Origin of the sequence: Psychrobacter sp. AOP7-B1-24 (assembly GCF_052376215.1) — a bacterium.
Lineage (GTDB): Bacteria > Pseudomonadota > Gammaproteobacteria > Pseudomonadales > Moraxellaceae > Psychrobacter.
Map to the genome: position 1 here is coordinate 57672 of NZ_JBQSVL010000001.1, position 57671 is coordinate 115342.

Annotated in this window: 47 protein-coding genes, 1 pseudogene and 1 riboswitch (2 of these 49 cut by a window edge); of the genes and pseudogenes, 10 read left to right on the plus strand and 38 right to left on the minus strand. The window is 41.7% G+C overall.

Annotation, left to right across the window (positions count from 1 at the left end; all coding sequences use genetic code 11):
• Nucleotides 1–396: the 3' end of a capsular polysaccharide export protein, LipB/KpsS family gene (locus ACT3QP_RS00245; protein WP_442440043.1), read on the plus strand. The gene continues 585 nt to the left of window position 1, outside the view; 396 of the gene's 981 nt are visible here — the last part of the coding sequence; its start codon lies beyond the left edge, outside the window; the stop codon is at nt 394–396.
• On the opposite strand, the gene kdsB is transcribed toward ACT3QP_RS00245, so the two are convergent.
• The 17 genes from kdsB to sdhC all read right to left on the minus strand — a co-directional run bounded on the left by kdsB (nt 375) and on the right by sdhC (nt 22586).
• Nucleotides 375–1652 (minus strand): 3-deoxy-manno-octulosonate cytidylyltransferase, encoded by a 1278-nt coding sequence (gene kdsB / locus ACT3QP_RS00250; protein ID WP_444524022.1) that lies wholly within the window; start codon nt 1650–1652, stop codon nt 375–377. The two genes, ACT3QP_RS00245 and kdsB, sit on opposite strands and share 22 nt — an antisense overlap.
• A gap of 22 nt (nt 1653–1674) precedes the next feature.
• Nucleotides 1675–2514: a 3-deoxy-8-phosphooctulonate synthase gene (kdsA, locus tag ACT3QP_RS00255; protein WP_444524023.1), complete on the minus strand. Its 840-nt coding sequence runs from the start codon at nt 2512–2514 to the stop codon at nt 1675–1677.
• A 35-nt stretch (nt 2515–2549) separates the two neighbouring features.
• Nucleotides 2550–3509, minus strand: coding sequence for a KpsF/GutQ family sugar-phosphate isomerase (locus ACT3QP_RS00260; protein WP_444524024.1), 960 nt, complete (start codon nt 3507–3509; stop codon nt 2550–2552).
• A 60-nt stretch (nt 3510–3569) separates the two neighbouring features.
• Nucleotides 3570–4322, minus strand: coding sequence for an IS5 family transposase (locus ACT3QP_RS00265; protein WP_444524025.1), 753 nt, complete (start codon nt 4320–4322; stop codon nt 3570–3572).
• 230 nt (nt 4323–4552) lie between these two features.
• Complete coding sequence (locus ACT3QP_RS00270) at nt 4553–7885, minus strand: hypothetical protein (protein ID WP_444524026.1); 3333 nt, start codon at nt 7883–7885, stop codon at nt 4553–4555.
• Between the two features lie 272 nt (nt 7886–8157).
• The gene (locus ACT3QP_RS00275; RefSeq protein WP_444524051.1) at nt 8158–8682 is read right to left on the minus strand and encodes an IS630 family transposase; all 525 of its coding nucleotides are present in this window, start codon (nt 8680–8682) and stop codon (nt 8158–8160) included.
• A complete protein-coding gene (locus ACT3QP_RS00280; RefSeq protein WP_444524027.1) occupies nt 8651–9007 on the minus strand; it encodes an IS630 transposase-related protein in 357 nt (118 codons plus the stop codon). Before ACT3QP_RS00280 ends, ACT3QP_RS00275 begins: the two co-directional genes overlap by 32 nt.
• A gap of 108 nt (nt 9008–9115) precedes the next feature.
• Nucleotides 9116–9424, minus strand: a complete 309-nt coding sequence (locus tag ACT3QP_RS00285) for an IS630 transposase-related protein (RefSeq protein ID WP_444524028.1) — start codon at nt 9422–9424, stop codon at nt 9116–9118.
• A gap of 139 nt (nt 9425–9563) precedes the next feature.
• Nucleotides 9564–10439, minus strand: coding sequence for a succinate--CoA ligase subunit alpha (gene sucD, locus ACT3QP_RS00290; RefSeq protein ID WP_075101409.1), 876 nt, complete (start codon nt 10437–10439; stop codon nt 9564–9566).
• Nucleotides 10440–10626: 187 nt separating this feature from the next.
• On the minus strand, nt 10627–11793 hold the full coding sequence (gene sucC, locus ACT3QP_RS00295; RefSeq protein WP_444524029.1) for an ADP-forming succinate--CoA ligase subunit beta: 1167 nt from the start codon (nt 11791–11793) through the stop codon (nt 10627–10629).
• 156 nt (nt 11794–11949) lie between these two features.
• Nucleotides 11950–13404, minus strand: coding sequence for a dihydrolipoyl dehydrogenase (gene lpdA, locus ACT3QP_RS00300; protein WP_192991733.1), 1455 nt, complete (start codon nt 13402–13404; stop codon nt 11950–11952).
• A 209-nt stretch (nt 13405–13613) separates the two neighbouring features.
• Nucleotides 13614–14843, minus strand: coding sequence for a 2-oxoglutarate dehydrogenase complex dihydrolipoyllysine-residue succinyltransferase (odhB, locus tag ACT3QP_RS00305; protein ID WP_442440035.1), 1230 nt, complete (start codon nt 14841–14843; stop codon nt 13614–13616).
• A 153-nt stretch (nt 14844–14996) separates the two neighbouring features.
• Complete coding sequence (locus tag ACT3QP_RS00310; protein ID WP_444524030.1) at nt 14997–17873, minus strand: 2-oxoglutarate dehydrogenase E1 component; 2877 nt, start codon at nt 17871–17873, stop codon at nt 14997–14999.
• Between the two features lie 794 nt (nt 17874–18667).
• Nucleotides 18668–19378, minus strand: coding sequence for a succinate dehydrogenase iron-sulfur subunit (locus ACT3QP_RS00315; protein ID WP_192991730.1), 711 nt, complete (start codon nt 19376–19378; stop codon nt 18668–18670).
• A gap of 212 nt (nt 19379–19590) precedes the next feature.
• On the minus strand, nt 19591–21441 hold the full coding sequence (gene sdhA, locus ACT3QP_RS00320; RefSeq protein WP_192518378.1) for a succinate dehydrogenase flavoprotein subunit: 1851 nt from the start codon (nt 21439–21441) through the stop codon (nt 19591–19593).
• A gap of 351 nt (nt 21442–21792) precedes the next feature.
• Entirely contained in the window at nt 21793–22197 is a 405-nt protein-coding gene (gene sdhD / locus ACT3QP_RS00325; protein ID WP_318779507.1) for a succinate dehydrogenase, hydrophobic membrane anchor protein, read from the minus strand.
• A 2-nt stretch (nt 22198–22199) separates the two neighbouring features.
• A complete protein-coding gene (gene sdhC, locus ACT3QP_RS00330; protein WP_075101402.1) occupies nt 22200–22586 on the minus strand; it encodes a succinate dehydrogenase, cytochrome b556 subunit in 387 nt (128 codons plus the stop codon).
• A 1051-nt stretch (nt 22587–23637) separates the two neighbouring features.
• Here sdhC and gltA point away from each other — a divergent pair.
• Complete coding sequence (gltA, locus tag ACT3QP_RS00335) at nt 23638–24918, plus strand: citrate synthase (protein WP_192518376.1); 1281 nt, start codon at nt 23638–23640, stop codon at nt 24916–24918.
• Between the two features lie 85 nt (nt 24919–25003).
• On the opposite strand, the gene ACT3QP_RS00340 is transcribed toward gltA, so the two are convergent.
• Nucleotides 25004–25918, minus strand: a complete 915-nt coding sequence (locus ACT3QP_RS00340; RefSeq protein ID WP_192518375.1) for a hypothetical protein — start codon at nt 25916–25918, stop codon at nt 25004–25006.
• Between the two features lie 37 nt (nt 25919–25955).
• A complete protein-coding gene (locus ACT3QP_RS00345; RefSeq protein ID WP_444518441.1) occupies nt 25956–26486 on the minus strand; it encodes a type IV secretion protein Rhs in 531 nt (176 codons plus the stop codon).
• Between the two features lie 290 nt (nt 26487–26776).
• On the opposite strand from ACT3QP_RS00345, the gene ACT3QP_RS00350 reads away from it, so the two are divergent.
• Both ACT3QP_RS00350 and ribBA read left to right on the plus strand, forming a co-directional pair.
• Nucleotides 26777–28066 (plus strand): replication-associated recombination protein A, encoded by a 1290-nt coding sequence (locus ACT3QP_RS00350; RefSeq protein WP_192518374.1) that lies wholly within the window; start codon nt 26777–26779, stop codon nt 28064–28066.
• Nucleotides 28067–28415: 349 nt separating this feature from the next.
• Complete coding sequence (gene ribBA / locus ACT3QP_RS00355; RefSeq protein WP_192518373.1) at nt 28416–29528, plus strand: bifunctional 3,4-dihydroxy-2-butanone-4-phosphate synthase/GTP cyclohydrolase II; 1113 nt, start codon at nt 28416–28418, stop codon at nt 29526–29528.
• Between the two features lie 142 nt (nt 29529–29670).
• Here the strand turns inward: ribBA and ACT3QP_RS00360 are convergent, their stop codons facing one another.
• The 6 genes from ACT3QP_RS00360 to ACT3QP_RS00385 all read right to left on the minus strand — a co-directional run bounded on the left by ACT3QP_RS00360 (nt 29671) and on the right by ACT3QP_RS00385 (nt 35672).
• Nucleotides 29671–30162, minus strand: coding sequence for an acyl-CoA thioesterase (locus tag ACT3QP_RS00360; RefSeq protein ID WP_442440032.1), 492 nt, complete (start codon nt 30160–30162; stop codon nt 29671–29673).
• 68 nt (nt 30163–30230) lie between these two features.
• On the minus strand, nt 30231–31166 hold the full coding sequence (locus ACT3QP_RS00365) for a hypothetical protein (protein ID WP_192518371.1): 936 nt from the start codon (nt 31164–31166) through the stop codon (nt 30231–30233).
• A gap of 180 nt (nt 31167–31346) precedes the next feature.
• Nucleotides 31347–32300 carry a uroporphyrinogen-III synthase gene (locus tag ACT3QP_RS00370; protein ID WP_225739069.1) on the minus strand — a complete coding sequence of 318 codons (954 nt, stop codon included), beginning with the start codon at nt 32298–32300 and terminating at the stop codon, nt 31347–31349.
• Between the two features lie 96 nt (nt 32301–32396).
• Nucleotides 32397–33431, minus strand: a complete 1035-nt coding sequence (gene hemC / locus ACT3QP_RS00375; protein WP_192518370.1) for a hydroxymethylbilane synthase — start codon at nt 33429–33431, stop codon at nt 32397–32399.
• 324 nt (nt 33432–33755) lie between these two features.
• A complete protein-coding gene (locus tag ACT3QP_RS00380; protein WP_444524031.1) occupies nt 33756–34493 on the minus strand; it encodes a LytR/AlgR family response regulator transcription factor in 738 nt (245 codons plus the stop codon).
• 339 nt (nt 34494–34832) lie between these two features.
• The gene (locus ACT3QP_RS00385; RefSeq protein WP_225739066.1) at nt 34833–35672 is read right to left on the minus strand and encodes a histidine kinase; all 840 of its coding nucleotides are present in this window, start codon (nt 35670–35672) and stop codon (nt 34833–34835) included.
• Between the two features lie 413 nt (nt 35673–36085).
• Between ACT3QP_RS00385 and argH the strand changes: the two genes are divergently transcribed.
• A complete protein-coding gene (gene argH / locus ACT3QP_RS00390) occupies nt 36086–37459 on the plus strand; it encodes an argininosuccinate lyase (RefSeq protein WP_192518366.1) in 1374 nt (457 codons plus the stop codon).
• Nucleotides 37460–37642: 183 nt separating this feature from the next.
• Nucleotides 37643–37933 carry an oxidative damage protection protein gene (locus ACT3QP_RS00395; protein ID WP_192518319.1) on the plus strand — a complete coding sequence of 97 codons (291 nt, stop codon included), beginning with the start codon at nt 37643–37645 and terminating at the stop codon, nt 37931–37933.
• A gap of 105 nt (nt 37934–38038) precedes the next feature.
• On the opposite strand, the gene phoU is transcribed toward ACT3QP_RS00395, so the two are convergent.
• The 5 genes from phoU to pstS form a co-directional block, all read right to left on the minus strand.
• Nucleotides 38039–38833, minus strand: coding sequence for a phosphate signaling complex protein PhoU (gene phoU, locus ACT3QP_RS00400; protein ID WP_192518320.1), 795 nt, complete (start codon nt 38831–38833; stop codon nt 38039–38041).
• A gap of 58 nt (nt 38834–38891) precedes the next feature.
• Nucleotides 38892–39812, minus strand: a complete 921-nt coding sequence (pstB, locus tag ACT3QP_RS00405; protein WP_444518929.1) for a phosphate ABC transporter ATP-binding protein PstB — start codon at nt 39810–39812, stop codon at nt 38892–38894.
• Between the two features lie 83 nt (nt 39813–39895).
• Complete coding sequence (gene pstA, locus ACT3QP_RS00410) at nt 39896–40816, minus strand: phosphate ABC transporter permease PstA (protein ID WP_192518322.1); 921 nt, start codon at nt 40814–40816, stop codon at nt 39896–39898.
• 80 nt (nt 40817–40896) lie between these two features.
• Nucleotides 40897–41850 (minus strand): phosphate ABC transporter permease subunit PstC, encoded by a 954-nt coding sequence (gene pstC / locus ACT3QP_RS00415; RefSeq protein ID WP_192518323.1) that lies wholly within the window; start codon nt 41848–41850, stop codon nt 40897–40899.
• Between the two features lie 174 nt (nt 41851–42024).
• A complete protein-coding gene (gene pstS / locus ACT3QP_RS00420; protein ID WP_442062309.1) occupies nt 42025–43185 on the minus strand; it encodes a phosphate ABC transporter substrate-binding protein PstS in 1161 nt (386 codons plus the stop codon).
• Nucleotides 43186–43486: 301 nt separating this feature from the next.
• Nucleotides 43487–43631: riboswitch (TPP riboswitch) on the plus strand.
• Between the two features lie 247 nt (nt 43632–43878).
• Here pstS and thiC point away from each other — a divergent pair.
• Nucleotides 43879–45990, plus strand: coding sequence for a phosphomethylpyrimidine synthase ThiC (thiC, locus tag ACT3QP_RS00425; protein ID WP_444524032.1), 2112 nt, complete (start codon nt 43879–43881; stop codon nt 45988–45990).
• 42 nt (nt 45991–46032) lie between these two features.
• Here thiC and ACT3QP_RS00430 read toward each other — a convergent pair whose 3' ends face one another.
• The 4 genes and pseudogenes from ACT3QP_RS00430 to ACT3QP_RS00445 form a co-directional block, all read right to left on the minus strand.
• On the minus strand, nt 46033–47136 hold the full coding sequence (locus tag ACT3QP_RS00430; RefSeq protein ID WP_444524033.1) for a hypothetical protein: 1104 nt from the start codon (nt 47134–47136) through the stop codon (nt 46033–46035).
• 123 nt (nt 47137–47259) lie between these two features.
• The gene (locus ACT3QP_RS00435; RefSeq protein WP_444524034.1) at nt 47260–48150 is read right to left on the minus strand and encodes a fructose bisphosphate aldolase; all 891 of its coding nucleotides are present in this window, start codon (nt 48148–48150) and stop codon (nt 47260–47262) included.
• 170 nt (nt 48151–48320) lie between these two features.
• Nucleotides 48321–49169 (minus strand): EamA/RhaT family transporter, encoded by an 849-nt coding sequence (locus tag ACT3QP_RS00440; protein WP_444524035.1) that lies wholly within the window; start codon nt 49167–49169, stop codon nt 48321–48323.
• Between the two features lie 55 nt (nt 49170–49224).
• Nucleotides 49225–49961 (minus strand): annotated as a pseudogene (locus ACT3QP_RS00445) (IS5 family transposase).
• Nucleotides 49962–50335: 374 nt separating this feature from the next.
• On the opposite strand from ACT3QP_RS00445, the gene ACT3QP_RS00450 reads away from it, so the two are divergent.
• Genes ACT3QP_RS00450 through ACT3QP_RS00460 form a run of 3 tightly spaced genes read left to right on the plus strand, consistent with a single transcriptional unit; the run spans nt 50336 to nt 53812 of the window.
• Complete coding sequence (locus tag ACT3QP_RS00450) at nt 50336–52243, plus strand: ABC transporter ATP-binding protein (protein ID WP_444524036.1); 1908 nt, start codon at nt 50336–50338, stop codon at nt 52241–52243.
• A 52-nt stretch (nt 52244–52295) separates the two neighbouring features.
• Nucleotides 52296–53186, plus strand: a complete 891-nt coding sequence (locus ACT3QP_RS00455; RefSeq protein WP_444524037.1) for an alpha/beta fold hydrolase — start codon at nt 52296–52298, stop codon at nt 53184–53186.
• Nucleotides 53187–53194: 8 nt separating this feature from the next.
• Nucleotides 53195–53812 carry an alpha-ketoglutarate-dependent dioxygenase AlkB family protein gene (locus ACT3QP_RS00460; RefSeq protein ID WP_444524038.1) on the plus strand — a complete coding sequence of 206 codons (618 nt, stop codon included), beginning with the start codon at nt 53195–53197 and terminating at the stop codon, nt 53810–53812.
• A gap of 40 nt (nt 53813–53852) precedes the next feature.
• On the opposite strand, the gene ACT3QP_RS00465 is transcribed toward ACT3QP_RS00460, so the two are convergent.
• The 4 genes from ACT3QP_RS00465 to ACT3QP_RS00480 form a co-directional block, all read right to left on the minus strand.
• Entirely contained in the window at nt 53853–54848 is a 996-nt protein-coding gene (locus ACT3QP_RS00465) for an NADP-dependent oxidoreductase (RefSeq protein ID WP_444524039.1), read from the minus strand.
• A 95-nt stretch (nt 54849–54943) separates the two neighbouring features.
• Entirely contained in the window at nt 54944–55702 is a 759-nt protein-coding gene (locus ACT3QP_RS00470; RefSeq protein WP_444524040.1) for an endonuclease/exonuclease/phosphatase family protein, read from the minus strand.
• 4 nt (nt 55703–55706) lie between these two features.
• Nucleotides 55707–56447 (minus strand): M949_RS01915 family surface polysaccharide biosynthesis protein, encoded by a 741-nt coding sequence (locus ACT3QP_RS00475; protein WP_444524041.1) that lies wholly within the window; start codon nt 56445–56447, stop codon nt 55707–55709.
• Between the two features lie 320 nt (nt 56448–56767).
• Nucleotides 56768–57671, minus strand: the 3' portion of a protein-coding gene (locus ACT3QP_RS00480; protein ID WP_444524042.1) for an AOC03_06830 family ribosome hibernation factor. 209 nt of this gene lie beyond the right edge of the window; 904 of the gene's 1113 nt are visible here — the last part of the coding sequence; its start codon lies off the right edge, out of view; it ends in the stop codon at nt 56768–56770.

Genomic DNA, 57671 nt, shown 5'->3' on the forward strand with positions numbered 1-57671 from the left:
GTGCCACATGATGACTCATTAAAATACGGTGGCGGTGAGGGTATCACCTTACTCGATGTGGTTAATCAGGCAATCGAAGAAAATCCTGATGCACAAATCATTGTCAAACCGCATCCAATGACACTCGATGATTCCTCCATCATCAGCACACTCACTGAGCTAGACTGCCTTATATTGACCCAGTCTATTCATTTGGTTGATGCTTTAGAGACGATAGATCATGTCTATACGATTACGTCATTAGGTGGGTTTGAAGCATTATTAAGAGGAAAAAAGGTCACCGTATTAGGGCGACCTTTTTATCAAGACATCTGTCAAATAAAAAATACCAAACATAAATACTTTTTATTATGCCACCTATATAGTCAACAAAATCATTGGGTTACATTGGCATGAATTTTTAAAAATGTAGCAGGGTCTTCTATCAAGTTAGACTTACCTTGCTCAATCAAAATCTTATCAGCCAATTCACGTAAAGCACCAAAGCCACCCTTGGCATCTGTCACTAAATCACAATTAACCTTGACATAGTCCGGCGCATCAGCAACAGCCACTGCTACACCACAACTGATGAAAGCTGGTAAATCAATGGTATCGTCTCCGATATATACCGTATTGGCTTTGATAGTATTTGCACGCTGAATAATTTCTTGACAAGCCGCTTCTTTATTTTTGATACCTAACATAAAAATATCAATGCCCAAGTCAGAAATCCGCTTCCTCAAAGGCTTAGAGTCTTTACCCGATAATACCGCTACTTGAATACCTGCCTGTTGCAACAGCTTGATACCTAAACCATCCCGCACATGGAAACGTTTCATACATTCACCATGTTCATCATAGTAAATACCGCCATCTGTTAATACGCCATCAATATCAGTAATAACAAGTTCGATATTAGAGAGTAAAGGCTTTTCACTCTCTGGTTGCTTACCTTGAAGAATAGCGATAACTTTTTGAAGGTCTTCAGGGGTATCTACACCAGGCCCTGTTTTCATTACTTCAAAAGCAAAAATATCTATATCACTATCTAACAGCCTTAATTGCTCTAACTGCTCTGCTGATTCGATATTGGATTCGGGCAATTGCGTATATCGCTCTAGCACAGACTTACGATAAGCATATACCCCGACGTGTTGTTTATAGCTCGCTTGCCTATCTTTATCTCTAATAAAAGGAATGGGAGAACGGCTAAAATAACAAGCTCGACCACTATGAGACGTCACCACTTTTACTGTATTAGGGTCTTTGGCTTGATGCGCACTGATAGCATGGTACAGCGTCCCCACTTCAATGGATCTGTCTGCGGTCATAGCTTTAATAAGCAGCTCAAGATCCTCTACACGAACCAAAGGTTCATCACCTTGTAAGTTGATATATAAATCAGCATCTATCTCCTTCATGACTTCTACCAGCCTGTCAGTACCTGAAGCATGATCTGGTCTGGTCATCAGACCTTTACCACCGAAACTATGCACTACCGACAAAATCCTGTCGTCATCAGTGGCTACAACGACGGTGGCGTTTTTTATAGATGCCGCTTTTTCATACACGTGCTGAATCATGGGTTTACCCAAAATATCTGCAAGCGGCTTACCAGGAAAGCGTGAAGACGAATAGCGTGCAGGGATAATAATTGCAACAGAGTCCATCTAATACACCTTTAAGTATGTTTTACTGAATATCAATGCTTGGTAGTGTTTTAATCAAGTCATCTACCTGCTTCATCTGTTGCAAGAATGGCTCTAACTTATCTAGTGGCAATGCGCTTGGGCCGTCACATTTAGCTTCACTAGGATTGGGGTGCGCTTCTAAAAACAGCCCTGCAAGACCAGCGGCCATCCCTGAGCGAGCCAACTCAATAATTTGATCTCGGCGACCGCCTGATGCGTCGCTGCCTGCACTCCTAGTCTGCAAGGAATGCGTCACATCAAAGATAATAGGCAAGTCATTACTGATACGCTTCATCACTCCCAGACCTAGCATATCGACCACCAGGTTATCATAACCAAAGCAGCTGCCACGCTCACATAGCATAAGCTTATCATTACCCATTTCATTGAACTTATTAATGATATTTTTCATCTGCTCTGGGCTGAGAAACTGCGGCTTTTTGATATTAATTGGTCGCCCAGTCTCTGCTAACGCTTTTACCAAATCTGTCTGACGTGCCAAAAAGGCAGGCAGTTGCAAAATATCAATCACTTCGGCTGCTGGCTGGCACTGATAAACCTCATGCACATCAGATATTACTTGCACATTAAAAGTGTCTTTAACTTCTTGTAAGATCTTTAGACCTTCATCCATACCTGGACCACGAAACGAATGAATAGACGATCTATTAGCTTTATCAAAACTGGCTTTAAATACATAGGGTATACCAAGTTTTTGCGTAATCTCTACATAAGCCTCACATGCTGTCAAAGCCAAGTCTCGTGACTCTATGACGTTGATACCGCCAAATAATACAAAAGGCTTATCATTGCCAACTGTTATGTTTTCCGTAATTTTCATTTGTGTTCCTCAAGACTATAAAACACTAGTCACTTTTAATTAATACCAGCCTGAACCAAGTCACGTAAGGCCAGCACACCGACTAGTGCATCATTATCTAAAACAATAAGCTGGTTTACCTTTTTTTGTCTCATGATATCAAGGGCTTTTGAGGCTTTAATATCAGGAGAAGTAGTAATCGGTGCTGTCTTCATGACACTGGCAATAGGTTGGCTCATATCTTGATTCGTTGTGAGTAGTCGACGGATATCACCATCTGTCAGTACCCCATAACGATTTTTGTCATCTACGACCACAGTCATACCGAGTCGTTTTTCGGTAATCTCAAATAGGGCTTCAATGATACTGGTATTTCCTGTCACTAAAGGAATCTCTTCACCGGATTTCATGAGATCAGAAACATGGGTCAAGAGTTTTTTACCCAGCGCACCCGCAGGATGCGATAGGGCAAAGTCCTCTGACTTAAAGCCGCGGGCTTCAAGCAATGCGATAGCCAGTGCATCACCCAACACCATCGTCGCTGTGGTGCTAGAGGTAGGTGCTAGACCCATTGGACATGCTTCTTCGAAGTCGCCAAGTGTCAAAGCAACATCAGCCTCTTGAGGTAGTCTACCTGATAAGTTTTTACTGATACTTATTAAAGGTAAATCTAGCTTTTTAATCACAGGCAATAAAACATTGATCTCATCGCTATTACCTGAGTTGGATATCGCTAAAACGACATCACCCTTGACGATCATCCCGAGGTCGCCGTGACCGGCTTCACCAGGATGCACAAAAAATGCAGGCGTGCCAGTAGAGGCCATCGTCGCTGCTATTTTGCGGCCAACAAGACCAGACTTACCCATACCTGTAATGATAAGGCGACCTTGGCAATTAAGAATCATATTACAAGCAGTGCAAAACACCTCGTAATTCTCACTCAATAAACTTACGATAGCTTTTAACTCTGTTTCTAAAACTCTATGATACGTTTTATTGAAGTCAAACATCATATCTAAGATACCTGTTACTCTCTACCGTTGATTAATATATAAATAGGGCGTGTTGAACATTCATAATTTCAGCCAGATATAAGCACAAGCAAGAGCGACCGTATTCTCATAACTCTGCTTGAGCTTATCAAATCTGGTGGCAACTGCCCTATACTGTTTTAGCTTAGCAAAAGCATTTTCTACTAAGTGGCGTACCTTGTACAAGTTCCAGTCCATATGGTCGTTAGAGGACTTTGTATTTCGTTTCCGAGGAATGTTATCACACGTCCCTGCTTGTTCAATATGCGCTCGTAGTGAATCAGAATCATAGCCTTTATCGGCACATAAAACCTCTGTATCACTCAAATCAACCTTGTCTATTAAATCAGGTGCGACTTTAACATCGTGGGTTGTGCCATCTGACAAGATAAAGGTAATCGGATTGCCATGAGCATCTACTGCTAAGTGAATTTTAGTAGCACGTCCTGCCACACTTTTACTAATGGATTGTAGGTTCTCATTGCCACCACTGCTGTGCTGATGCGCCTTGATATGAGTACCATCTATGAAGACCCACTCAAGGTCTGCGTCTTTGATCAGTAACGTAAATAATGCAATCAGCTTATTACTGCGAAACCAACGCTGGTAAGCTTTATAGATGGTATTGGGCTTGCCAAAGTACGGTGGTAAGTCACGCCAAGGGCAACCAACGCGCATCCGATACAACACATCTTCAACCGTATTTCTAAGATTTCCTTTGTCATAGATATTCAACTCTAGTAAGATAGGTTTCAGTCTTGTCCAGTGTTCATCTTTGAGCATGGTGCGAGGCATAGCGAACGATATCTTTTTTGTGTGAGAACTTAAAGATTAACCGTTCGCTATTTTTTTTGCCATTAATTTGTCGCCAATGTTCAACACGCCCTAATGTATAAAAACTTATATTAATCCTGTAGAAAAAAAACCTACCTACCATACTCGACCCTATAACTATGTAGTAAGATTTATGCCCCTAGCCTACAGAGTCATAACTATAACAAAAAAGTCAATTTCACTATTATAAATCAATCTTCCCTAATTATTTTTTTTCTAGCTTTAGTATATATTGAAGACAATGGTAGCTTACTATCGGAGAAAAAACGATTTGGTTCTTTATAGTATTTTCGCACCTTTCTTTCGCTCACTAATACCGATATAACCTTTCTTTCAAGGTTTAACAATCGAGAAGATATATCCCATCCAAAAAACTCTAATGAACCTGTATCACTTGATTTATTTTCAAAAAATCGCTGATGTATTTTTTCACTCCCTTCTTTCCACAAAGCCTGTTTTATATCTTCTTTACTTATATCAATATTTACCATTCTATCTGGAACAAAATAACGCAACGGCCTTCCAGAAAAATAGTTTTCAAGAGTTACTCCTTCAAAAACCTCTGCATCTTTAAAAGTAGGATTTTTAATAAAGGTTTGTAAATCATTGCATACATCTCCTAAAGTATCAATCTCCTCTAGGTACTCTTGACTTGTGATTTCTGGTAACATCATCATCATCAGGTTTGTTAGGTTCTCAACATACTCGACAACTCCTTGATGTATTTCGCGATTAAATTTTACACGCTTATTCTGATCTCTAGGAAGATATAAAGGTTTTAATTTACCATTGCTGTTCTCTTCAACAAACTTTAGAAAAGTTGTTTGAGAGTTTAAAAATAACGATTCAATAAAAAGAGCATATTTAATATAAAAATCACTTCTATCTTTTATATTTACCTTATCTCTATAGTAACCTTTTGAGTAGTGGTTTCCTGCTAAGTCGTTTAAGTTAGATTCAATTTTAGAGTATGTAGCGAAATATAAGCCATGGCTTTTTTCCAAGCACATCAACTTTACGAGACTAGCTTGTAAAGTACCATTATGGCCAATATCAACAAATGCTATATCCGTATCATTATAAGAAATATTATTGTCGTTTAAATATCTTGTATAAAGTTCACGTTCGCACTTAGCATTATCCAAAATAGCCTTCTCTACACGTTTTGAAGAAAACCATTTCTTCAATTTTTTAATATCTAACTGATCCTTGTTTATAACCTTTCCTAAAGACAAACTATTCAGAATTTCTCGAGATAAACCAAATCTTAAGGATACGTATTCGAAAACCTCTGACTTCTTAGTGCTTTTATTAAGATCATTCAAAAACAACTCAACTTCATTATCAATTTCATTTCTATTTCTTAGCAAAGCCACTCTTACAGACCTTCTAGAAGCGAGAATATAATAAGTATCTATATCATTTATACCTAACATAGAAATCAATTTATCAACAGATTTTTTAACAATCTCACCATCCCTTGCTAAAAAATAAACTCTCTTAATACTATTGGTTTGACAATAGTTAATAATCCAAAGGCTAAAGCTTAACATTATCTTACCAACTATATTATATCCAAAGTTAATAGCCTTACCTCTAGAAAAGCCAAAATCTTGACTAATAACAGGATATTTTGATAAGTTAGATTGAATCAACCCATTATGGAGACTTGAAATTGCACTATTATTTATATGGTTTATCTTTGGTCCCTCTTTTTGAAAAAAACTATTATTGGATGCTATTAAAACCCCTTCTAACCCATTAGATTTAGAATTGATATAATCTGCTTTTTCATTATCTCCAATATGTAAAAAATTTGTTTTTTCCATTCTTTTCACATATAGAAACATATCTCCAGACTCCTTGGTCTTATTTATCTCTGAAGATACATAATAAGAGTTTGGATTATAGCCATTACTATGTAAGATCTCTCTAATAAAACATTCATCATAGTAAGTATCTGTTATTACAATTACTTTTTTCTTCTGTTTTACCGCATATTGAAAAAGTTTATACCCAATATCATGAGTAGTTAATAACTCTTTATCAACACTCTTCTCAATCTCACACATTTCTTTAGCTGCTAGATCATCAAGACCTAATTGTTCAGCTACAACAGTATACCTCTCAATTAAAGTAACTTCTGGTTTACTAAATCGAGATTTGGCTTCCTTTCTAAGTTTAACAAAAAGATCTACATCTATATTTGAAAACCTAGCACATATAATTCTTGCCGCTATCAAAATAACATCAGACGGCTTGAAACACTTTCTTTCTAAGAGGGTATCAAAAACATCAAAAGAAACAACATCATAATTGTCAATTAATTTAGAAATTTTTTCAAAATTAATTTTATTAGAAACCATTTCCCTGTTTTTAACTTTCTTTCTAGTTTTGCTTGGCTGCCCCTTACTATTATTATAATTCTTCAGTAAAAAGTACTCTTTTTCAAACACTTGGTTATTATAAAACAATGACAACATATCTCTATAAACTGATTTCTTATTTATAAAACTTATATCTTTAGGTTCATATATTAAATCTAAAGTAGAGTTTAATATACTGTACCAAAAAACAGGAGAATGTAGCTTATCATAAACTGAAAAATAGCCATCTAAATCATTATTAGTAGTAATATTCAATGCTGGCTTATAAAAATACTCAACACTTTTATTGAAATATTTGGCCTCAAAAACAACTGAAGATGAAATAGCTACTACATGTTTCACTCTATCAGTTGCTAGGAGCTTATAAGCAGGTATATCAATTAAAGATACATTATCAAAAGATGTGACAAATTTAATTTGGTTAGAGTCATCACCTCGAATCATAGGGTGTCTAGAGTAATAAACATGATCATATTCTTCTGTAAGTTTTTCAAATTGCTCTTTAAAGTCTAGTACATTAAGCATTACTCCTTCTTTGCAAACAGCTTTGTCAGTCAATGTCTGACCAATAAAAACAGCTGAATTTTCGTAGATATTATCTTTAATCATTCCTTCATATTTATTCCATCCCATATATGATTCTATTTTCATTTTATTAGCGTATAAAAAATAGTGGTCATCACTCAGATTATGTGCAACTAGTTTTTTTTGGATTTTTTTACTATTTGACTTTATTGCAAAGAAATTATCATCTAAAAATCTTATGGGATGTAGCCATACGTCTATATAAGTGATACCTATCTTATCGAGAATCTCTCGAGTTTCTTCTGATAGCTCATAACCAATTAATAACGACTCACTTATAGAATCTTTCAAATATTTTAAAGACGATTCGCTAATGCTATTAGGGTTAAAATAAAAATGCGGAACATCTAAATCAGCAATAATGCTACTTTTTTCAAAAAATTTATATCTACTAAATCCATTTTCACTATCGCTAACGAAACAGTCTAATTTTTTATCAGTGAAAAATCTTGATAATGCTCCACTAACTATCAATGAAAACCATCGCAAATGATAATTTTGCGTTGCGTTACGCGTCATAATAAAATCAGCACAGAAATAAATTTTTTGCATACAAACCTCAATTGAAATTGTTTAGCTTCTATTTTTTAGTTTCTATATTCAATCCGCTATAAAAACGATACAGCAAGATGAGAAATTGTGTTTCGTAGCCTCTGTCAGAGTAGGCACAGCACGCAATAAAAACAACTTTTAATTAAGTGCATTTATAGCCATGTACTTTATTTATTTAGACTCGACTATATAGCCAAAAGCTCTGAATACCTCTTTTTCAAACCGCTTTCATCCATGTAAATAATGGGATAGTCTTGACATTGATAGTATAGTCAGTTCAAAATAAAATTGTTATGCCTTGAACAAATATCATAAAACAATTTGGATAAGTCGTTTTCCATCCAGCCTTGGCGTAGAAACTTCACCTGCGCCCATTTTTTCTCGATAGGATTCAGATCAGGGCTGTACGACGGCAACCATAAAATACGATGACCATGTCTATTAAGTAGCTTTTGAATACGCTTACTCTTATGAAATCTGGCATTATCCATCACAATCACGCATTTTGTTTTAAGACTTGGGATTAGCTTGTGTTTGCACCAGTGATAGAAGACGATGCTGTTGATGTTTGTCTCAAAGTAATCTAGGGCAAACAGCATCTTTTCATATAGAGCACCGATAACGTTGGTTCGCTTTTTACCTTGCCAGTTGTAGCTATCGATACAAGGCTTACCAATAGGCGCGTAACCATGAGAGCGGATGGTCTCGTGCTCAAAGCCGCTTTCATCCATATAGACGATGGGATAGCCTTGCTGCGTAAAGCGATCAAGCTTTCCCTGATACGCCGCTCTTTTGATCGGACAAGCTTTTGGATGTTCTAAGGTCTTTTTTTTGACTGATGCCTAGGCGCTTTAGGGCATGATAAATGCCTGTTTTACTACAGTTTAAACGACGTGCTCGCTCATACTGATAATCATTAGGATGTTCTTTGACATCATTAAGTAGCACGTCATCTGGTATTTTATAGGGTTTGGTTTGCCTGGTTGTTTTACTATGAACACGCCGCTTCCAGTTTTGTATGGTGGTTGGGCTGAGGTTATAAAACTCAGCCGCCTCGGCAAAGGTCATACCCTCGTCTAAGCTTTTTAGTACTTGTTTGCGAAAATCTAGTGAGTAAGTCATGGTCTTTATAATAACAATTAAGTTTGATACTTAGTTTATAATATTTTTAAGTGGGATTTACTATACTTCAACTTTACATATTATTCTAAGCGTTTAAGTCAGCTAGATTTAGGGTATGTAAGACTTTTTACAAGTATAACCAAGTCGCTTCATCGCTACTTTTATACCCGATTTACTACAGCCAAGACGCGTCGCTCTTTCGTAATAGTAAGCATCAAGATAGTCAGTAACATCTTGCTTAAGGGTCGCATTAAATATTTTGCGCGGTAATCTGATGATAGGTTTGATACTGACGTCTTTCTTCCAGTTGGTGATTGTGGCTAGGCTCAAGTCATAGAGTTTTATTGCGGTGCGGATACTCATTACTTGGTCGATAGACTTCAAAACCTTTTTACGAAGTATGATTGGGTAAGTCATGATGATCAGTTAGTTTAGGTTTATCACATCACTTCTTGATGGGGTTAACTACATACAAAAAAAAGACACCCCATTGTAGAGGTGTCTTTGTTTTTTTGCAATGCAGTTTTGGTAGTTAAACTGTAGACTTATGCTTATTTTACCAGCCAGTAACTTCTTTTAGCTTATCGCCCAATTTAGATGGGTCACGCGTATACGCGATACCCGCATCTTCAAAGGCTCTAAACTTCTCTTCTGCCGTACCTTGACCACCAGAGATGATCGCGCCAGCATGGCCCATACGCTTGCCTTCTGGAGCAGTGACACCAGCGATGTAGCCGACCACAGGCTTCGTCACATGGTCTTTGATATAAGCGGCGGCTTCTTCTTCCGCAGTACCACCGATCTCACCGATCAAGATGATCGCCTCGGTCTGTGGATCTTCTTCAAACAGTTTTAGCGCGTCGATCTGGTTCATACCAGGGATAGGGTCACCACCGATACCGATACAGGTTGACTGACCAAAACCAAGCTTAGTAGTTTGAGCTACAGCTTCATAAGTCAAGGTACCAGAACGTGAGATAATGCCCACTTTACCTGGCTGATGGATATGGCCTGGCATGATACCAATTTTACATTCGCCTGGCGTGATAACGCCTGGGCAGTTTGGACCCACTAGACGTACATCGCCCGCTTCTTCTAGATAGCGCTTGGCTTTTAGCATATCGAGAGTCGGTACGCCTTCAGTGATCACAACGATCAACTTCACGCCCGCATCGATTGCTTCAACGATAGAGTCTAGTACAAATGGTGCTGGCACGTAGATTACAGAAGCATCCGCTTGAGTCGCTTCCATCGCTTCCGCCATGGTGTTAAATACTGGCAAGCCTAGGTGCGTTTGACCGCCTTTACCTGGCGTGACACCGCCGACAACTTTGGTGCCGTATTCGATGGCTTGCTCTGAATGGAAGGTACCATTTTTACCCGTAAAACCTTGTACCAATACTTTGGTATCTTTATCGATTAATACACTCATTATTTTTTCCTTGTATTCGGTTGTCTTGTGACAGCGACTTGACGACTGATGATCATTATCAATGATGATCTGACAATGACGATCTGAGCCTAACAAGTGCCATCACGCTTTGACGACTACGCGATAGCGCTTATATGCTTAGAGTTAGGTTTCATCGCCCTACTCTAAGGCGCTGGCGCAATCGGTATTAAGCTTGTACAGCTTCGACAATTTTTTGAGCCGCATTTGAAAGACCTTGAGCTGAAATCAATTTCAGACCAGACTCTTCTAGGATTTGTGCGCCTTTTTCAGCGTTGTTACCCTCTAGGCGAACAACTACTGGTACTTGTACGTCAACTTCTTTGATAGCAGCGATGATGGCTTCTGCGATCATGTCACAACGTACGATACCACCGAAGATGTTGATTAGAACACCTTCAACGCTGCTGTCTTCAAGGATAATCTTGAATGCTTCAACAACGCGATCTTTAGTTGCGCCGCCGCCAACGTCTAGGAAGTTAGCAGGTTTGCCGCCATACAATTTGATGATGTCCATGGTCGCCATTGCAAGACCAGCACCGTTAACCATACAACCGATGTTACCTTCTAGCGCAACATAGTTTAGGTCAAACTCAGCAGCTTTAAGCTCACGCTCGTTTTCTTGTGTTTTGTCTTGTAGTGCTGCAATTTTAGGAAGACGGTATAGTGCGTTTGAATCGATGCCGATTTTGCCGTCAACACAAACGATTTCGCCATTTTCACGAACAGCCAATGGGTTGATTTCCATTAGTGCAAAGTCGTTTTCAACAAATGCTTTATAAGCACCAGTCATCAATTTAACGAACTGGTTGATTTGCTTGCCTTCTAGACCAAGTTTGAATGCCACATCGCGTGCTTGGAAAGGCATTAGACCAACTAAAGGATCAACATGTACTTTAAAGATTTTTTCTGGTGTGCTGTTCGCTACTTCTTCGATATCAACACCACCTTCGGTTGATGCCATAAAAGTCACACGACGAGTTGCACGGTCAACGACCGCACCAAGATATAGCTCAGTTTGTACTGGGTACATATCTTCTGCAACCAATACAAAATTAACTGGTTGACCATCAGCGTCAGTTTGGAAAGTAACCAAGTTAGTACCGATTAGCTCTTCAGCAACTTGCTTGGCTTCTTCACGAGTTTTAACCAGCTTTACTCCACCCGCTTTACCGCGACCACCAGCATGTACTTGCGCTTTGATAACCGCAATGTCTGTTGGCGTTTTATCAAAAGCAGCAGCAGCTTCATCGCCGTTATGGGCAATAATGCCTTCTTGAATCGGCAATCCGTAGCTTTTTAATAGCTCTTTTGCTTGATACTCATGTAAATTCATTGATTGTATCCTTTATTTTTTACAATTAATAAAAAGTGAAAACGAGTGCGCATATACATATATTAAACATCCATTTGGCGCACTCATAACGGTAGTGACCGCTTTTACTGCGGTACCACCGTCAGGTTATAAGTCAGTATTTATCAAACTAACTACTTATTTCTTACGCTTTTTGCGCTGAATGGCATGAATTGCACGGCCATCCGCAGACAGAGCGGCTTCATGCACAGCTTCTGAAATGGTTGGATGCGCAAATGTCATCAATTGTAGATCTTCGATACTAGAGACAAACTCCATCGCAATCATACCTTGATGGACGATATCACCAGCACCAGCAGAGATAGCATGCATACCTAGCAAGCGATCAGTTTTGGCATCAGCAACGACCTTAACAGAGCCTTCCGCTTCACTTTGAGCAAGTGCACGGCCGTTAGCTGCTAAGTTGAATGAACCAGTTTTAACTTCGTAGCCAGCTTCTTCAGCTTCCTGCTCAGTCATACCAACCCATGCGATTTCTGGATGCGTGTAAATGACATTAATAATAGTGTCATAGTTTACCTGAGGTTTTTCGCCATGGATACGCTCAACGGCCATCATCCCCTCTTCCATTGCTTTATGTGCAAGCATAGGACCACGGACTAAGTCACCGATAGCGTAGACACCATCAAGATTGGTTTTACATTGGTCGTTTACATCGATAAGACCACGTTCCGTCAAGGTGATACCACTGTCTTCACCAAGTAGCTTCTCAGAATAAGCGCGGCGGCCAACACAAACGATAAGTTTGTCAAAGCTTTCTTCAGATGACTCACCTTTGGTTTCGCTCGTAACAACTACTTGATCGCCTTTTACTTCAGCGTTAGTGACTTTGGTATCAACACGAATATCAAGACCTTGTTTCTTGAGTAACTTACCAGCTTCTTTAGCGATGTCTTTGTCAGCAGCGGCTAAAAAGCTTGGTAGCGCTTCATAGACTACCACTTCAGCACCTAGACGACGCCATACAGAACCAAGCTCAAGACCGATAACACCAGCACCGATCACGCCTAAACGCTTAGGAACTTCGGTAAAGTCAAGTGCGCCAGTAGAGTCAACGATACGATCGCCATCTGTTTTGGCCACAGGAATGTCAATAGGTACAGAACCAGCAGCAAGGATAACGTTTTTTGCGGTAATAGTGCTTTCGCTGTCATCTGCTAGAGCAGTAAATTTGACTTTTTTGTCAGCGCCTTTACCGTCAACTAGAGTACCCCAGCCTTGTAGCCAGTCAACACCATTACCTTTTAATAGTGCAGCGACACCGCCGGTTAATTGCTTAACGATACCTTCTTTACGAGCAATCATTTGCTCGACATCGATGGTGACATCGCTCGTACTGATACCATGCTCAGCAAGGTCGTGTTTGGTCGCTTCATAGCGATGTGAGCTATCAAGCAATGCCTTTGATGGGATACAACCAACGTTCAAGCAAGTACCGCCAAGTGCAGGCTCGCCTTTGTATAAACGTTTTTCGATACAAGCAACACTCATACCTAATTGACCTGCACGGATAGCAGCTTCGTAGCCACCAGGACCGCCGCCGATGACGACTAAATCATAACTGTCTTTCATAGTAGGTTCCTATTTCTAATTTTATTTATTATATAATTCGAAAATCTCTCGTATATAAATAAGCGCTGTTTGACCCAATACATTTTTATTTGATAATCAATATACCCTATCAGTCAAAACATGCTTTTTTATGCGTAGAGAGCTAGTACGATCAATCTAATCAATATTAAAAAGCTTGTATCAGCGGTTGCCGATACAAGCTTAAGCGCTTACAGGTCTAATAGTAACATGGCTGGATCTTCGACCAACTCTTTGATAGTAACTAAGAACTGTACTGCTTCTTTGCCATCGATCATACGGTGGTCATAAGACAGCGCAAGATACATCATTGGTAGGATTTCCACTTTACCATCGACAGCCATTGGGCGTTCGTTGATAGCGTGCATACCTAAGATCGCAGTTTGTGGTGGATTCAGGATAGGTGTAGACATCAATGAACCAAATACGCCACCGTTTGAGATAGTGAACGTACCGCCAGTCATATCATCTAGACCCAGCTTACCTTTCTGTGCAAGGCCACCAAGCTCACGAATACGGCTTTCAACATCAGCCATGCTCATGCGATCCGTATCACGCAATACTGGAACTACCAAACCACGGTCTGAAGATACTGCAACACCAATATCATAGAAACCATGATAAACGATGTCATCACCGTCTAGTGATGCGTTGACTGCTGGGAAACGTTTCAAGGCTTCTGTCGCTGCTTTTACGAACAATGACATAAAGCCTAAACGTACGCCATGACGTTTTTCGAACTGTTCTTTGTACTTAGCACGCATGTCCATCAATGGTTTCATGTTCACTTCGTTAAACGTAGTCAACATAGCCGTGTCTTGTGATGCTGACAACAGACGTTCAGCCACGCGTTTACGCAGGCGTGTCATTGGAACACGTTTTTCAGTACGCTCACCCACCGATTCAGCTACTGGACGGCCGCTATCAGACTTGATGCTGCTGTCCGCTTTCAATGTTGGGTTTGCCATGTCAGTTTTGGTCACACGACCGCCACGACCAGTACCTTCAACATCTTTAGGGTCTACACCACTCTCTTTCGCTGCTTTACGAACGGCTGGGCTCTGATCTTTATGATCCGCATCATTGCTCGCATTTTGAGCAGGCGCTTGTGCCGGCTCGCCACCATCTGCCGCTTGAGCTGATTCAGCTGGTGCTTCTTCTGCAGCAGGAGCCGCAGCTGCACTAGCACCGGCTTCAAACTGAGCAATAAGCTCATCAGACAAAACAGTATCATCAACTTGTTTGACGATTTGAGTGACAACACCATCATCTGGTGCCACAACTTCTAGTACCACTTTGTCAGTTTCGATTTCGGCCAGTAGGTCATCACGGCTAACTTGTTGACCTTCAGCAACATGCCACTCAACGATTGTACCGTCAGCAACAGATTCTGGAAAAACGGGGGCTTTGATATCAGCCATCGATATACTCCTTAGATTTGGATATTCATATTTGTTATTAAGTCGTGATAAACAGTCAGTGCCATCTTGGATAGTGACCTTAAGTAATACTATCTAGATTGTGTTACAGCATACTGACTGTTATCGCCTGATTCATTTATCTTCAATAATCTGTTATTTAGACAACTCATCGACACTGATACCCAGACCACCAGCGATCAACGCTTGTTGCTGCTGAGCGTGCAGTTTTGGTGAGCCTGTTGCAGGTGCTGCACTCGCAGGACGTGCCACTGGCTCCATGACTTTTGCCTTGGTTGGGTGCGGTACCACGATACGGAACATATGCGGTGCTAAGTAATACCAAGCGCCTTGGTTAAGCGGCTCTTCTTGCGTCCATACGATCTCAGCCAAGTTACTGTATTTTTCAATCTCAGCAATCAAGCGCTGCTCTGGTAATGGGTAGAGCTGTTCGATACGAACGATAGCCACATGATCTAAACCTAATGCACGGCGCTGCTCAAGCAAATCATAATAGACTTTGCCGCCACATATCACCATACGCGTCACTTTATCTGCGTTGTGATCATCCATCTCTGGTAATACAGTTTCAAATTTACCGTTAGCGAGCTCTTCTAGATTTGAAGTCGCAAGCTTATGACGTAGTAAACTCTTTGGTGACATAACGATCATTGGTTTACGGATTGGGCGCACGGCTTGACGACGTAGTGCGTGATAAATCTGTGCAGGTGTCGTCGGTGTGATGACTTGCATATTATCTTCAGCACATAACTGTAAGAAACGTTCAAGACGCGCAGATGAATGCTCTGGGCCCTGACCTTCAAAGCCATGTGGTAGCAACATGGTTAGACCACAGACGCGCTGCCACTTGGTTTCACCACTTGAGATAAACTGATCGATAACAACCTGTGCACCGTTGACGAAGTCACCAAATTGCGCTTCCCAAACGATCAAAGCGTTTGGTACTGTCGTTGCATAACCATACTCAAAAGCCAATACAGCTTCTTCTGATAGTAATGAGTTATAAGTCGCAAAACGGGCTTGTTTTTCACTGATATGAGCAAGTGGCACATACATGCTACCGTCATTGACGTTATAAATCTCACTATGACGATGTGAGAATGTACCACGACCGACATCTTCTCCGGTAATACGTACTAAAACATCGTCATTATCAACCAATGAAGCATAAGCCAATGTTTCAGCGGCACCCCAGTTCAATGGCTCTTCACCTGTTTGCATTGCTAAGCGTTGCTCGACTACTTTTTGAACTTGACGCTGTAGCTTATAACCTTCTGGCATTTGTGCCATGCGACGACCATAACCTTTTAGGGTTTCGATATCGACACTAGTATCCCAGTCATCAACCAAATCATGACCCAAATAAGGCGTCCAATCTACAAACAGCTCTTCGTTAGGCTCATTGACTAGCGAACTGGCAACATAGTCACCACGATCTAAAGACTCACGATATTCATCTTCATACTGCTTTTCTTCATCGGCACTTAAAATACCAGCTTTGATAAGCTTCTGTGCATAAAGTGTGCGAGTGGTTGGTAGCTTTTTGATAACAGCATACATGAGAGGCTGAGTGGCCGATGGCTCATCTGCTTCGTTATGACCGTTACGGCGATAGCAGAACAGGTCAATAATAATATCTTTATCAAACTCATGACGGTAATCTAATGCCAATTGGGCAGCGAACACCACGGCTTCAGGATCATCACCGTTCACATGTAGAATAGGCGCATGTACCATTTTTGCGACGTCAGTACAGTATTCAGTTGAACGAACATCTTCTTGACGGCTAGTGGTAAAGCCCACTTGGTTGTTGATGACAATATGTACTGTACCACCAGTGGTATAAGCACGAGTTTGCGACATTTGGAAGGTTTCTTGAACCACACCTTGACCAGCAAAAGCAGCGTCACCATGTACGACGATTGGTAATACCGAGTTACCCGCTTTATTGTCTAAAAGTGGTTGGTCATTACGACGAACCTGACGGGCACGTACTGAGCCTTGCAATACTGGCGCGATGATTTCAAGATGCGATGGGTTAAATGCCAGGGCTAAATGAGCCTCACCACCTGGTGTCATCACATTAGATGAGAAACCATTATGATACTTCACGTCACCTGAGCCTTTTTCTGGCTGAACCTTACCATCAAACTCATCAAATAAGTCTGCAGGATTTTTTCCCAAGATATTGACCAATAAGTTTAGGCGTCCGCGGTGCGCCATACCAATGACCATCTCTTTGGTACCGTAACTACCAGCACGCTGGATGATTTCATTGACAGCAGGGATAAAGCTTTCACCACCTTCAAGACCAAAGCGTTTCACACCCGTATATTTACGTGCTAAATACTTTTCTAAGCCTTCGGCTGCTGTCAAACGCTTAAGAATAGAGATGCGTGTTTCTTTATCGAACTCGATATGACCTAAATTGCTTTCTAGATACTTTTCCATCCAGCGTTTTTCTACACTGGTGGTTACGTGCATATATTCGACACCAATGTGACGGCAATAGACACGCTCCATGATTTCAATAATTTCGCGTAAAGGTGCTTCATCTTTGCCAATATTTAAATCATTGGTAGGAAATACGGTATCAAGGTCGGCTTCTGAAAGGTTGTGATAAGCGAGGGTCAAATCTTCCACTTCGGCACGTGGTTCTAGATTTAATGGGTCAAGATTGGCGCGGCGATGACCACGGCGACGATATGCTGAAATCAACTGCTGCACACCCATTTGCTTGGGGTTTGTACAGTCCACTGTATTATTAGTGGTTGATTGACTACTACTCTTGCCTGCTGTCTGGTTGCGTGCGAGCAACAAAAACTGTTCTTTAATAGCATTGTGTTGAGCATCGTTTGGCGATTTGTACTGTTCAAAGTATGCTTGCCAATCGCTGTCAACGCTATCAGGATCATTAAGGTATTGCTCATAAAGAGCTTCTATATACTGGCCGTTATCAGCCGCCAGTTCTGTATGGCCTGAGCCTTTTGCTTCTTTAGTTATACTATTCATAATAATCGTCTATTTGATAGATAAATGAATGGAATCGTGCTTATTATTGTGTAATCTGTCGTACGTTAGATGCTAACGCCTATAATATCTATATGAAAAATATAATTATTTGTGAACGTCCGGTTTTCTTATCCAACTCGTTTCACAATATTAATTTATATATACTACTAGCCATAACCAATTTATTGATAACCAGTTATCTATAAATCATCAATGCAGCACCTAGCTATTTTCACCACTGTTATTCGCTATGTCTAAGATATTACAAATTTTCTGCCCAACATACACTGCTGTATAGAGTAACATGACTGTATTTTATGACATAGTTTGTTTGTTCAATACTAGGTATTTAGGTAATGAATAACTATTATCACTTCAGCCACCTGATAATAACTTTATCATGATTTTTAAGATGTTTTGGTACTTTATTACTAGGGCTTGTCCTAGCACCGGAAAGCATGCATGACTGATATTTGTTCATCACAATATCGTCCGTATATAACCATGCACTATTCTAACATCTAAATTAACCAATATCTCTTAATGAGTGCTTACCGATAACGCTAATTATATAGTTTGCCTATGTATATATCATGATTTCTTACACACAGCCAACGTATTGTTAGCACAGCCTTACCTTTAGTAATTTATCATTTTCTCAGCTCTAGGCCCTGCCCTAAATCTGAGTATGAAATATCAAACCATCTCTAAACTATACGCATAAAAAACACCACCTAATCATTAGGTGGTGTTTTTTATGCAGTATCTGCAAAAAACCATGCAATTATAAACGATTAACCTGCTTGGTCAATCAACATATTACGTAGATGACCAATTGCTTTGGTAGGATTCAATCCTTTTGGACAAACTGACACACAGTTCATGATGCCACGGCAACGGAATAAACTGAATGGATCATCTAAACGAGCCAAACGAGCTTGAGTATCACCATCACGACTATCAGCCACGAAACGATAAGCATGCAATAGTGCTGATGGACCTAGGAATTTATCAGGATTCCACCAAAATGATGGGCAACTGGTTGAGCAGCAAGCACATAGGATACATTCGTATAAGCCGTTTAGTTTTTCACGCTGTTCAGGTGACTGTAAACGCTCTGTCGGCGGTGCTGGCTGATCATTGATTAAGTACGGATGTACTTTTTCATATTGCTCATAGAATTGGTTCATATCAACAACCAAATCACGAACCACTGGTAAACCTGGCAATGGACGAACCGTTACTTTTTCTGGCAAGGTATTCATGTTGATTAGACATGCTAAACCATTTTTGCCATTGATATTGACGCCGTCAGAACCACAAATACCTTCACGGCAAGAGCGACGGAAGGTAATGGTTTCATCTTCCTTCTTAAGGCGTAATAACACGTCGAGCAACATACGATCTGAGTCTAACAACTCAATCGTATAAGTTTGCATGCGTGGTGCTGCGTCCACATCAGGATCGTAGCGATAGATTTCGATGGTGCGAGTACCTCGGCTCATAATGCTAAACTCCACACATAGGTGATGGCGGGCATACATAGGTTGCAACATAATAACACTAGCTATCAATCTATAATGATATGTAATATCAAATATCGATTAATAGCCTAATAGCGCTGGCAGGTGCATGTAGCTAGCGGTCACCTTTTTAATAAGTTAATAAAGAATAAAACATTAACGCTGCTGCGTTATATCATACGTCATATCTAAAATTAATAGACACGGACCTTTGGCTCGATATAGTCAACGGTTAATGGTACTTTGCGGACTGGCTTATAAACAACACGATTGCCTTCAGAATACCACAAGGTATGCTTCATCCAGTCATGATCATTACGACCATTTGGCGCATAATCATCATCTTCTGGACGATCATAATCAGACACACTATGAGCACCGCGGCTTTCGTGGCGCATCGCTGCTGATATCATTGTTGCTTTTGCTACTTCATACAAGTTAGCGACTTCAAACGCCTCGATACGAGCGGTATTAAAGACTTGTGATTTATCAGCCAAATGAATTTGGTCGATTTTATCACCTAGCGCTAAAATCTTTTTAACGCCTTCGTCCATAATAGCTTGCGTACGGAATACGCTAGCATGTGTTTGCATTGTTGCACGAATCTCATCAGCCACTTCTTGCGCGTTATAACCTTCAGTAGATTGCTGCAACTTGTCTAGACGACGCATAGTGAAATCAAGCACACGTGGATCTAATGGTTTGTAGTTATGGTCTGCATGGTGGAACTCATCAACGATGTGCTTACCAGCAGCACGACCAAATACAACTAAATCAAGTAAAGAGTTAGTACCTAAACGGTTGGCACCGTGCACACTCACACAAGCACACTCACCGATTGCGTAAAGACCCTTAACGACATTGCCTTTCGTATACAAGCCTTCTTCATCAGTACCAGCTTCTAAGTCAGGTGTAACTACTTGACCATGAATCGTCGTTGGAATACCGCCCATCATGTAGTGAATAGTTGGAATAACTGGGATAGGCTCTTTAGTGATGTCTACGTTGGCGAAGTTTCTGCCAATTTCAAATACAGATGGTAGACGTTTCATGATGGTATCTACCCCTAAATGCGTCATATCCATGACGATATGGTCAGCATTAGGACCACAACCACGGCCTTCTTTGATTTCTTGGTCCATAGAGCGTGATACGAGATCACGTGGCGCCAAATCTTTTACAGTAGGTGCATAACGCTCCATAAAGGCTTCGCCATCTTTGTTACGTAAGATAGCCCCTTCACCACGGCAACCTTCAGTCAATAGTACACCTGCACCATGAACACCTGTTGGATGGAACTGCCAGAACTCCATATCTTGTAATGGAATACCTGCACGAACCGCCATGCCAATACCGTCGCCAGTATTAATATAAGCGTTGGTAGAAGCGGCAAAGATACGACCTGCACCACCTGTCGCTAGAACAGTAATCGGTGACTGGAATACAGCGATAGTACCTGTTTCTTGCTCAAGTGCGATAACACCATTGATGTTACCAGCTTCATCTTTGATCAAATCAAGCGCAATCCACTCAATGAAAAACTCAGTACCTTGCTCTAGGTTTTTTTGATACAAAGTATGTAGTAGCGCGTGACCTGTACGGTCAGCAGCAGCACATGCACGTTGAACGGCTTTTTCGCCATAATTCGACGTATGACCGCCAAATGGACGCTGATAAATCGTGCCATCTTCGTTACGGTCAAACGGCATACCCATGTGCTCAAGCTCATAAACGACTTTTGGCGCTTCACGGCACATGTACTCAATCGCGTCTTGGTCACCTAACCAATCTGACCCTTTGACGGTGTCATAAAAGTGAAAGTGCCAGTTATCGTTGCTCATGTTACCCAAGCTTGCACCAATACCGCCCTGAGCCGCAACAGTGTGCGAACGGGTTGGGAATACTTTGGTCAAGACTGCAACCTTCATACCTGCTTCAGCCAAATGTAGTGAAGCACGCATACCTGAGCCGCCCCCACCAACGATGACTGCATCGTAGTTTAGGGTCTTAATGTTACTAATGGTATTATCTTGTCTAGTTGCCATTACGGTTTTCCTAATGCCTGTTAATGCTTAGAATTAAATAAAAAAGCTGTATCAAGCATCATCTTATTACAGGGCTGAATGTCATATTTATTCAGCCATTAAATGCGATTACTTAATAGGATGACGCAAACAACTTTTGGCCACTTAATTTGCATATCTATCGTTATATTAGGCTAGTTTCTTTTACTTTCAAATTGATTGGCTGTCTTTAAATGACCGCTTAAGTCAGAAACTGCCCAATGCTATGACTATTATTGGCTATAACGGATGGCTTTTAAATCATTCAGCAGCCAATAGTGTTGCTGAGCACACCCGCTATTGTTATAGATAGTAAAGGTATAAATTATTGGGTTAAACGGCGACTACACCGAATCCACTACCCCAAAAAATCATGATACCCCAAAATAGAAAGACTAAAATAGCGATAATCATTAATGACTGTAGCACTAAACGTAAACTTGCTGCGCCTGAGCCTAATTTGCCAGTGGTAATATAGTCAGTAAATACTGTCCACATACCTACCCAAGCATGACCAGCCAATGCAAGTACAGCAACTAAGCTGAATAAACGCATAGGCAAGCTAGTCATAAATGATGACCACTCAAGATAAGTGACATCGCCATGGGTCAAAAAGAAGCCCAACAACACCACACTATAAACGGCTAAAACAACAGCGCTGATACGCTGGATAATCCAATCACGTGAGCCTGAGCCGGTCAGACCAGTAGCACTTTTTATTCCTGAATCATTTTTAATCATTAGAACATCACCCATACAAATGACGCGACAATTAGAATCGCTGCAATCACAAAACTGACCTTAGAAGCGGCACGGCCAGATTTTAGCTCTTCGTTCATGCCCATGTCAGCGAATAAGTGTTTGATGCCCATCACAAAGTGATAAGCAATCGCGGCAACAAATATCCATGCTAAAAAGCGCACGAGTACGTTGTCAAATACGGTCTCAAAACTCTCAGGCGATGCCAGTGAGTTCTGCAGGAGCCATAGCATGACGGGAATCAATAAAAATAAAATAATGCCAGATATACGATGCAAGATTGAAGCAATTGCGATCGGTGAGCGATTAACGCTAATCACTTGGCTTAAAGGCAGATCAATAGGTCGGTTGCTTTTCACAGCGGGCATCCTTTTTGCGGTTATACTCCTGTATCTGCTATCAATGCTTTATATAAATATTATATAAAGCAACGAGCAACACATGAGACGAATAAAGTAAGGAAGGGCTAGCTGACGTAGTTTAATTTGCGCTAAAGTTAGAAGGCGAATACGTCTTATACTATAATACGTTTTATACTATATAGACGATCCAACATAGCTCATTGAGCTAATGCATCCCCTCATCAATAAAATTTTTACTGACGTTCTGACAGTAAAGATGAGGCGTTTGATAAATCGATTAACTATTCTATTTTTACTGATTGCCATTAACAAAAAAAAGATAACGCCATTGTGTCATCTCTATAGTATCACTTTTGTTAAGATAAACTTTATTATTGGCTGTTTAAAGATAGAACAATTAACAAAAATATCCAAACGACAGGCTGGTTTTGGTCTATAAGCTGGTTATCCAATCGTAATAAAGCATGAGTAAAGCAAAACTTTACAGATTACTCAACTAAGATTATCGCTTAATCTGCGCAAAGCTAGTGCCAGTTAAATCCCTCTAATTATAAAATGCCTGAGCACTAATTACAAATTTATCCCCTAAATACTGATTATTAGTGACGAATTAACAAAAAGCTGGCTATTTGCAATATGAATTCATTAATATTACTCACTTCTTATACACCAAAAACTCAAACTCAATAGTCGTTCGTTCATACTCTGTCTGTTTTATAGTCAATAGACCTAATTTTTTTGGTCAGTAATCTTGCCAAAAACGCTTTAATATTATAATGTTAATGAGAATCATTGCTTTTTATAAAAAAGGGTTTTTGACACCAAATTACTTATTGGACATATTTTGATACAAAAATTACAGGGGATAAACGCGGCTAAACGGTACGAATGAGCAGTATTGATAGTAAAAGTCTTTTCAAATCACAGGGAATTACTGCTAATATACTCTGCGTATTAAATGAGTTAGATGTATTTTGAGCATTTGACTGACGATGACGCGAGGGTATGCGTCCGTAATAATTTTATTCTAACAAGCTAAAACAATGGAGAGCAATTTATGGCTGACAACAATGCCAAACTAACCGTCAATGATGACGAATACGAACTGCCTATTATTAAAGGTACTTTAGGGCGCCCAGTTATCGACATTGCTGCTCTACAAGGCTCAGAATTTTGGTCTTATGACCCTGGTTTTAAAGTAACTGCCCCTGTTGAATCAAAGATTACTTATATTGATGGTGGCAAAGGCGAGTTATTACACCGCGGCTACCCTATCGATCAGTTAGCAAACAATGCTGAATATCTAGAAGTTGCTTACGCCTTAATTCATGGCGACCTACCGAACGCTGAACAAAAAGCAGATTTTTTTGAAAAAATCCGTAAACATACAGGCGTTCACGATCAACTACGTAAGTTCTTTGAAGGTTTCCGCCGTGATGCGCATCCAATGGCTATTATGGTAGGTGTCGTTGGTGCCTTATCTGCGTTCTATCACGACAACTTAGACGTGAGCAACGAAGAGCACCGCGAAATCACAGCTATCCGTCTAATCGCTAAGATGCCAACGCTTGCCGCAATGAGTTATAAATACTCACAGGGCGAACCGTTTATGTATCCGCGTAACGACTTTAACTACGCTGAAAACTTCTTGTACATGATGTTTGCAACACCTGCGGATGTTGACTATCAAACCAACGATGTCATCACTCGCGCCATGGACAAGATCTTTACATTGCATGCTGACCACGAACAAAATGCGTCAACATCTACTGTACGTCTAGCAGGTTCTACTGGTGCAAACCCTTATGCTTGTATCGCTGCTGGTATCGCTGCTCTTTGGGGACCATCACATGGCGGCGCCAACGAAGCTGTTCTTGAGATGCTAGATGAAATCGGTACTGTTGAAAATGTACCTGCATTCATGGAAAAAGTGAAGAGCCGTGAAGTGAAGCTTATGGGCTTTGGCCATCGTGTCTACAAAAACTTTGATCCACGTGCACAGGTTATGAAAGAGACTTGTGATGAAGTATTAGGCGCGCTTGGTATCAACGATCCTAAGCTTGAACTAGCAATGGCGCTTGAAAAAATTGCATTAGAAGATCCGTTCTTCGTTGAGCGTAACCTATATCCAAACGTTGATTTTTACTCTGGCATTATCTTAAAAGCCATTGGTATTCCAACGTCAATGTTTACAGTGATCTTCTCACTAGCTCGTACTTCTGGTTGGATCAGCCATTGGTTAGAGATGCACAGCACTCCGTTCAAAATCGGTCGTCCACGTCAGTTATACACTGGTGAAACGCATCGTGACTTCGTTGAAGTTGCAGACCGTAAATAAGTAAAGGCCTCTTTATTGCATAAAAAATCCCGCCATCGTGCGGGATTTTTTATGCTTTAGGACTTTTCTGAATGGCTAGCAACTTTTATTTAAATGATTCTAATGTTTGCTCATATTTGGCAATTTGCTCATCATAGCCTTCAATCGTTTCGTTGAATTTGGTCATGAGTGTTTCAAACTCCTCTTGCTGATCAGCTTTCATCTGCTGCATATCAATGACCTGCTGGGCCTCTATCTGTTCCCACACCTGATGCTGAATGATCAGACGTGCCAACGCAGGACTCTTTGCACTGACTCGCCCCGCAATTTCTGCGCTTTCAAACAACTGTGGCACCAATGTCGCAATATTGATGAGTGTATTCACATCTTCTGCGTTCAGTGATGTGGTCACAGGTTGGTAAAGCGTATCCATCGCTTGTTGATAGCTTTCAATGATTTGCTCTTCTGTTAGCAATACAGGCTTGCGCGGTTCGAGACTGATACGCTTTAAAACCGTTAAGTCACGCTCACCCACCTCGGTACTGGTATTAATATCAGCAAGCGGCGCAGTCTCGCTATCTCCTACAGTAGAATCTACCGACTTAGTAGGTGTTGTCTCTACTATATCTACACTGGCCACTTTATTTTTACTATCATCAACGGTATCGTTGGCCTTAGCAGAACTGGTGTCAGGATTTAGTAGCGAGTCTGGATTTTCTGAGGCATCAGCCGCTTGTAATGACTCATACTCCGCCTGTAAGCGGCGCTGTAACCCCTGCATTTGTGTCACGTAAATGGGCTGATATTGCGCTATTCTGGCAGCAGCTGACTCACTCTGCGGCATGGGTTCATTGTCTTTGGCATTTTCCTGTGCACTGGTCTGACCGTCCTCCAATATAGGCTGAGTTTCCGACTGCTGCTGACAACCTGCCAAAAACAGCATTCCCGTTAGTGTCGCCATAAGTAAAGTCGTAGGAGGGCGAGCATTAATAGCAAGCTTTGCTGGAAAAAAATTGATCATGAGATGAGACATCCTTATTGGCGCAAAATATTAAAAGCTAAACTATTAATGAACTATCGGTACGAGGTTTTTGTGCGATAGGGTTTACGGTCAAAAATGGAATACAGGCTTCTAATGCTTGGCAGTCCTGTTTACGCTGATGACGAATAAAATAATCCTGCACCATACGCGCCTGCTGTTCGATACCATACTTAAAAAAAGGCTTGCCTATCTCAAGTACATAATCATAACGACGATCAATAAGCGCTCCACGCACTACTTTTATACCTTGCTGTAACTGCCATACATGGGTTAACTCGTGTATCAACCAGCTTTGCTTACCCAATGAAGCCTTGCTAAAATCCGTAATCCAATCTGCTGGATGAAAATAAATATTGCCATTGGGACTGACGGCATAGTTCTTTAGTACCCACCACGCGGTCTTAAGCTGAACCTCATCGAGATTGATACTGTTACCAAAAACCGAACGGGCCAGTGCTACCTCTCTAACGGTCAATAGACGTGAAGACTGTTTTGCACTGCTAGCTAAATATCGATTTGAAAAACGCTTAAATATCGATTGAGACATCATTAATCTAATACCTTATGCTTGATAGGCTATTTCTAATAAATTATGCTTGATGAACAGTATTTATTAATTCTGCTCATCAATGTGGCTAAGCTGTTAATAGGGATAAACTCTAAAAACCAAAGCGTTTGGGACATAAGCTGTACACTTAGCGAGCTTTCATTAACATTAGCCTATGATAGCTTGTAGCGTGCACGATACGTGCCAAATATCATTTTCCAAACCGCTAGCATCTTGAAAAACCGATCGTTATATAGTCATTCAAACATTCCTTTGTAATAGAGAGCCTTATGCCACCTAACTTTCACGCCGACACACCACTTGCCCAGCGCATGCGTCCTAGTCGCCTTACTGCTATTATTGGTCAAGAGCATTTACTAGCGGTAGGGGCACCATTACGATGTTTGGTCGAACAAGGACATCTGCCATCGATTATTTTGCATGGCGAAGCAGGTATTGGTAAAACTACTATTGCCATGCTATTGGCGAATGCTGTAGGTAGACCTTTTCATGCATTATCTGCGCTAAATACTGGTGTTAAACAGTTACGTGAGGTATTAGATAACAAAGACTCGCTCGGCTTTGAGTCTCCTGTAGTATTTATTGATGAAATTCATCGTTTTAATAAAGCTCAACAAGATGCATTGCTAGGTGCCGTAGAGGCCGGTGACATCACCTTGATTGGCGCTACCACTGAAAACCCCTCGTTCAGTGTCAATAATGCGCTGTTATCACGTTGCCAAGTGTATCGTTTGGAACCACTGACACCAGAGCAAATAAGTGCGGTATTACAGCGGGCTATTTCAGAAGATACTATCCTTAAAGAACTAACGATTGATTTGCGGGCACAAGATACGATCAGCCAACTGGCACATGGTGATGCTCGAAAGGCATTAAACTTATTAGAGCTTGCCACTCAAACAGCGGATACCAATCAGTCAACCGTCATCATCGATGATGAGTTGGTCGCTCGTGTCGCTCAGACCGCGCTAGTACGCTACGACAAAGATGGCGAGCAACATTACGATATCGTCTCAGCGATGATAAAATCTATACGCGGCTCAGATCCAGATGCTGCCTTATACTGGATGGCGCGGATGCTGGTAGGTGGCGAGCCTGCTGACTTTATCGCACGCCGCTTAGTTATTTTGGCCAGTGAAGATATCGGTAATGCCAATCCTAATGCCCTCCTCCTTGCTGATGCAGCATTGCGCAGTGTGCAATCAATTGGTATGCCAGAATCACGTATTATATTGGGCCAAGTGGTGGTTTATCTGGCAACCAGTGCCAAAAGCAATAGCACTTATAAAGCTATCAATGCAGCGATGGCGTTGGCAGAAAATGATTCCTCTCCTGTGCCGCTCCATCTACGCAATGGTGTGACCAAGCTGATGCGTAATCAAGGCTATGGTCAAGATTACGTCTATCCCCATGACTATCCCCATCATTATTATCCGCAATCTTATTTGCCAGAGAAATTAATGGGCACAAGCTTTTACGAGTTTGCAGACAATCAGCGAGAACAACATAGCAAACAATTTATGGATTGGCTAAAAAGCCAAGCAGCAAGTAATGACTAACCACGTATAGACGTGCCATCTTATTATGTAACGTGCTCTTTAATGCCTGAATAGTAGTGATTATTGATAATACTTATGACTATTTTTGATAGACTGAACGATATAGTGGGAAGATGCCTCAGCACGTTGTGATGAAAAGCGTTAAAATAACCTCATAATGAACTATACAAGCAATTAAGTGAGTCACCTTTATATCAAATGATATTGCTTATAGCGCGCTTTGCTTGACCGTAATAGCGCTTTGCTTGACCGTAACAGCGCTTTGTATTATCTACTGCTCTAATAGATAGATAATGCTTTAGATTCCAAATCACACCTATCTATAAATAATAAAATATTGAGATTTACTATGAGTTTAAATACGATTCCTGAGATTATCGAAGATATTCGTGCTGGAAAAATGGTCATCTTGATGGATGATGAAGACCGCGAAAATGAAGGCGATATCATCATGGCAGCGACCCATGTTCGTCCTGAAGATATCAACTTTATGATTACCCATGCGCGTGGCTTAGTTTGCTTAACCTTATCACAAGCACGTTGCCAACAGTTGGCACTGCCATTGATGTCAGATCGCAATGAAGCAAAATTTAGCACCAACTTTACCGTCTCAATTGAGGCCGCAGAAGGTGTTACCACAGGTATTTCGGCAGGTGACCGTGCTCGTACGGTTCAAGCGGCTGTTTCTTCTTCAGCAAAACCTGAAGACATCGTCCAACCTGGTCATATCTTTCCAATCATGGCACAAAATGGTGGCGTTCTGCATCGTGCTGGCCACACAGAAGCAGGTTGTGACTTGGCACGATTGGCAGGTCTTGAACCAGCAGCAGTTATTGTAGAAATTATCAATGCCGACGGTACGATGGCACGCCGTGACGATCTAGAAGTATTTGCAAAAGAACACGACATCAAAATAGGTACAATTGCTGAACTCATCAACTACCGTATCGCAAATGAACAAACCGTAGAAGAAGTAGAATCATATCCGTTTGAAACTGAGCACGGTACTTTTACCTTGCATCGTTTCCGTGAGTTTGGTGCTGAAGAGACACATTTAGCGTTGGTAAAAGGCGATGTCAGCGAAGGCGTCAGCACCGTACGTGTTCATGGCTTCCATCCATTGCGTGATTTATTCGCCGCTAAAAATGACATGACTGGTCGTAGTGGCTGGAGCGTACAGTCGGCACTAAAAGAGATTAATGCATCAGAGCGCGGTGTGTTAGTTTGGATTGGTAACAATCAACCCGTTGATCTCGGCGATGCATTAGATAAAGCTGCAGACAATGAGTCGCAATCTACCATCACGCAACAACCATACCGTAGTATCGGTGTTGGCGCTCAGATACTGCGTCATTTAGGTGTTCGTGACATGCGTCTATTGTCATCACCAATGAAGTTTTTTGCATTATCAGGTTTTGATTTAAATGTGGTTGATTTTGTTCATGCGCCGCAGCAAGACTAATATGTGTTTGCATCATTGATGCAAGCATTTAAGCTTAAATAAAAAGGCATGCTACTCTAGCGTTAGCATGCCTTTTTCGTATTCGATGATTTTATTTATTATTTCAACTCATGTACTTATACAGAGCAATATTTTAATGCTTTTAAGTCTCAGGTGTATGGCCCACCTTTTCTTCTAAGGCTAATAGCCGCGCACGCTCCTCGGCTGTCCATGGCAACTTATCCTTTCCATTACTATCTAGACGTACCACAACTGCTTCAGCAATGGCAACGATTGCCTGTTGGGCTGTGCTGTAATAGCTGTATTCCATTACAATACTGGTTCTACCCAAGCGCTGACAACGTACGCCTAAGAGCAAAGTATCTGGATAAGTCACTGGACGCAAGTATTGACAGCTAGACTGAGCTAATACTGTGACCATACTGCCGTCAAACATGCCCAATGCCTGTAAATAAGCAATACGTGCTGACTCAGAGTAACGATAATAAGTGACATTATTTAAATGATTAAAGGCATCCATTTCACCCCAATGAATGGGCTGATGATGAATAATCGAATAATGTGCCAACTCAGCAGGGATGTTTTCTGCTCGCTTACTGACTGTTGATGGCACTGTTTCTTTAGTATTGGTCATAATAGCTCACTTTTAATTCTATATTATTAGCCATACATCTTTTTAAAAGGACACAACGCCTATCGGTGCTAAGGGTTGTCCAAAACTTGCGTGGTCAATAATGGTGTTGGTTTCGGTGCTTTGGCAATCAATTGATCCAACCAGTCTAAAACTTCTGAAATATCCGTAGGAGCTGATTTGGTTTGTAAATCATTTTCGTTAGGTGTTTTTATTGTATCTATTGACCCTTGCACGGCTGAAGTTTGTGCGGCTGGTTTTCTAGGAACTAAAAACTGCAACTGCGTTCGCGCTTGCGTCAAATAACTTATAAGTTGATCATGCTCACGCATATTGCTGGCTTGAGTCGCTAAATTCAGGGTCATAATCACTTCATGAATCGTAAGCTGCGTACGCGTGAGACCTATATTATTATCGGTAATCTTCGTCTGCATGGAGGTATTAGATACACGTTCACGGCTTTGCAAAAAATCTTGAATATTTTGGATGGCTAAGTTTTGTAGCTGCCAAGGGTTGGGTTGAGCACTGCTTGCCTGTAAACGCTCGATATCTTTCATCAAGTTTTGCTTGATAACGATGGTCAATGCTGGCGCAATTTCATTACTGCTTTGTGAGAGCTGCCAATGTAGACCTCGCAATAACTCAATTGCGGCACTATCGTTACTATCTACCAATAGTCTATCAACAGCTCGGAGTTGAATACGTAGTAAATCCAACTGATTTTGAGCTTGGTTGCTACCGTTGTTACTAACCTCTGGCAACGTCTGCTGACTCATCGAAAATAAGCGATCATCCATCTCATTTAGACGGCTAACGATTTGCTCATTGCTTTGTAGGCGCTCATTAATGTTCTGCTGAAAACGCTGTTGACTGATATATAACCAAAATGATGCAGCGATAAGCAACAAAATCAGCAGCCATTGTAATCGTACCAACAACATGTTCGCTTGTTGTCGCTGTTGAGTGGCGGAGGGTTCATCAGGTAACGATTGAGGATTAAATGACATCAGGCAGTGCCTTTATTGATAAATTCAAATACATTTGAAGCAAATAAATATAAAATGTTGTTGTTAAGCCGTGATCTTCTTTTAAAGATAGTGATAAATGACAGCCAAAGCAGATAAACAGTGTCGATAATATTGCAATATTAACCAACTATTTGAAAAAATTCGCAATTTAGGTCACCATTAAGTAAATTGAGGCTGCACCTTGATAGCAGCGAGAATAGTTTCTGGCGCCAAGTTTTCCACACGCCAATAGCTTAATTGTTGTGCTGCGACCATATTGGCTAAGCGCTCACCTAATACGACATACTCAAAGTCTGATAGCTCTAGCGTGATCGCTTCGTCGCGAGCATCTTGCACAATACCGGTCCAATGCTCAAAAGCAGCGCCACTGCTAATCACAACGATTGGCTTGGGCGGCTCCGATAGAGCTATGTTTTGACTTGAACAATATGTCGAAAATTCTTGTAACCACTGCTGATACTGTCTGCTTGCCTCAACAGGCATCTTGCGCTCATACCAAGCGATACTATCGATATGCACACCACGCGCTTGTAACGTATCCACCAATAGTCGTCGTCCACCGAGTCCACGCCATATCAACAGTTTATCACCTGCTTGTAAACGATCAATCTCAGGCATCGCTAACATACCTTCATTATTGGCAACGCTAGGCTGTAACACCTGATAATTTGATGCACGAATATTGGTATCATTTAATACAGTCGCAGTTGCTTCACCGACAGCAATCAAATGGCTTGGCGCTCTTAAATCCTGAAGCTCTGCCTCTTTGCGCTCATCTCCACTCTCCTGAGATTGCTGAACATGGTATTCACATTCAAGTGCTTGCCAAACCGCTAGGCCCGAAGCTGCCGCAGTTGGACTGACAATCACCAATGCCTGATACTCACCTGCTAGCCATTGCCGCATCCGTACCATATCATGGTCAGTTATCGGCCGTGACTGTAGCGCCAACATTGGTATCTCAATCACACTAAATCCTGCCGTCTTTAGGTGCTCCGTCAGCGCTGCCGCACGCTCTACTGGCCGCGTATTGATGATTATTTGCGGTAGCGATGACTTGTTATACGGTTGAGTATTAGAGGTGGGATTGGCGTGATTTAACATTGATGACATAGACGTACCATGGCAAACGGTGAAGAAGTTTACCTGACTATAGTTTCACCATTATTGATGCTGAAACTATAGTGAAGGTAATAAAATATTGACGTGTTATTCAGGGTGATAAATCGCTGACAAAATGTCACCAGCTCCATCAGCAAGCAATAGCTTTGCAACATCAATACCCAGTTGATTGGCTTGTGTTTCTTGTGCTTCTTGGCTGCCGACTAATGTGACCCGTTTTTCTGCTCTTAACAGTTCACTACCATCTGCTTGACCTACTCGACCACGTAGCCACAATACATTACCATCGTCATTATTGCCATCATCACCGTTGTCATCGTTGTTAGCATCGGTTTCATCAGCCATCTGTAAAACAGCGTAAGCTGCAATCGGAACTTGGCAACCACCTTCTAGGTGACGGTTTAACGCACGCTCAGCGATGAGGCGAATACGGGCTTTGTCATCATTCAACGGTGCAAGTAGTTTAAGTACCTCTTCATCGCCTTCACGACACTCAATCGCCAGCGCGCCTTGGCCAACTGCAGGTAAGCAAGCATCAATCTCAAGCTCCCCGCGTATGCGCTCGTTCAACTCAATACGCTGCAAGCCACTGGTCGCGAGTATAATAGCATCATACTCACCAGCATCTAGTTTACCCAGGCGAGTACCCACGTTACCGCGTAAGGTTTTGATCTGCAAATCTGGGCGATAAGCTTTAATTTGACACTGACGACGCAAACTTGATGTACCAACAATAGCACCTTGTGGTAACTCATCAATATTATGATAAGTGTTAGAAACAAAAGCGTCCGTTGGTGAGGCTCGTTTACAATAAACCCCGAGTGTCAAGCCTTCAGGAAGTTGCATCGGTACGTCTTTTAATGAATGTACAGCAATATCGGCTTGTTTATTATACAGTGCTTGCTCAAGCTCTTTAACAAACAAACCTTTGCCACCAATTTTGGCCAATGGTGTATCCAAAATTTTATCACCTTTAGTGACAATTTTTAGCAAGTTAACAGTCAAATTAGGATACATCTCTAATAGACGATCACGAATATGCTCAGCCTGCCATAGTGCTAAAGGGCTCTGACGTGTGGCAATATTTAATGTGGTCAATGCAGGTTTCTGTGAATTGCTCATAAAAGGCCTCAATAAGTTAGATACTATAATCTTGGTGCTGTTTATATTAGTTCCAACCATGTCGGTGCTAAACCCTACTGCAGATTTCCTACCAAAGATGAACGGTATAAACCAGTTATAGTAATTGCTGACGCAAAAAAACACCCCTATTTAAGCATAAATAAGGGTTTGATGATATGGTGTGATTAAGCTGTGTTCTCAATTCGATCAATAGTGATCTAAATAGCCTAAAATAGCTAAGGTTTGCCATTAGCGCCAAGTGGTTTGATTTACATAGGTTTCATCTCTGTACCAGTCCAACTTGCGATTTTACTTTTTTATAAATTACATACTTTGAATCTTGTCACGTAACGCTGGCAAGTGACGACGGCTCACTGCCAATGTTTCATCGATACCTTTAAAGCGTATCTGATACTGCCCCGCATCCAAGGTTTCTAAGTAGTCTAAATAGCTAAGGTTGATAATGGCATTACGATGCACCCGAAATAAACGATCTTCAAACTCTTGTTCCAGCTCTTTGAGTGTCTCATCAATAAGTACAATACCGCCCTTGTGGCGTACTTTGACATACTTTTGGTCAGCAGTAAAATAATAAATATCTTTGATTTTGATCAGTTCAACGCCTCGGTGGGTACGAGCAGCGATATGCTCACGTACTGGCCGCGTAGTTGGGTCTTCGAGCTTACGAATTTCATTCAATTGGGCCGCATTTAGATTTTTTGCTTTGTCGAGCGCCTCTATCAACTCGTCTTTATTGGCTGGTTTCAATAAACAACCAATAGCATTGGCCTTTAGCGCTGCAATCGCATAATGATCATAAGCGGTGACGAATATAATCGCTGGCGGATGTTCAAGTCTCGCAAGCTCTTGCGCGCAGCGAACTCCATCCATCTCAGGCATACGAATATCTAACAATATAATATCAGGCTGCTCAGTTTTGACGGCGATAATGGCTTCCGTACCTGTTGTTGCTTGAGCAACCACCTGATGACCTGATTCTTTTACAATGCGGACCAAACGCTCACGTGCTAGTGGCTCATCATCACAAACTACAATACGCATTTAAACTCCCATCTTGAGACAAACTGGATATTTTAATAGATGTCACATACATATTATCATTCATCGTCACTTACCTAGCATTATTATATTAAATACAGTTATAAATAAAAGAAATTAACTCTACAATAATCGATAAAATGTGGATGATAACAGATCTGGTCTACTGTTATTACTTTACATCGTACTCGTTATGTTTAATCACCAATGGTTAAACATAATGAATCTTTGCCTTATATAAATACAAGTTAAAACAATAATATAGACATTAAGTATAATGCAATAAGTATGCCAAGCCTTATTCACTAAAAGATATAGAGCTAAAACAAGTCATAAAAAATATCATAAGCTGACATCTTGGAGAGGATAGTCAATGATAGTAATAATTTGAGTATTGGTAACGGTACTTTTAATATCAGCGCTTTGACCAAAGTAAGAACGTAAACGCTCAGCTTGAATGTAAAAATTCATGTTTTGGCGTAAATCATGGTTAATAATCAGCGTTTTTTTGGGTAAGTCAACACTTATCACAATTGCTACTCGATGCATCTCCCACGTTACGTTAATCTTGATATAAACAACTTCGGTCGTCAGCTCAACCACATTTAGTAGCATGCGCTCCAATATGCTTTGTAAGGTTAGGGCCGTGACGACCATATCATACATAATATCTTCGTCAGGCAGGTGCCAGCTCACTTCAAGCTTATCTGCCAAACGGCTCGACTCGATCGCCAAATAATGCTCACAAAGAGCTATCTCTTCTTCGAAGCTAATCTCTCTTGCGCCATTAAAGCTAGCACGAAATAGTGCAGAAACGTTCTGTAATAAAGCGGAAGCTCGTGGAGGATTGGATTCGATAAGTGACACAAGCGTATTAATGGTATTAAAGAAAAAATGCGGGGACAGACGCGCTTTAATCACATCATTTTGGGCACTTAATTTTTGTTCGAATGACTGTTTTAGGGCATTCACCTCACGATAGCGACGTAAAAAATACAGTAAAAATACTAGGGTAAAGCCACCGCCAATCAAGGTATCAAACACGATGGCTAAAATAAATGTTTGACTATTATATTCAGACCAACCCATATTAATCGTAATGAGCTGAACCAAAGCTATTGAAATAGCACTAGCCGTCATAAGCAAGGCCACGACATACAGACTGACTTTAGGTATATTCATGCTTTTGAAGACTGGTCGCAGATAATCTATAATATATAACGATGGCATAATACTAAGTATGTTTTGAAGCGCCGCGCACATAAATTGAATTAAAAAGTCCGACCAAGTTGCAATATCATAACGACGCACCACCGTAAGAAACAGTGACCAAAAAAATATATATAGCAGCCATTGCCAAGGTTTCATGGTTTCCATGAGCTTAGGTATAAAAAACTCTAAGCGCTCCGCTAGTAAGGCAACCTCATCCTTTGCTATACTTGAGCTCTTATTCTCTTGACTTGTCTTGTACCGATATGAACGCCAATTCTTCAAACCCTAGTAATCCCGAATCAAATGTAACCGCATCTGTCTCTAATTCTAACACAGATGTTTCCAAAACAAATAAAACCCCTACCAACAGTGAGGGTCAACAGATGTGGGGTGGTCGCTTTAGTGAAGCGACGGACAGTTTCGTTGCCGCCTTTACCGCCTCTGTCGGCTTTGATCAACGCTTTGCACGTCACGACATTCAAGGCTCAATCGCACACGCGACTATGCTTGAAAAGTGTGAAATCTTAACGTCTGATGAAGTTGCCACCATCATTGATGGTCTACAGCAAGTATTACGCGAGATCGAAGCCGGTGAGTTTAACTGGTCAATCGCACTTGAAGACGTACATATGAACGTTGAATCTCGCCTCACTGACGTGATCGGTGCAGTTGGTAAAAAACTGCATACAGGCCGAAGCCGCAACGATCAGGTGGCCACCGATATTCGTCTTTGGTTACGTGAAGAGGTAGATAACATCATCGCCTTATTAGTACGTCTACAGAGCGGGCTACTTGATCTGGCTGAGCAACATACTGATACGATCATGCCAGGTTTTACCCATTTGCAAACCGCTCAGCCTGTAAGCTTTGGTCACCACGTCATGGCATGGTTTGAGATGTTGTATCGTGACACCGAGCGTTTGGTTGACGCACGCCGCCGTATCAATCAGATGCCACTAGGTAGCGCTGCTCTTGCTGGTACAACGTTCCCAATCGACCGTACCATTACTGCTGAGTTACTCGGTTTCGATGGTATTTGCCAAAACTCACTTGATGCCGTATCAGATCGTGACTTTGCCATTGAGTTTACTTCTGCCGCGTCTATTCTCATGATGCATATGTCACGTATGAGCGAAGAAATTATTCTGTGGATGTCAGCCCAGTTCAACTTTGTGCAGATTCCAGATCGCTTCTGTACTGGCTCATCGATCATGCCGCAAAAGAAAAACCCTGATGTGCCAGAATTGGTACGCGGTAAAGCGGCACGTGTTTTCGGTCAACTTATGACACTGCTTAGCCTGATGAAGAGCCAGCCACTGGCCTATAACAAAGACAACCAAGAGGACAAAGAGCCGCTTTTTGATTGTGTTGATACATTGACTGGCTCACTTCTCGCCTTTGCTGATATGCTACCAAACATCACGCCAAATAAAGAAAGCATGCGTGCGGCCACCATGAAGGGCTACGCAACCGCGACTGATTTGGCTGATTATCTAGTACGCAACGGCGTGGCTTTCCGTGACGCTCATGAAGTGGTCGGTAATGCTGTGGCTTTGGGCATCAACGAAGGTGTCGATTTGAGCGATTTGTCACTGGCACAGCTCCAACAGTTCAGTGATGCTATCGGCGATGATGTATTTGATTACCTAACGCTAGAAGGCTCATTAGCAGCGCGTGACCATCTAGGTGGCACTGCGCCGAACCAAGTCAAACAAGCCGTAATCAATGGCCGCAATCGTTTAAAAGCCTTTGCTTAAAGGTTATTTAAACGTCGACTAATTGATTTATTTAAGATTGAAAACACCCGCTACTTTTGCGGGTGTTTTTGTATCAATCACCTCTCCTATACACGATATAACAGATACCCTTTGATAAATCGTCTAAGACCGTTATCATAGGCTAATACTATTATTCGACATATAACTGATAAGGAATGCTTTATGACTGAGACCTTTAATCCTCAAGCCAATACCGTGTTTTGCCGTAAATATAAACAAGAATTACCAAAAATGCCGCATCCTCCTTTTCCTAACAAAAAAGGTCAAGAGCTACAAGAAACGGTCTCTGACAAAGCATGGAAAGAATGGCTGGAGCAGCAGACCATGCTGATTAATGAAAACCACTTGAGTATGCTGGATCCTGCAGCCAAGAAGTTTTTAACTGAACAACGTGATAAATTTTTGGACAACGAAGATTATGAGCGTGCACAGGGTTGGACACCAGAAAGTTAGGGGCTGTTAACTGCCTAATCACCAAAAAAAACGCGCTATATCAATATAGCGCGTTTTTTGATAATGAGGGTGTGTCCTATGATCAGAATACCCGTCAAATACTTTCTACTGCTCTTCACTATCTGATGCTTCAAAGTCAGTCACTGACATGGTGACTGATGTCGTATTAACTTGGCGCGCTGCCATACGATCATTGGCTTCTTGTACGGCTTTTTCGACCTGTGCGTAATCTGAGTGACGGACATCTTGACCACTACTATAGTTGATCACTAGCTCAGCGACATTCTGTGCATGATCACCAATACGCTCCAATGCCCGCAATACCCACATAATATTCATGACTTTTGAGACATGCCTTGAGTCTTCCATAATATAAGTCATCAACGCACGAATCGCTGACTGATACTCATCGTTGACCATATTATCATTACGCATAACCTCAAATGCCTGTTCAGCGTTTGACTGACTAAAGGCCTCTAGTGCATTGTGTAGCATCAGACGCACTTGATTACTGAGATGTTGCACCTCTGCATAGCCATATGACAGTTTGCCTTGTGCCGCGATCTTACTGGCCATTTGAGCAATTTTTACGGCTTCATCACCGATACGTTCTAAATCCACCACACCTTTACTGATAGACATAACCAAACGTAAGTCACTGGCTGCGGGCTGGCGTTTTGCGACTAATAGCAAAATATGCTCGTCCAACTCTACTTCCATTCGGTTTATTTCGAAGTCCATATCAATGACTTCTTGTGCTAGTATCTCATCTTTATCGATAAGCGCATGGATTGCTTTAGCAACCTGGTTGGCCGCCTGATCACCCATGTGTAAAAACAATCGAATGGCTTCATCTAAATCTTGGTCAAAACTTTTAGAGATATGCTTATCATTTGGCATAAGAGGTATTCCCTGAGATACATATTTTAGTAACGCGGTGAGATTTTTGAATTAAGCATCAACCATAACGACCTGTAATATAGTCTTCTGTCGCTTTTTGAATAGGGTTCGTAAACACTTGATCCGTCTCGCCCATCTCAATCATATCGCCTAGATACATATAAACCGTATAGTCTGACACGCGCGCTGCTTGTTGCATATTATGAGTAACGATAGCAATCGTATAATCATTTTTTAAATCTTCAATCAAATCTTCGATAGCCCCTGTCGAAATGGGATCTAGTGCTGATGTTGGCTCATCGAGTAGCAATACTTCTGGCTTAGTCGCGACGCTGCGTGCGATACATAATCGTTGCTGCTGGCCACCTGACAAAGATAATCCAGATGCCTTCAGCTTGTCTTTAACTTCTGGCCATAATGCTGATTTTTTGAGTGCCCATTCCACGCGGTTGTCTAGCTCAGCTTTGCTCAGTTTTTCATAGAGGCGTACACCAAAGGCGACATTGTCATAAATTGACATTGGAAACGGTGTTGGTTTTTGGAATACCATGCCTACTTGGGCGCGAAGCAAATTCACATCGACATCTTTACCCAAGATATTATTACCATCAAGGTTAATACTGCCTTCGGCACGCATACCTGGATAGAGATCATACATACGATTAAAAGTACGTAGTAGTGTCGACTTGCCGCAGCCTGAAGGACCAATGAAGGCGGTGACTTTTTTATCAGGAATATCGATATTGATATTTTTTAGTGCTTTAAAGTCACCATAGTAAAAACTTAAATCTCGAATCTGCATTTTTGCCGGTGGCATGTTTTCAGGCAAGTCATTAAGCGTCTGCTTGGTCAGGTTCGCAACATCTGGTTGCTCCATATTTGTGCTAGTGGACATTGATCTGTTTAACAGGTTATCAGTTGTTGTCTTGAATTGATCAGTGGTTTTATCTGTACGGGTTTTGCTGATGACATCATTCATAATATTGTCCAACCTAGCTCGATTAATTTCGTATAGTTTTAAGTAAATGCTCAATGTCGTATCATTTCATTGAGCATTGGGTCTTACTTAGTCTGACCTCTACCACCAATGAATCTTGCTAAAATATTTAGTATCAAGACAGAAGCAGTGATAAGTAGCGCAGCGGCCCATGCTAATGTATGCCAGTTATCATAAGGGCTCATCGCAAACTGATAGATGGTATTGGGTAAATTGGCAATAGGCTGACCCATGTCGGTACTGAAATATTGGTTATTTAGCGCGGTAAATAGCAGTGGCGCTGTCTCACCTGTGATTCTGGCAAAGGCCAATAAAACCCCTGTAGTCAATCCTGCTTTAGCCGCCTTGATTGTCACTTGCGTAACCATTTTCCATTTAGGCGTGCCAAGTGCATAAGCGGCTTCGCGAATACTGTTAGGAACCAGATTGAGCATGTTTTCAGTCGTACGTACCACCACAGGAATAACGATGAGCGCCAATGCTAACGCACCTGCCCAACCAGAGAAACTTTGACCTTTTACCATCAGTGCATAAATAAATAGACCAATAACAATCGACGGTGCTGATAATAAAATATCATTTAAAAAGCGCGTTACCTTGCCAAGCATACTGCCTTGCGAGAACTCAGATAAATAAATACCTGTCATAAGACCAATAGGCGCTCCGATAAACAGCCCTGAAAATGCCAACATCACCGAACCAACGATGGCGTTACGTAGCCCGCCTGCACTCATTGGCGGTGGTGTATCAGCCGTAAATATCGGCAGTTGCACCATACCCTGAAAACCTTCCACCAGAAGTGTCAGCAGAATCCAAAATAACCAAAACAAACCAAAAACCATCGCTGTCATTGCAAAGCCTAGACCTAGCTTATTAGCCCAGCGACGCTTGTTATAAAGACTTTTGTCATAACGTCCTTGGAAACCATTGAGTGGTAACGGCGCACTGATTGCATTAGTAGCGTGGGTAGCATTGTTAGAAGGCATAAAACGTGTTTCCCGTATTTTTATCAATACCAATAACCATCGACACTTATTGATTTAATCGAACTGTGGCAGTCAAACAATTAGCGATTGCCTGCTTTATGATCCATGCGCATCAGCATGAGTTTAGCGAGTGATAGCACGATAAAGGTAATCACAAACAAGATTAGGCCTAAATGTAGCAAGGAGGCTAAATGTAACTCACTCGATGCTTCCGCAAACTCATTTGCCAAGGCTGACGTAATCGTGACACCAGAGGTAAATAAGCTTGGACTGATATTAAAGGCATTACCGATAAGGAATGTCACTGCCATGGTCTCGCCCAATGCGCGACCTAACCCTAAAATGACACCGCCAACCACACCAGCTTTGGTATAAGGAAGGATAATCTTGAACATGACTTCCCAAGTGGTCGCGCCCATTCCATAAGCTGACTCTTTAAGCAGGTCTGGCACGACCGAAAAGACATCACGCATAGTGGCTGCGATAAAAGGAATGATCATGATGGCAAGTACTAGAGATGCTGTGAACATACCTAGCCCCATTGGCGCACCTGTAAATAGCTTGCCAATGATAGGCAGTGGACCAATGTGTTCGATGAACCATGGCTGAATATGGTCGCCAAAGAAAGGAGCAAATACAAACAATCCCCACATACCATAAATGATAGAGGGAATACCTGCTAATAACTCAATCGCAATACCGAGCGGTTTTTTTAAGAATTTTGGACACATCTCAGTCAAAAATATGGCAATACCAAAACTGACGGGAACCGCAATTAAAATGGCAATAAAAGATGTGATCAATGTGCCGTAAATAGGCGCCAATGCACCGTACTCGTTGGCAACTGTATCCCAGTTATTGCTGGTATAAAAGCCCAAACCAAACTCTTGAATACTCGGCCATGCACCGACTATCAATGAGACTAAAATACCACCTAAAGACATTAGGACAAGAATGGCAAAAGCTTTGGTTGCATTGACAAACAAAAAATCGTAGCGTTTTTGTTTGGCCAGTTGGGACCTTAAATCATTCATAAGTGTCTCAGCATTGAATAGGGTTGAGTCAAAATATTAGAAATCTTTATTGGGCTTTATCACAGCAAGCTTAGGAGCAAATTTACTGTGATAAAACCTCTCAAATAACTACCGGAGAATAGTTATTCGAGAGGGTAACTGCAAAAACGCTAAATAATATTTAACAGAAATCAGTTACTGGGCTGCTGTATAAACTGGCTGTCCATCACTGCCCTTCACTTCATTCCATTTATCTTTGAATAACGCAACGGCTGTATCAGAGAAAGGAACGTAATCTAGTGCCATGGCATCATCATCACCTTGGGTATAAGCCCAATCAAAGAAGTTCAATACGCCAGCCACTTGCTGAGGGTTTTCTGGTTGCTTATGTACTAAGATGAAAGTCGCAGCGGCGATTGGCCATGCTTGCTCGGTCTCAGAGTTGGTGATAACTTTATAAAAGCCTTCTTGTTGTGACCAATCGATATCACCAGCTGCTGCAAACGTTTCTGCAGAAGGTTGCACGAAGTTACCTGCTGCATTTCGTAGGGCTGTATGTGACATATTGTTTTGCTTGGCATAAGCATACTCAACATAGCCGATTGAGTTTTTCATACGATTGACGTAGCTTGATACGCCTTCGTTACCTTTACCGCCTGCACCAGTGGCAGAAGTTGGCCACTTCACTGTCTTATCAACGCCGACACTGTCTTTCCAGTCTGTTGACACTTTTGCTAGATAATCAGTGAAGTTGAAGGTAGTACCTGAACCGTCTGAGCGGAATACAGTAGTAATCGCAGCATCAGGTAGCGTTAGATCAGGGTTCGTCGCTTTAATCGCAGGGTCATTCCAGTTGTTAATCTTACCTAGATAGATATTTGCTAAAGTCTCACCGTCTAACTGCAATTGGCCAGGCTCAACACCATCAATATTTACGATAGGTACGACGCCACCGATAACCGTTGGAAACTGAATCAAACCAGCTTTATCTAACTCTTCAGGTGTCATAGGTGCATCAGAAGCGCCAAAATCAACTGTTTTTGATTGGATTTGCTTGATACCGCCAGAAGAGCCGATTGACTGATAATTCACTTGACCACCAGTCGCAGCGTTGTAGTCGTAAGACCACTTAGCATAGATAGGCTGCGGAAAAGAAGCACCAGCACCAGTAATATTCATTGCGATATTTTCAGCAGATTTAAAATCTGTGGCAGATGAAGACCCTGCTGTTTGGGTAGTGGCTGTCTCAGTCGCGACAGCACTATCAGCAGCAGACTCTGTCGTTTCAGTTGATTGATTACATGCCGTAAGTACTAAGGTACAACTAACGGCTACTGCTAATAACGAATAACGCATTTAAGACTCCTAAAGTTTAACAACATACAAAAAAGCATTGTTTGTGATATGCGAGTTATCTTGCCAAGTTTTTATGACAGTTTAATGACAGTTAAATGACAACCTTATTACACCTATATTTATCAGCAGCATTCAAACCATAAATAAACGATAATCTTAATTTTTTCAACAACTTAATATCTCATATTAATAAAGAAAACTTATTCAGTTTTATCAATACCAATACATCGCATAATACCTGCCCCTAAATATCATTAGCCGTCTGAGCAGAATTTTGTTAATATTCAATTGATTCACAACACTGACAGACTCGGGGTGCGGTGTATGATTGGCCTGATTTATTAAACTTACTTTATTAAACCAGTCGCCTTGATACATTCGCTGAGAGATCACCCGCCAAACCTGATGCGGTTAGTACCGACGCAGGGAAGTCTTAAGCACTTTGTTATGTATGACAAAGGACGTGCAGAAATGCCTTTTTATTATCATGACTGTTTTAGTATACGTTTGACGTTACTAAAGTCGTGAGTATCGATATAAAGTTGCGTCCAAGGTTACATCGACATCATCCGCGACGACACTGTTTGGTCGTTGGCTGATGTTCATAAACTGAAATTGTCTAGATTACAGATGCCACCCCCGCAGCTACTGGCGGTGTTGCTTTTATTTAAAACCAACACGCTAGGACAGCATATGACGACTTCTAATGTACAAGCAGCACAGACTCACATCCCAGCTGATGACACTATTCTTGCTTCAGAGCCCGCTCAAACGACCCACAGTAAAGCTGATAAAAAAGCGGATGCGCTAAAAACGCCAGCTCACCGCACAGCAAGTGATGCTCGATTCGAAGAAGATGCTCGCGACTTACATCGTATACTTCCAGCCTCTCGCAAAGTCTATATCGAAGGCTCTCGCCCTGACATTCAAGTACCGATGCGCGAAATTACCCTAGACCCTACTCCTATACAAGGTGTCGACGAAGCCGATTGGGAACAAAATCCACCCTTTTATGTCTATGACACCTCTGGCGTTTATACCGATCCCAACGTCGAAATTGATTTGACAAAAGGTTTGCCAAAGCTGCGTGAAGGCTGGATAAATGAACGTGGTGATACTGAACAATTAAGCGGATTGTCTAGCTCATACGGACAAGCGCGTGCCCGTGATATCACTACTGCGAACCTTAGATTCGCTCACATCGACAAACCGCGCCGTGCCAAAAATATCGATGGCAAAGCTGGCAACGTCACGCAAATGTACTACGCGCGTCGCGGTATCATCACCCCAGAAATGGAATATATCGCCATTCGTGAAACGCAAAAACAGCATGAGCTGACCGATATGCGTCAACACGATGGTGAGAACTTTGGCGCCAATACCCCTACGGCTATTACCCCTGAGTTTGTGCGTAGCGAGGTAGCAGCAGGTCGCGCGATTATCCCAAACAACATCAACCATCCAGAGTCTGAGCCGATGATTATCGGACGCAATTTCTTAGTGAAAATTAATGCCAATATCGGTAACTCAGCGCTAGGCTCTTCTATCGATGAAGAAGTGTCTAAAATGACGTGGGCCACGCGTTGGGGTGCGGATAACATCATGGATCTGTCAACTGGCAACCATATTCACGAAACCCGTGAATGGTTGATTCGTAACTCGCCAGTACCGATTGGCACCGTACCGATTTATCAAGCGCTCGAAAAAGTCGATGGCGTGGCAGAAGACCTCACGTGGGAAATCTTCCGCGATACACTAATTGAGCAAGCAGAACAAGGCGTCGATTACTTCACCATTCATGCAGGCGTACTACTACGCTATGTACCGCTCACTGCTAATCGCTTAACGGGTATCGTCTCGCGTGGTGGCTCTATCATGGCGCAGTGGTGTCTCGCCCATCATCAAGAGAGCTTTTTATACACGCATTTTGAAGACATTTGCGAAATCATGAAGCAGTACGATGTGGCCTTTAGCTTGGGTGATGGCTTGCGTCCAGGCTGCTTGCAAGATGCCAATGATGAAGCACAGTTTGGCGAGCTGCGCACCCTTGGCGAGCTAACCAAAATCGCATGGAAGCATGATGTACAGGTGATGATTGAAGGCCCAGGTCACGTGGCCATGAACCGTATTAAAGAGAATATGGATTTGCAGCTTGAGATTTGTGAGGATGCACCTTTCTATACTTTAGGGCCATTGACCACGGACATCGCACCCGGCTATGACCATATTACTAGCGCCATTGGTGCGGCGATGATTGGCTGGTTTGGTACTGCCATGCTCTGCTACGTCACACCAAAAGAGCACTTGGGTTTACCCAATAAAAAGGATGTCAAAGACGGCATTATCACTTATAAAATTGCGGCCCATGCCGCTGATTTAGCCAAAGGGCATCCAGGGGCACAGTCTCGTGACAATGCGCTGTCTAAAGCGCGTTTTGAATTCCGCTGGGACGATCAGTTCAACCTGGCGCTCGACCCTGATACTGCGCGTGAGTTCCATGATGAAACATTGCCAAAAGACGCTCATAAGTCAGCACACTTCTGCTCGATGTGTGGGCCAAAATTCTGCTCAATGAAAATCACCCAAAATGTGCGTGAATATGCAGCAGGTTTAGATAAAGCTGCTGCCAATAAAGTCACGCCACAAACCGGTGACTTAACTGATGCAGGTCACTTAATCAAAGAAGTAGATACCGAGCTGGTTCGTCAAGTTGGAGAAGCCAGTGCTGATGAAGTTAGTAAAGGTATGGCTGAGATGACCGAGAAATACAATAGCGAAGGACGTCAGTTATATACAGAGGTATGATGCTCTATTTGCTAAAAACTGGCTAACTCAAGAAGCTTGGACCTAGTCACTAGGTTCAAGCTTTTTTTTATTATTCCTTTTAATCTCTATCAAAGCCACAAAGCTAATCACCAGATAGATAGGTGTCAACACAATATAACCCAATGGCAAAACCCAAATAGAAAATAAAGCTCGACTCTCTCCCGTTGCCCCTTTACCAATCACCATATCCGTCACTAATAGAAAAACATAATAGGCAATCAAACTCAGAAAAGGGATTAGGAACCCACCAGTTAGTAGGACCACCCAAAGACCCTCAGGCTGAGACTCTTCACATCGACGCATCCTGCGCAAATGCCGCATACCTAGCGCGAACAACGCAATGAAAGTGACAAATGGTGAGACAGCCGTTAATACCTTAGCCAATGGATTCAGTGGTTTTTGAATAATAAAATCAATCTCTTTCGCAAGGTTATCATTGAAATGTAGTGGTTGATTCACAGATAATGCCGTTTCTTCATTATCGATATCGACAGTGACATGATCCGTATCACCATCAAAATTTAGGGTGATGGTTGAGCCTTGAAATCGCTGGCTCTGTACATCACTTTGCTGCATAGGCTTTAAGCTATATGAGTAGGTATGTCTTGCCGTCCAATCACTACCATAATAGTGTGGATGCGCATCATAAGTAGCTATAACGGTGTGTAGTCCTTGTGATAAATTGACGTTGATATATTTGGACTCTGCTCTAAACGCTTGAGCATCTGTATCTGTATCTGTATCTGTATCTGTATCTGTAGATGAGTAATAAAAGTCAGCCGTATCAAGCACAGTATCATCTTCGGTAAGTACCTCAACGGGCACTGATTGACCGTCTATAGAGATTTTGAAATCATCACTTTGCTCAAAACTATCCAAACCATCGAACACCTCAAGCACTAATGGGAATTGTAGACCTTCACGATTGTTATATAGCTCATAGGTTACCGTATAATTATTAGCGTCTTCTATAACATCAATGTCGACTGACTCTGATATGACATCAATACTCTTATTGAAATAAGCAGCATTCGCCCAAGTTCCTGAATAGCTGACGGGTTCAATAGCTTGGCTAGCAACGCTCCAACTTAGTAACAACAACCCTATGATAGTAAATCGAAACACAATATTTCTCAGCCTTATTAAAAATAAATAAAAGTCTACTATTTATTAATAATGAAAACTATAAAAAAATCCCAGTAAACATAGTATTTACTGGGATTACGAATTCGATTTCAATCTTTAACTTTAAACCTTCGACGCCTCATAGATCTCTTCGATCGAATTATTGATAGTTGCAGAAAATGCTTCATCACTTTGCTGCTTACTCAAACCCTCAGTAAAGGCGCGCGAGAAGCTCGCTATCATACCTGGGTTTTGCTTCAGCTTAGCACAGGCATCGCTACGGCTATAACCACCTGACAAGGCCACGACTTTTAACACTTTTGGATGCTCAATCAGCTCTTGGTAAAATCCTGCCTCTTCAGGCAATGTCAGCTTTAGCATGACTTGCTGCTCGTCATTCAAACGATCCAGATTTTGTAGAATACTGGCTTTCAATATAACTTCGCATTCATGTTTTTGTGCACCATTGATATCCACTTCTGGCTCGACGATAGGCATCAAACCTTTTGAGATAATTTGCTTTGCGACATCAAACTGCTGCTGTACCACCAGCTCAATACCATCGACGTTTGGCTCATAGACTACTGAGCGCATTTTAGTGCCAAACACAGGATAGTTTTTTGCCTTGTCTAATAATACATCTAGGTCTGGCATCGGACGCATGACTTGTACGCCATTCATTTGCTCAGCCAGCCCTTTATCTACTTTTAGAAATGGTACGATGTTTTTATCTTCCCACAGATAATTGGCCGTTGGCTTGTCATTAATCTTACGATCCATAGTATCTTCAAATAAAATAGCGCCAAGGACACGCTCATTATCAAATGAATCACAAGTGATGATACGAGCACGCATCTCATGTACCAAATCAAACATAGCCGAGTCGTCACTGTAGTCTGCACTAGTGACACCATAATTCTCTAACGCCTTTGGTGTGCTGCCGCCACTTTGATCAAGCGCTGCGATGAAGCCTGAGCTGTTTTTTATACGTTGTAATTGCTTGTCGTATTCCATTGAATGTGCATCCTATTTTTATTAATTATCAGGTATTACTAAGAAAAATGCTTGTTGTCAGCTCTATTTATTGTAGCTAACCTTATCATAGGATAGGTCATCTGCCTATATTTTCTCAGTTAAAACCTTAGTAAAATCATGACCACATTCAAGCCTTTAGGCTAAAATCGTTAAGCTAAAAATAGTAAGACCACGCAGCAAATAGCTAAGAACAAGCCCAATATATTAATACGATTGAGATGTTCCTTAAATATGCCAACACCAATCAAAGTCGCTACCGCAATAACACCAACATTCATACCAGTAAAGACGATACTAGGAGAGTCATGCATTACTTGATGGGCCCGTACATAAGCATAAATATTACCCATATTTAGTGCGCCTAATAGCAGTCCTGCTGCTAGCGCAGTTCCTTGCCAGCGCACACGAGTGATAAGTAAATAGATAAATAGCAGTAATCCAGCCAAGCCGAAACTGACAAATAACGTGAGCGCGAAGGCTGTGCCTTGTTTGGCAACCTGTTTAAACAAGATATCAATAAGACCATAGCCTGCCCACACCCCAAATAACCATAATGGCGTACGCTTGGCTTGTTGACTAATATCAGCATATTGTGGACGATAGACCAATGCTGCTAATGCCAAAAATCCTAACAGCAGTCCAAACACATGCGTACCAGTAATCATCTCACCAAACAATAGAAAAGAAGCTGCAATAGGAATGATGAGCGATAGACGCTGAGCGGCATCAGTTGCAACCATACCGACTGATTCAATAGCGCGCCCAAGGATAATGAATACGGCTGGTAGCATGATACCAAGAGCGACAATAATGCCCCATGCGCTACCAAATTCAGCTAGCCCGCCCACCTCTGGTTTTAGCAAGAACCAAGTCAATAGCGACGCCACAGGATAACCCGCAACGATAGTCTGGCGTATGTCTATATTTTTTTGCCGTAATATTTTTAATAATACCGAAACAGCAACACTACAGAGCACCGCTATCGTTAAATACATCATGAACATTTACCTTTTTAAACAGCCATCTTTGCATGATTGTTGTTAGGGCGTGTCATCAATTAAGCCAAATGACACAAGAAACCAGATGAATCGCACTGAGGAAATGACAGGCTAACTTGTCATAGCGGGTAGCAATCGCACGGTACTGCTTAATCTTGGCAAAGAAGTTCTCGATCAGATGCCTCGCTTTATCGAAGTCTCTTGGCTGCAGTCGATGACACTTAGATGGTATGACTGCATTACCTTGTACCGATTTAATCGGTACAATGACACGGGCATCAGCATCATAAGCTCTATCAGCAAGCCAAGTTTGACTAATACTGACATCGAGCAGTTCATCTGAGCCACATAAGTCATGAGCTGCGCCACCTGTTAGATAAAAGCCAGTAGGATTGCCTAGTGCATCTGTACGAGTATGTATCTTAGTCGTCAGTCCACCTTTACTACGTCCAATGGCTTGATCCCTTTTTTTCCAGCACTGTGCTGATGGGCTTTAACAATCGTGGCATCTAACATGGCATATTCATCGTCTGATTGTTCGGACAACTGATTAAACACCTGTGCCCATACGCCTTTTTTTGACCAACGGCTAAAACGAGTATGAATTACTCTGAAGTCGCCAAATCGTTCAGGTAGGTCACGCCAAGGTACGCCTGTCTTATAGCGGTAAAGAACTGCTTCTACGAACAAGCGGTTATCCTTTGCAGTAACACCAACGTCACCTAGTTGACCTGGCAGAATGTCTTTAACTCTCTCCCATTGGTCATCTCGTAGGGCATGTCGTCTTGTCATGATGATTAAGCTCATATGAATAAATATAGAGTTACTATAGCTTATTCTAAAATAACGGTGCTAATTGATGACACGCCCTAATACGTTTTTGTGAAGTCACCTTGAAAATAAGTCGTTAAATGTACAAGATAAACTACTGAACGAATTTAAATCAGTAGAATGTAACAAAAGATTTCCATGGCAGCAATCTATTTATCAGCTTTTATTTCGCTGAATACAAGCTGATCTGTCTCGTTCAAATTACAATTCGCATGCAGCTCTAATGGCGAATTTTGCTAAAATAGCGAGCAATCCTAATAACAAAAGTAAAGATTCAAAATAACGAGTGACATCGTTAATTTTGGCGTACTGCTATTGATGTTTTATAACTGCCTATGAATGCTCTATTTCGTTTTTTTGAAAATCGTCTACCCGCTTTTCCTGACACACCAATGCCACTACCCTCACCTCGTGATGGCATGCTCAAGTTTTTGTGGGTATGCACCAACGGCTTACGTGGCTGGCTAGTATTATTTATGATTTTGTCAGCAGGTATTGGCATCTATGAAGCCATGCTGTTTGCTTGGATTGGCAATATCGTTGATTGGCTCGGTGTTTATACACCTCAAACTCTGTGGGTAGAAAAAGGCGACATGCTACTCTTGATGTTAGCCGTCATGATACTGAGTCCAGTATGGATTGCCTTATCATCGTTTGTTCATTTTCAGACCTTGCAAGGCGTCTTCCCCATGCAAATGCGCTGGCGTTTTCATCAGCGCATGCTTGGGCAGTCGATGCAGTTTTATCAAGATGAGTTTTCAGGACGTGTCTCAGCGAAGGTGATGCAAACAGCATTGGCTGTGCGTGATACCGTCATGACGGTCACCGACATGTTCATGTATGTCTCTGTCTACTTTATCACCTCAGGCGTTATTTTATTTAACTTAGATAAGTTACTATTGATTCCTTTTATCATTTGGCTCATCTTGGTTGCCCTTAGTATTTGGTACTTTATTCCGAAATTAAAAAACACCGCCATCGTTCAGGCAGATGCTCGTGCGTTGATGGTTGGTCGCATTACTGATGCTTATGCCAATATCATGACCGTCAAACTATTTAGCCACTCACGCCGTGAACTGGGCTATGCCAAGAACGCCATGGGGCAGTTTTTAGGTACTGTTCATGCACAGATGCGCTGGGTCAGCTATCTAGAAGTCTCGACCCATCTGATCAGTGTTATTTTAGTTAGTAGCACAGTTGGTATTGGCCTGTATTTATGGCAACACGGCGCGGTCGGTGTGGGTGCAATTGCCGCCGCAACAGCGATGGCACTGCGCTTAAATGGTCTGACGCGATGGATTATGTGGCAGACGGCCAGCTTGTTTGAAAGCATCGGTACGGTACAAGATGGTATGCGTACCTTATCAGCACCGCAAACCATTATAGACAAGCCTAATGCACCTGACTTAAACGTCACTAAGGGTCAGATTGTCTTCGACCATGTGGATTTTGGTTATGAAAGCGAGACCAATAGCGACACTGCTGACACTCATAATTTAGACGAAGCAAAAGAAGCAACAACTTCAATCGTGAAGCTTCTCGATGATTTCTATCTAGACATCAACCCAGGTGAAAAAATAGGCTTGGTTGGACGCTCAGGTGCAGGTAAATCAACCTTGGTTAATTTATTATTACGCTTCTTCGATGTTGATAGCGGTAAAATCCTTATCGACGGACAGGCGATTGATGCGGTTACCCAAGAATCTTTACGCCAACAAATCGGCATGGTCACCCAAGATACATCCTTACTGCACCGTACGGTACGTGAAAACATCGCTTATGGTCGTCCTGATGCTAGTGATGAAGAAATTATTACTGCTGCCAAGCAAGCCCAAGCATGGGATTTCATTAAAGACCTATACGACGACAAAGGCAATGCCGGTCTGAATACACAAGTGGGTGAACGTGGCGTCAAGCTTTCTGGCGGTCAACGTCAGCGTATCGCTATCTCACGTGTTATGCTAAAAAACGCACCGATATTACTGTTAGATGAAGCCACCAGTGCCCTTGACTCTGAGATTGAGTTTGCCATTACTGAAAGTCTGAATGATATTATGACAGGTAAAACGGTCATCGCAATTGCTCATCGTCTCTCTACCATTGCTGCACTAGATCGACTGGTGGTCATGGACAAAGGTAAAATTATTGAGCAAGGTAGCCATGATGAGCTATTGGCACGCCAAGGCGTCTATGCACGACTATGGCATCGTCAAAGTGGTGGCTTCTTAGGTGAAGACAGCTAACTAAAAATTGTTCGCTCTTATTAAACACGACATACAAGGAAGTTTTGATCCTATGGAAGCCTTCACACACCGCATTAACATCAGTGGAAAACAAGCACGCTACTACAACCTGAGCCAGCTTAATTCATCGATACAGGCAAAGACGGCTTCACGTGTACCTGCACATTTTTATGGTGGTAATAGCTTCACCGTTGGCACCTACAAACCTTTATTACAAGCGCTGTCAACTAACTTTGATATTAGCTCACTCGCTCTACGTGGTTATTGGTATGACAAACCGCAACGCCGTCGCCTGACACGTGAGCAAGATGCCGAAATGCTGATTGAATTTTTAGAAAAAACCCAAAACAAACCAGTGGTAGGTATAGGTCATTCACAGGGTGCAACTGCCACTGCCATCGCCGCAGCCATGCGCCCAGATCTGTTTTCACAGTTATATTTAATAGAGCCTGTGACATTTACCAAGAGACAAGCCAGACTATACAACCTATTGCCACGTAAAGTTCTGCTCAATCACGAGCCTTTTAAAAGCACACTCACCAAGCAAACTATTTGGCCAAGCATCAACGATTATTATGAACACCTGCGCGAGCAATCTGCCTATCGACGTATCAGCGATGCACACTTACGGATATTCGCTGAGCAAAGCTTAATCAAAAATGCCGATGGTACTTACATCCTAATATTTGCGCCAGAGCAAGAGCTTGCCAACTATTTTGGCGCGCCTTATATTGATAGTGCACTCAAGCAACTCAAATGCCCTTATACGCTCATTACTGGTAAGCCAACCTTATTTATCAATAACAAAGTGCGTAAGCAATGGCGCAAGTTCGTACCTGAGAGCCGCATCGTTTCTCTACTAGAATACGGACACTTATTACCCATGGAAGCACCTGACCTATGCGCTCAGATCATCAATGATTATTATCAAATCAACAAATAAGCTGATACATGCCTGATCTTTTTTCTCCTGCACCGACAGACAACCTACTGCCTTATAATGGCAAGGTAAATGATTTGGGTATGGTTATCGAAAATACCGATGAGGTGTATCAGGCTTTATTGACTGAGCTACCGTGGCAATCTGATGTCGTGACACTGTTTGGAAAGACTCACATCACCACTCGTCAAATCGTTTGGATGGGCGAAAGCAATACCACTTATCAATACTCTGGACAGTCACATCAGGCTATTGCATGGTCGAACACTGTGTTTCACATGAAACAATACGTTGAGCAGCAATTATTAAGTATAGGCATTGATGTTCATTTTAACTCCTGTCTACTCAACTACTACCCTTCTGGTACCGATGGCATGGGTTATCATGCCGATGATGAAAAAGAGCTGGGTACACAGCCAATCATCGCTTCACTATCACTTGGTGCCACACGCAAGTTTGTTTTGAAACACAAAAAAACTCAAGACAAAGTCGAGCTTCATCTTGAGTCAGGTCAGTTAATTGTCATGCATGATGATACCCAAGAGTATTGGAAACATACCATTACCAAAACCAAAGCGGTCTCAACAGGGCGTATTAGCCTAACGTTTCGACAGATACTGTCGCCTTAGATTCAATTCGCCTTAGATTCAATATAGTCTAGAGTGTGTCTTAGCTTGCTTTTAAAACAATCTTGCCAAACGCATCACCTTTTTGTAGCTCATGGTGAGCTGCAACTACTTCTGACATTGGATAAACTTGCTGAATACGTAACGTCAGCGCACCATCTGCCACCAGTTGTAGTACTCTTGCCATATCTTCACCATTACGCTGCGACTTATAACCCGCCACGTTTAAGTTCTTTTGGCTACCCGCTTCTTTGAGTTTATCGACCCAAATTGTCGGTAAGACATACACATGACCTTCAGGCTTGACCACGCTAAGCGCCCTTATACCCGCATCACCCCCGACCAAATCTAGTAGTACATCTGCTTGCAGCTCAGGAAACGCATCTTCTTTGGTGTAGTCAATCCAACCTGCCAGCTTAGATACCTCTATTAACTCATCAAGCTTGGCATATTTTTCTGGTGAGCAAATAACGGTTACCTTGATATTATTGTTAGCCACTTTATCCATTAACAACTGAATCAATAAATGACCGACACCGCCCGCTGGTGCATTAATCACTACATGCTCACCATCCTTAATATCAGCAAATTCTACAAACTGTATCGCCGTCTGGCCGATACAAGGCAATGCTCCTGCTTGCTCCAATGTTACCCGTTCTGGTACTTTTGCTAGTAGAGTAGCATCGACTGCGACATACTCAGCATAACCACCACCATTAAAAGTCAGTGCAGCAACTTGATCGCCAATACTAAAATGCTCGCTATTGCTATCAACTACAACACCTGACACATCGAAGCCTAGTATTGCAGACTCATGGTTATCGAACTTGTCTTTTTGGATAGCTTCCGCACCCCAACCCTTGCCTTGACGTGTCTTGTAATCGACAGGATTGATACCTGCATAAGCAACTTTTACCAATACTTGATCTTGAGCCAATCCTGGTATCGCTACACTATCTTGGTATTGCATCACTTCAGGCGCACCAAACTCATTTATCAGCACAGCATGTTGAGTGTCTGGTCGTTGACTATTAGACATCGTTATATATCCTTATATATTATTGGGTGCTTTGCTGCCCCAACTTTTTGATGAGTTTTATTTTAATTGATACTTTAGGGCGTGTTAAAGGTGTTTTACAGCAAGGCCAACTCCGCACTGATTGGCAGATGATCTGATAGTGTTGACCATGGTTTGCCAGTATGTACCCATGCATCTTTTACGATTAGATTGCGTACATAAATGCGATCTAGACTAAGTACGGGTAATTTGGCTGGGAACGTTGGCATTAACTTGCCATGGCAGTGTTTAAAAGCTTCTGTCATACCCAAATCATGAGCCAGTTTATCACAAGACATCTTTTTCCAATCATTAAAATCACCTGCCAAAATTAAGGGCTGATCGTCAGCAATCTCATGACATATATAGTTAGTAATGGCTTCGTACTGCTTGATACGATCACGCTCAAATAAATTTAAATGCGCGCACAACACCACAACTGGTCTCTCCCAACCTACCGGTTGTACTTCACAATGCAACACGCCGCGCTGCTCTAGTTTATTAACGGTAATATTGACATTGTGTTTTGGGTCCAATGGAAAACGGCTCAAAACTGCATTACCATGATGACCGTTTTCATACTCTGAATTTTTGCCATAGCTGTTTTGCAGCTTCAGATACTCACCGAACCACTCATGTTGGGACTGGTCAGGATATTCATTGTACTGTAGATTTCGCTTAAGATTCTGACCTTGCACTTCTTGCAGACACAGTACGTCAGAACCCACGATATCTAGAGCTTGGGCAATGCCTTGCATTTTGACTTGGCGGTTTAACGGCGACATGCCTTTATGAATGTTATAGCTGGTTAAAATAAAAGAATTTGTGATTGTCATAGATTTAGTCATCATACTTAAAATAAATGGAACATTGATTGTCTCGCCACAGTGATTTCAAGTGCTCCTTAAATACTGTTTTTTGAGACGCTGATAACGCTGCTCGCTGCAATAACTGCTCATCAATTTTATAATCGCCACCGTAGTAGCCAGTATTATCAACAGGTAGCCCTGTTTTGGAATCACATATTGCCGAGTTACCACGAATAGCAAATTTTTGTTTACCTTCATACATGATGATTTTCATTTCGTCGTAACTGACATCACCGCGACAACCGATATAATAAGGAACGCTCACCTCAGCCACACCGTTATTATTAATGTCAGTCACTACGGCAGTTTCTTTAGCATAACGGGCAATCACATCTAAATCGCAGGGGAGATAGTCATATATTTGCCATACTCGCCGTGTTGCCTGATCTACGTTGTACAAATGACTGATTACTTCTCCTGCAGGACTGTCAAAAGTGGCAGCGTCATCAAAGCGCTGTAACTGAACCAAATAATTGCTACCTGTAGCATCGCTCCATGAACGAATGGCCACAATATTCTTATTGCTCAACTTCAATTTATTCAGCGTGGAGCTTGTTTGGTAATACTTTTGCACAGTAGCAGGTAACTGACTCCACGCCAAATGGTCTGTGGGGATAGTATTAGTATTGGCCGCACTATAGCTAGAGCTAAGCGCGAGCATTAGTGTGACACTTAGTACTGCGATAGCCTTGCTTGTACGCTGGTGTATCATAATAAGTGCCTAATGTATAAGTTAAGAGGAATATCTTAAAGGTATAGTCAAAGTATTTTTAAATCGCTACAGTGCTACTGGGATAAATTTTTCGCAGCCTCTGTGAATACAGCCAGCAAGTAAAATTTGTACCAGTAACACCATAATACAACCGTATCGGTTTTATGTTTCTTTGACTATACGTTGAATCAAACACACACCAATGTAAAAAAGCATTGATTCTTATTGAACCAATGCTCCATATTATACCTATACGTTATCAATGGCTAATTTGGAAACCGCCATAATTCATCGGTAGTTTTAAAACATACCCTAGCAAATTAGTAACGAGTCACCAACGCAATTGGCTGATCTTTACCCATGATATTTTCTGGTAAAAATACAGCCTTACCGCCATTATTAATGACATGCTCAATGATTTCACCCACTGCATCATCAGTGACACCTTCGGTGGTAGAATCATCTGAGATACTCAATGTCTGCGCTTTTTCATCGATCTTAGCAGACTGTATATAACCACGGCGGACATAGATCGTCTCACCCACTCCTTGGAATGCACTGCGATAGACCTCTTGTAAGTCTGTTTGCAACATGTTGGCACCACGTGCTTTATCAATCTCTCCCATGGCTGCCTGATGTAGCGATTTTCGATAGCTTTCTACCGCCTCTTGTACGCTGTCGATAATATGCTGAGCACTACCATCTTCTAATTTGGTCGCATTTGATACCGTCGCAATGATGTTGTCTGGACGGTCGCATACTTCTTTGTAGTAGCCAATATTTTTGGCATCACCGATTGCCACAAGCGGCATCTTGTGCTCGCCCCACAGCTCTTGCACACTCTTATCTACTTGGTTAAAAAACTCTTTTAGATAACTGCTTTCATTATTTGATGAGCGATCTGTTCCACTGTCCCCAGTGGTATACAAGCCATTATTTTCAATGGGGAAACGAATATTCTCCATATTGCTTTGTACATCATCTTCTTTATCGAATTCTCTGACGACACGATCATTGGATGCTTCAATCAAACGCGCACCCTCACGGGTCAACACCACTGCATAATAGTGAACGGCACTTGCCATATCGCGCACTAAGTCACGAGTCGCAAAACGATGTGAAATCATAACGCGTTCAGTGGTATCGATAGGCATACGGATCACTTGCACATCGTCAGTACTAGCAAAAATGGCCAAAGTATCGAGATTGTGATTGTGATTAAGT

Coding starts and splice junctions, on each gene's coding strand:
- kdsB (WP_444524022.1), bottom strand. CDS start 1,652: ATGGACTCTGTTGCAATTATTATCCCTGCACGCTATTCGTCTTCACGC.
- kdsA (WP_444524023.1), bottom strand. CDS start 2,514: ATGAAAATTACGGAAAACATAACAGTTGGCAATGATAAGCCTTTTGTA.
- ACT3QP_RS00260 (WP_444524024.1), bottom strand. CDS start 3,509: ATGATGTTTGACTTCAATAAAACGTATCATAGAGTTTTAGAAACAGAG.
- ACT3QP_RS00265 (WP_444524025.1), bottom strand. CDS start 4,322: ATGCCTCGCACCATGCTCAAAGATGAACACTGGACAAGACTGAAACCT.
- ACT3QP_RS00270 (WP_444524026.1), bottom strand. CDS start 7,885: ATGCAAAAAATTTATTTCTGTGCTGATTTTATTATGACGCGTAACGCA.
- ACT3QP_RS00280 (WP_444524027.1), bottom strand. CDS start 9,007: ATGACTTACTCACTAGATTTTCGCAAACAAGTACTAAAAAGCTTAGAC.
- ACT3QP_RS00285 (WP_444524028.1), bottom strand. CDS start 9,424: ATGACTTACCCAATCATACTTCGTAAAAAGGTTTTGAAGTCTATCGAC.
- sucD (WP_075101409.1), bottom strand. CDS start 10,439: ATGAGTGTATTAATCGATAAAGATACCAAAGTATTGGTACAAGGTTTT.
- sucC (WP_444524029.1), bottom strand. CDS start 11,793: ATGAATTTACATGAGTATCAAGCAAAAGAGCTATTAAAAAGCTACGGA.
- lpdA (WP_192991733.1), bottom strand. CDS start 13,404: ATGAAAGACAGTTATGATTTAGTCGTCATCGGCGGCGGTCCTGGTGGC.
- odhB (WP_442440035.1), bottom strand. CDS start 14,843: ATGGCTGATATCAAAGCCCCCGTTTTTCCAGAATCTGTTGCTGACGGT.
- ACT3QP_RS00310 (WP_444524030.1), bottom strand. CDS start 17,873: ATGAATAGTATAACTAAAGAAGCAAAAGGCTCAGGCCATACAGAACTG.
- ACT3QP_RS00315 (WP_192991730.1), bottom strand. CDS start 19,378: ATGAGCCGAGGTACTCGCACCATCGAAATCTATCGCTACGATCCTGAT.
- sdhA (WP_192518378.1), bottom strand. CDS start 21,441: ATGGCAACTAGACAAGATAATACCATTAGTAACATTAAGACCCTAAAC.
- sdhC (WP_075101402.1), bottom strand. CDS start 22,586: ATGCCCGCTGTGAAAAGCAACCGACCTATTGATCTGCCTTTAAGCCAA.
- gltA (WP_192518376.1), top strand. CDS start 23,638: ATGGCTGACAACAATGCCAAACTAACCGTCAATGATGACGAATACGAA.
- ACT3QP_RS00340 (WP_192518375.1), bottom strand. CDS start 25,918: ATGATCAATTTTTTTCCAGCAAAGCTTGCTATTAATGCTCGCCCTCCT.
- ACT3QP_RS00345 (WP_444518441.1), bottom strand. CDS start 26,486: ATGTCTCAATCGATATTTAAGCGTTTTTCAAATCGATATTTAGCTAGC.
- ACT3QP_RS00350 (WP_192518374.1), top strand. CDS start 26,777: ATGCCACCTAACTTTCACGCCGACACACCACTTGCCCAGCGCATGCGT.
- ribBA (WP_192518373.1), top strand. CDS start 28,416: ATGAGTTTAAATACGATTCCTGAGATTATCGAAGATATTCGTGCTGGA.
- ACT3QP_RS00360 (WP_442440032.1), bottom strand. CDS start 30,162: ATGACCAATACTAAAGAAACAGTGCCATCAACAGTCAGTAAGCGAGCA.
- ACT3QP_RS00365 (WP_192518371.1), bottom strand. CDS start 31,166: ATGTCATTTAATCCTCAATCGTTACCTGATGAACCCTCCGCCACTCAA.
- ACT3QP_RS00370 (WP_225739069.1), bottom strand. CDS start 32,300: ATGTCATCAATGTTAAATCACGCCAATCCCACCTCTAATACTCAACCG.
- hemC (WP_192518370.1), bottom strand. CDS start 33,431: ATGAGCAATTCACAGAAACCTGCATTGACCACATTAAATATTGCCACA.
- ACT3QP_RS00380 (WP_444524031.1), bottom strand. CDS start 34,493: ATGCGTATTGTAGTTTGTGATGATGAGCCACTAGCACGTGAGCGTTTG.
- ACT3QP_RS00385 (WP_225739066.1), bottom strand. CDS start 35,672: ATGAATATACCTAAAGTCAGTCTGTATGTCGTGGCCTTGCTTATGACG.
- argH (WP_192518366.1), top strand. CDS start 36,086: ATGTGGGGTGGTCGCTTTAGTGAAGCGACGGACAGTTTCGTTGCCGCC.
- ACT3QP_RS00395 (WP_192518319.1), top strand. CDS start 37,643: ATGACTGAGACCTTTAATCCTCAAGCCAATACCGTGTTTTGCCGTAAA.
- phoU (WP_192518320.1), bottom strand. CDS start 38,833: ATGCCAAATGATAAGCATATCTCTAAAAGTTTTGACCAAGATTTAGAT.
- pstB (WP_444518929.1), bottom strand. CDS start 39,812: ATGAATGATGTCATCAGCAAAACCCGTACAGATAAAACCACTGATCAA.
- pstA (WP_192518322.1), bottom strand. CDS start 40,816: ATGCCTTCTAACAATGCTACCCACGCTACTAATGCAATCAGTGCGCCG.
- pstC (WP_192518323.1), bottom strand. CDS start 41,850: ATGAATGATTTAAGGTCCCAACTGGCCAAACAAAAACGCTACGATTTT.
- pstS (WP_442062309.1), bottom strand. CDS start 43,185: ATGCGTTATTCGTTATTAGCAGTAGCCGTTAGTTGTACCTTAGTACTT.
- thiC (WP_444524032.1), top strand. CDS start 43,879: ATGACGACTTCTAATGTACAAGCAGCACAGACTCACATCCCAGCTGAT.
- ACT3QP_RS00435 (WP_444524034.1), bottom strand. CDS start 48,150: ATGGAATACGACAAGCAATTACAACGTATAAAAAACAGCTCAGGCTTC.
- ACT3QP_RS00440 (WP_444524035.1), bottom strand. CDS start 49,169: ATGATGTATTTAACGATAGCGGTGCTCTGTAGTGTTGCTGTTTCGGTA.
- ACT3QP_RS00450 (WP_444524036.1), top strand. CDS start 50,336: ATGAATGCTCTATTTCGTTTTTTTGAAAATCGTCTACCCGCTTTTCCT.
- ACT3QP_RS00455 (WP_444524037.1), top strand. CDS start 52,296: ATGGAAGCCTTCACACACCGCATTAACATCAGTGGAAAACAAGCACGC.
- ACT3QP_RS00460 (WP_444524038.1), top strand. CDS start 53,195: ATGCCTGATCTTTTTTCTCCTGCACCGACAGACAACCTACTGCCTTAT.
- ACT3QP_RS00465 (WP_444524039.1), bottom strand. CDS start 54,848: ATGTCTAATAGTCAACGACCAGACACTCAACATGCTGTGCTGATAAAT.
- ACT3QP_RS00470 (WP_444524040.1), bottom strand. CDS start 55,702: ATGACAATCACAAATTCTTTTATTTTAACCAGCTATAACATTCATAAA.
- ACT3QP_RS00475 (WP_444524041.1), bottom strand. CDS start 56,447: ATGATACACCAGCGTACAAGCAAGGCTATCGCAGTACTAAGTGTCACA.